The following is a 57,671-nucleotide window of genomic DNA, read 5'->3' as shown; positions in this document are numbered from 1 at the left end:
AGATGGTAAGAATTATGCGTTTAGATATACAGGTTCGGATTTTCTGTCTTATCAGATAGAGTCGCCATATTACACAGGTAGTTTTGCCAATGATGTATCTACGGCTATAGTAGAGGGGGCAAATAAAGCGTATAAGATTCCTAAATTTTATCAATATGATCCAAATATAGAAGAATGGGGAGAGATTGGTAATGCATCACAAGAGCAAATTGGTACATCAGAGTTTATCGATTCTGCGATTAATGTGTCTGTAGAGGTCCTTAATATTATTGTCCAGGTCGTTTCATTAGCCATCCCAGTTCTAGGAGAAGTAGCAGAAGTAGGGGAAACATTGGAAACCATTAATAATGCTGCAAACGTAGCAGGTACAGTAAGTGGTCTAATGGAGCCTGTAGCCAATGAAATAGTTAAAGATATTATCGGTACTAGTCATAAAAGTACCTCTATTGCGAATAACTATATATCTGTAAACGGGAAGCTGTTTCATAGGCAACCCAGTGGTAGCTGGTTACAAGTAACAAATGATGAGTTTACATTGAATTCGAATAATAGATTGGTTAATAGGTCTAATAGTATTGTAGATAATTTTATACCTTATACTCTTAAGACACCATCTGGACTAGAAAATCATATCAAACTCTTACGTAATGGAAAAGTTTATGAATCAAAAAAATTATCTATTACAAATAAGATCATTCATCAGGATTCAATATCTTCTACAGTTGGTCCAGGTGCTTATGTCAGTTATGGACCAGCAAATCCTAATGGATTTATACAAAAAAATGAATATTTAGAACAGTTTCGTCCTGTTATAGAAGCTACAGCAGAAGAAAGAAGTAGAAACAAACGCCCTGCATATAAAGAAGCAACCCAAGTGACCTTACATAAAGTAACAGGAGATTCTTTTGATACTGAATTATATGATTACCCGGTAACTAGAGTTAGTATACAACAAGGTAATGAAACATTAGGTCATCATTATTACAAGTATGATAAAGCAGGTGTTGCTTATAATTCGGTATCTAAAGTAGCGCTTTATGGTAAGGTTACAGATATTCCGAGCAGTATAGATTATGGTATTAATGAAGAGATTCCCCTAAATAATACAGATGGAGGATATACCGAGTATTACTACTATAACAGGTATAATTCTTTTGGAAAACAAGCTAAAGCGACAGGGCATGTTGCTAATCATACATTAGCATCGTTTTCCGATCAGGATCTGATAACATACCAGAGCAGTTATGATGGAGATAATGTGTCTTTCAATAAAGGCGGTATTACTGTATTAGATGGTCACCCTTATGCCTCTTTGATATATAATACAGATCAAAAAGTAGTATCTCAAGATTTTACTTATTATAAGGTTTGGGAGCATGATTTGATGCATCAAATCACAAATGGGAATACGTTGCAAGAAACGAAAACGTATACAGTACGCCCTGTTCAAAAGATCAAGGTGATAGATGGAGTTGCTTATAAAACTAATCGTAATTATGAATTTAACTCATCAGGGAATTTAGTCCTTCGAGATAAAAGTATAGAAGGAACTTCTACCGATGGCTTACAAGAAGTGCATAGTACCAGGTATGTTTATGCAGACGAGCATTACGATAGCTTAAGAAACCAAAACAGATTAGGGAAACCTTTTATAACACTAGAATCAATTAAAAAAGGAACCCAACAAGAAACAGTCACTAATGTAGATGTTATAACGTATGATCAGTTTATGGTTAGAGGTAAAAATGTTTTTGCACCGAAACATTTTTATAAAGCAAGTGAAGCATACCCTATTAATGATTATATGAATTCGGCGGATATAATAAGTAAAATAGAAGCAGATTTAATAGGACAAGATCGGGATGAGATTGCTTATGAAGAGAAAATAACGTCTATTTCTAAAGGGTATTTCGATGCTCATAAGGCAATAGAGCTTATATTAAGAAAAGAAGATGATTTAAAAAGTGAAATCCATGGGCTAAACACTGAAATGCACGTTCTCAGTAGAGATATTGAAGAGTTTAAGTTAAGGATTGCAGATGATAAAAATGCTGTAAAGAACCTCCACGAAGAGATTAAAGGGTTATATACAGATATTGATGGTTTTAATACTTCTATACAAGGCGAGTATGCTAAAATTAAGGAGGCTCAAGATAATATTGATAGCTATAATACATTTTTGAATGGTTTCTTAGTTGGTCTAAGTTTAGGGTTTAAAGCTATTTCTGATAATAAAAAGATCGCTTCTCTAAAAGATGATATTTCTGGATATCGTTCTGCAATACGTCAGTTATATCAGAATATCCAACAAAAAAGAAATGAGATTAGCTCTAAACGTACTAGTGTGACTGATTTGTTGGATCAGAGTAATGAACTAACAGGTAAAATAACAACTATTGAGACGGCATTAAATGATGAGACAGCTTTATATCATGATTTTCATGAACAGATCGAAACCTTGTTGGTCAAAAGCCATGAAACCATAAAAAATTATCGTTTAATATCGCTTGATACTGATAAACATACTGCTGCTGTTAATGATGTAACATCTCTTCAGGTAAAAAGAATACATGATGAGTACTTAGAGACATTAGAGCGATTGAATATTGCTATCGCTAATCTCCCAGAGCTTACTTCTTCATTGAATGTTAATTTATTGAATAGTAAAGTTTTAGAGCATAAAGCGCATTTAACAAGTTTACTTGAGAGACATAAAGTGGCAGTAGATTATATTCAAGGATTACCAGAGCAATTACAAGGGTATGGTTCTTATCAACACAAGTGGGTTAGGACCAATACTATCATGTCCAGAGATTCAGAAACAGGGATTCCTATTGTAGTATCTGATACCGAAGATAATTCATATAGCACGGTATTAGATCCTAACCATAAAAAGCCAATGGTTACTTATAAAGGAATCAATATAAAAGATATAAATGAAGGAGGAGTAAAGTATTATGGTTTTGAAGAAGGAGCATCTCTATTAGGAGGGCAGCTTAATCAAGAGAGTCATACCGGGGATTATAGTATTAAATTAAATGGAAAAAAAGGAATATTACCTGGAGTTGTCCTGGATAATAACAAGAGAAATATATTATCAGCCTGGATAAAATCAGGACAAACCAACATTCCGACATTTTTTAAAGTTGGCAACACTAATACGAAATCATTTTCGGCTGATCAAGAATGGAAATACATAGAAGCATTTATTGAGATAGGAGCTTCAGAAGTACAAATAGAAGGAGTAGGAGATTTGTTAATAGACGATTTGTTAATACGTCCTGTCTCTGTAAAAACAGCTGTTACTGTTAGGGATGATAACGGTATGATAAGTGCTTCGATAAATAATAATGGTAATACTATAAAACATCTTTTTGATGATGCTCAGCGACATTTTGTTTCATTGGAAGATCAAGGTAGAGCAATAGGGTATTCTCACCATTTTTATGGTAGAGGTTTACAAATAGATGGAGTATATAATCCAGATAAACCTAATAATAATCTTCGTGTTGGTTTTCAAGGAAAAAGTGTTTATAAAGGAGATTTGCCTAATGGAATATCTATATCTAAGTCCACATTAAATGAGGAATATGGTTTTGGATACGGAATTTCGTTTATCGCTGAGTCAGATTTTGGAGTTTCTTCTGAATCTTTAAGATTAGAACGAGATGGTCCAGCTTTAAATATTGATAATATCTTTACAGGGGAGAGCACTCAGGTAAAGATTGGTAAAAGGAAGCACTTTTTAATTACTAAAATAAGAGAGGTTTTACATGTTTATGCAGATGGGGAGTTAATCAAACAGTTGAATGTAAACGGATTGGATTCTGGGGATATTGTTGTCACAGGTAGTGTTCGTAAGTTATTTGCAGGAGGATCACCCATATTATCTATGAGGTATCTGGATGGACTTGCTAGAAGTATACAACATCAATATTTTTATAATGATTACGATAACAAAATTACCGGTAAAATTGTTTCAGGTACGATATATAACGGCTGGGGTAATCCTATTCTACAAACCAAGCCTGCGTTAGACAACTATAGTGAACAGCAATATAGCCTATCTTATGATTCTAATTTTGCAAATTATGATGGTAACAGACTAACAGGTAACTTATTTTCATTTTATAAAACGAGAAAAGAAGGAACTTCTACGTATGATACATCAGAAATCAAAGATCATTATAAAATGTTTGATAAAACAGTGTATAGTAAAGACGCTCTACAGCGTGTTGTTTCTGTACATCATACTGGAATTACGGATGTAGATCTTAATAAAACCAGAACATTTTACCAAGATGCTATAGGAAGAGAATTGGAGACTGAGTTAGGAATTTCTACATCGAATGAGTTGAAATTTGCTACAACTACTACCAGAAAACGAGATAATGACAAATCGGTAGTACATGACACTTTTGGAAGGTTAATTGCTTCTAAAGATGGAAATTCTGTGAGTGAGCAGACCTATAGTTATAAAACAAATGGTCATAAGATATCTTCTAGATTGCCTTTATCTTTTCAGAATAATGATAAAACAAAATATACCAATAGTTTAGAAACATTGGATTTGTTAGGAGATCAGAGTTTAATGTATAGTATAGACGAAGGGTCAAGTTATACGGTTAAAAATAAGAAGGGGCTTCCTGTATTTATTTCAACAGAAGATTTCTCTGCCCAAGGTACAGATATCTCTTGGCGTTATTTTAAGTATGATACTCAAGATAGACCAATAGAATCTGGAATAGCCATAGTGTCAGGAGTATTTAATGCAGAAAAAATGGTGCTGTTAGCCAATTTACCGGTTTGGCTTAGTGATATTGTAACTACCCCAGTAAAAACTTGGGTCTATGATCAAGCAGATCAAAATACTACCAATATAAATACAAAAGGAAGAGTTGCCGAACAAACGTCTCTTAGTAATGGTACTTCTGTAACCACCAAATTTACATATAATCCGAGAGGACAGGTTGTTGAGAAAACCACGCAAGTGAACCAGGGGGATTCAAATTCGGTGAAATACCAATACTATTCTAATGGGAAGATTAAGAACATTACTTACCCTAATGGAACAGAAGTAGCATATACATATGATCTGAATGGCAGATTATATGGAATAGGCAGTGTTACAGATCAGTTTATATATGCAAAATATGGATATGGTATAAATGGCAAAGTGATACAAAAGAACTTTAATAATGAAACTATTGCCAATAGGATACAATATACTTTGCAAGAAAACCAGAAAGAACAAAATGTTACGGTGGCTAATAAAGTATTATTTAAGGAAAAACTTAACTATACAAAAAATAATACTGATTATTACAAAGGTTTAGTTGTAGAGAAAGAAGAAATTAATGAGTTACAGCAAAGAACCGAATGGAAGTATACTTATGATAATCGATATCAGCTAACTAAAGTAGATAAAAATCAATCAGGTGTCATTTCTGATCATAGCTATACGTATGATGTTAACGGAAATTTACAGGAGTACACCAATTCTTTAGATGTAAGTCAGAATGTCAATTATAATTACCAAGAAGGGAGTAATAAATTAAGGAGTGCTTCTGAAGAAGCGAATGCAATAGGACTATATACCAAAATTGGGAATACGCCATTTAGTAATAATACTCGCTTAACATATGATAAGTTAACTCGTAAAGTTATAAGTATAAATCAGCAAGGAACACAGGAGGCCATATCTTTTACTTATGATGCTAATAATCGAAGAGTTCAAAAGGTCAAAACAGGTGCAGAAGGACAAAAAGAGATCCTATCTTATACTTGGGGGACAAGATCTCTACCATTATATGAATCCTATAGTAATAGACAAGCAGATATATCTAGCCCTACTGAATGGAGCAAAGTATATATTTATGGAGAAGAATACGCACCCATCGCAATGATCCATAATGGGAAGACCTATTATTTTATTAGGGATTACCAAAGTAGTTTGCGCTATGTAATTGATGCAAGTGATAATACAACAAAAGAGAAGTATGTTTATAATCCTTACGGAAAAATTGCATATTCATATCAGGAAGATGTTAATCAACCTTTGGGAACTTATCTATATACTGGGCAAGAATATGATCATGAAGTAGGAACATACAATTTTAAGGCACGTCAATATGATCCGATAAGAAGAATATTTTTACAACCGGATCCAAAACATATAAATTATTCTCCATATACTTATGCCAATAATAACCCTGTCAATTTTGTGGATAGGAATGGGAAAAATCCATTGTATATTTTAGATCATATTGAAGATGAACTTCCAGCAAGGGAACTCAGTAAAACAGGAATTGTGGTTACCTATGAGGATATATTCGGTAAAACTTTAGAAGAGTTACCAGACCTTTCTAAAGTTGGGTTTGATGGAAATGTAACTATCATGGCTCACGGCTATAAAGGAGTTACATCAAAAATAGGAGTAAGAACTGGAAATGCCCGAATGTTTATAGAGAAGCAATCTTTTACGGAGGAGTTAGGTACTTATCTCGGAACAGCAAAAATAGATGAAATAAACCTAAATTTTGGAATTTGCCATAGTGCAGATTGTTCAACAGGAACCAGTGTTTTGGATGAATTTGGTCAATCTTTGGCTGATCAATCATCAAAAACCATCAATGCTGTTGGCTTTACAGAGAATGTTGGATACACGACTAAAGCTGGAGGACTCTCCAATGTTTTTTTAAGTGGTACTAATACACAAAAACCTTTTGGACACGTAAGGGATTTTAATAATTTAAGCCAAGGTAATATTTCAAACAATGCACTGGATCGTTCATTAAATGAAACAGGTCATATTGACATTACAACAGCCGAATTTAGACAAGGACTAGGTCCATATGGAGTTAGTAAAACATTTAAACCAAGAAATTTTCTTGAAAGAGCAGGAGCAAAAATAGGAGGATTCTTCAAATGGTATTAATAAAAAGTATTAGATCTTTTTCAGAGCCTTCTGACTATTAGAGGTGAAATGACCGGTTTTACAGAAGTTCCATATGTAAATCATTAATATTTAGGAGACAATGAACTAAGTAGAAGGAGTAATAAGGCAGGTTCAAAATAGGGATGTTTTGAATCTGCTTTTTTCAAATCATTGAACATTTCAAAACAAACTTTACGGTACATGTTTTATAAATAAAATCCACTTTTTATCAACTAATTAAATAAAGAAAAAGATAATTTAAAGGCGAGCAAAATAAGAATATAATATCATTTACCGTAATCAATATTTATTATACGAGTATAACTTTTATCATATCATTTACTCCGCTAGATACTGCTTTTTATTTCTGTTTTTTTTACTATAAAATTAAAACCTTATGTCATGAATTTAGATGTAATAACAACATTGATTAATGAAAAAAATCCAATAAAATTTATTTAGTAAAAAAGGAATTGTAAAGACAAATATTATTGCCAATCGAGTATACGACAACTTCATTACAAACCAAAAATGAAATTTCAGGACTTGTTTAATATCAAAAGATAATATTAGAAGTTCTTATCACTATTGAATAAAATACTAATAAAAACAAATGAGAAAAGTCTTATTCATTAAAATAAACGGCTTCAATTTACAGGAGATGCTTTTGGTACTGGCAATTATAGGAATATTGCTGTTAATAGCATTGCCTAATTTTTTGCCTTTGATCGCGCAAACCAAAGCGCAAGAAGCAAAAATACAGCTGAAAACAATCAGTAATATGCAGGCCCAATATCGTTACCTTAATTCTAAATATTCTATGGACTTTACAGAGCTTAATTACGAGGCTCCAAAGACTGTAAATTCTGGTGGAACAGCTAATTATAACTATGAAGTATTAGAAGCTACCGTATCTAATTTTAAGGCTAGAGCAACTGCGGTAGTCGATTTTGATGGGGACGGCGTATTTAATGTGTGGGAGATCAATGAAGAAGGTAATCCAAAACAAATAATAAAGGACTAATGTTTCTAATAAAAGTAATAATCATAGGTGTTCTGGGAGTAATTGCCTATCAGGATTTTAAAGATAGAAAAGTCTACGGCTTTGTCTTTTTCGTTTTGATTGGTTTACTAGGTGTTTTACATTTTCAAAATGTAAATCATATTAATTTTCTGTATGCAGTATTGATCAACCTGGGAGTTCTTATTGTTATTATAGGGACATTATATGTATATAATTTGATAAGAATACAGCGACCTTTTTTTGAAGAAGTATTTGGATTGGGAGATCTTTTGTTTTTTCTCGTTCTGGGAGTGAGTTTTCCAACAATTACGTTTATAATTCTATTGGTGTTCTCCTTACTTTTTTCAGTTGTAACATGGTTTGTAGTAAAGAAAAGAGCAAAACACAATACGATACCACTTGCAGGATATATGTCAGTGTTTCTAGGCGTAATATGTATAACATATTGGAATACTAACATGTTAACTTTATATCTGATATGAGTAGTGTAAAAACATATGAAATACCTGTAGAGTTAAAACAATTGATTACATCCAATCAAGCTTTTCATTACAGGATAGTTCCTGTTGCTAAAGAAGAAGGGAGACTTACGTTAAAAACAGATCATCAAGATGTAAAAGATTTACAAAAGGAACTAACTATCATTTTAGATTGTTCTGTTGATATTATATCTGAGACTACAGAAGATATACAGTCCTATTTAACCTTTAATTATAGAAAAACTTCTGTTTCTTCTACTGAAAAATTGGAATACCAAGATCAGTTTTTACAGAAACTAATTGCTACAGCTAAGGATTTTGGAAGTAGTGATATCCATATGGAACCTTATGAGAAGTTGTGTAGAGTTCGCTTTAGATTAGATGGTAAACTAAAAGAACAATATACGATCTCTAATACAGAATATCCTCAGTTGGTTAACCAAATCAAAATACAATCAGGTCTTGATATTTCACAAAAACGATTAGCACAAGATGGGAGAATAACATTTAAAGAAGGTACAGATGAGTTTGATATCAGAGTGTCTACCATGCCTACTTTGTATGGAGAAAAAATTGTACTCAGATTACTTAATCGTAATACCCAGGAAGTATCATTAAACGATTTAGGTTTTACAAAAGAAGAAATAGAGGAATATCGTGAAGCAATAAAAAAACCGCAAGGGATTATTCTGATTTCCGGACCTACAGGATCAGGTAAAACGACGACCCTTTATGCCTCTTTAAAAGAGCTAAATAAAGAAACAACTAATATTCTCACGATCGAAGACCCTATCGAATACACACTTCAAGGAATCAACCAAGTACAGCTTAGAGAAGATATTGAGTTCGATTTCCCAGCTGCATTACGCGCATTTTTACGTCAGGACCCAGATATTATTATGGTTGGTGAGATCAGAGATGATCGTACCGCAGGGATGGCTATAAAAGCAGCATTAACAGGACACTTAGTACTTTCTACGATACATACCAATTCTGCATGGGCAACTATTTCTAGATTAATCGATATGAAAGTGCCTGCTTTTTTACTGGCTAATACGATAGCTATGAGTATTGCCCAACGTTTAGTGAGAAAACTTTGCCCACATTGTAAAACAAAAAAGAAAGCAGAAACAAGAGATTTTCCTCAAGGTTTTGAAATCCCTGAAAAAATGGAACAGCATTATATAGCTGTAGGGTGCAATCATTGTTATCATACCGGATATATGGGGCGTAAAGCGATCTACGAAATACTACCTATAACTAAAGAATTAGAGGTAGCTATTCGACATAATGAATTGCAGATAGACACCTATATAGAAAAGAAAAAAATAAACACATTACGACATAACGCGATAAGGATGGTTCTCGATGGAGAAACTTCGGTAGAAGAAGTATATGCTTTGCTGACAAATAATTAAATATTATTGATTAGGGGGCGATAATGCATCATATCAGAGAATTAAAAAGGAATAAAAGAACAAAGATGAAAATAAAACAGCTAATACTAATTTTCGCTCTTACTGTGGGGGTACAGGTTTCTGCACAAGTAGATTTTCAGAATCAGGGGGGAAATAATAGTAGGATTTCTAACATAGAAAACAAGTTGGAGCTTCTTAATGTAGATATCCCTGGCTTAACAGAAAAGGTAAATGTAAATATATCAAACACTTCATTACTCAATTTTTTACGAGCAGTATCCCAGGTACATAAGATTAATATTAATTTGTCAAATGAATTAAATAACATCCCGATTATAAATGGATTTAACGATGTTACTGTTCAGGATTTATTAATGTTTTTGGTAAAAGAATATCAATTAGATATTGCTTTTACAGGAAATATATTATCAATAAAAAAGTATGTGTTGCCTGTGGTTGCTCCTACAGAAAAAAAAATATTGGTAGCGTATGATGTTCTTAGTACCGAACTATCCATTGATTTAAATAATGATCCTTTATCTAAGGTTTTTAGAAAAATAACAGAAGTTTCTGGTAAGAATTTATTGTTCACTCCTGAGCTCAACGATAAAAACTTAAATTTCTTTATCAAGAATGTCTCTTTTGATGTTGCCATGAAAAAAATGGCAGAGGCTAATGATCTGGACTATAATAAAACAAAAGACGGGTTTTATGAGTTTACCTCTTTTGAACAAGCAGGAAAGTCAGGAAGTAAACCAGCAAGTTATCGCTTACGTCGATCTAATTTTTCGTATAAAGTGATAGATACGTTAGCAAAAAGGGTGTCTGTAGATTTAAAAAACACACCAGTGTCTAATGTAATTTATACCCTGTCTGAAGATTTAAAACTTGATGTTTTTATTGCTTCCCCATTAGAAAATGCAGGTAACGTTACAGTAAAAGCTGAATCGATTTCTTTTGATGAATTATTGTCAAAAATTTTTGAAAGCAATATAGTTTCAGGGCAAATAGATGCGTCTAATCAAGAGAAATCTAATACTTATAATGGGCAGCAAAATATACAGAACAATCTAGCAACGACATCAAAGACATTTACTTTTAAGAGAGAAGGTAACGTTTATTATTTTGGGACAGAGGATCAATTGTCTCTCAAAAAAATTGAAATGGTGCAAATGATGCATCGTTCTATAGTGATGTTAGGAGATGCAAATTACTCTGGTTCTGGGGATGGCGCTTCTAATTTTCCCACAGGAGGTGTTAATTATATATCTGGGGGATCGAGTACAGGGATTAATAGAAATCAACGAAGTTCCTCTTTTAGAAATAGAAAATCATCTTCTTCTAATGAGATGCAGGTAAGTTCGATTTCAGAAATTTTTCCGATAACTGTCACTACAGGATTAGATATAAAAATAGATGCGGAACTCAATAGTTTTATTGTTAGTGGTTCTGGTACCCAGGTAGAGAAATTTAAGAAATTTATAAAGTATATAGATAAACCGATTCCATTAATATTAATTGAAGTAATGATTTTAGAGGTCAACCGCTCTGCTACTTTAGAAGCAGGAGTAGAATTTGGTATAGGTAAAGAACCTGTCACTACAGAAGGAACAATTTTTCCTAATGCCAATATTACCTTGGGAGCCTCAACAATAAATAGAGTAATAGGAGGGTTCGATGGTTTTGGGTCTTTAAACTTAGGAAATGTGGTGCCTAATTTTTATATGGATATCAAAGCAATGGAAAGCAATGGTAATGTGAAAATATTATCCACCCCAAAGTTGAGTACTTTAAATGGACATAAAGCATACTTATCAAGTGGGCAAACTACCTATTATGCAGTAACGAACCAAAACTTTTTTGGATCACAGATTCCGCAGACTTCAGAAGTCGTAAACTATCTTCCAATAGATGCTGAATTAGCGTTAGAATTTAAACCATTTGTATCGGGTGATGGACAGATTACTCTTGATATACAGGTGATTCAATCTAGTTTTAGTGGAAAACGTATAGCTGAAAATGCTCCCCCAGATATTAATAGTCGCAAGTTCTCATCGATTATGAGAATGCGAGCTAATGATGTGGCAATTCTCGGAGGAATAGAACAAAAAGTAAAAAATGATTCGGGATCAGGAGTGCCACTATTGTCTCGTATCCCTATTTTAAAATGGCTATTTAGTAAGCGAAAAAGAGAAGATTCTAAGAAAAAACTGAACGTAATTATCAAACCTACAGTATTTTATTAATGAAGGATTTTTTATCGGCATACAACCCCTTTGGCAAAATATTAGTCACCGTAGAACATTCAGATAATAATGGAGAACTTATACTTTTGGGGCTCGAACTCATGCAAAAAAAAGGAGAGTTAGATATAACTCAAACTTTTACAGTACGACATTATAATAAGTTGTATAAATTTCTAAAAAACAGCGAATTAAGTCTGGTTATTACCGATGATAAAATATTATCTAAAGAAGTAGCTCATACAGGAACCGATGCAGAGATAGTTGCAGAAGCTTTCCCTAACCTTAACCTCAATGATTTTTACTATCAGGTACTGCGAACAACAGAAAAATCATTTATTGCAGTATGTAGAAAAAGATATATAGATACACTTATTGAAGAATTTCAAAATGAAGGATTCAAAGTTACTTCTATTTCTTTGGGGGCATTAAAAATGGCAGTGTTATCAGAGTACGGTAATGGCGAGCGTTTAAAAACCCATAGGGGAGAAGTACACTATAGTAATAGTGAAGTAGTTTCAATAGTAACCAACCAAAAAAATACCGAAGAGCAATATAGTATTGAAGGGCTTGTTTTTGCATCAACACATTCTTTGCCATTAGCAATAGCTTTGGATGCTGTGATGAGTAATAATAAAGTTTCGGGGAATCTGGGAATTAAAAATCAGGAATTATATAAACACTATGTAGAATCTCGGGTTTTTAAAAATACATTACAAGGAGGTATAGGGTTTCTTTTGATAGTATTACTGGTTAATTTTTTTGTGTTCAATTCGAATTATAAAAAATGGCAAGGATTGCAGGAAGAACTTCAGGTTTATACAACTCAAAAAGATCAAATTACTAAGAAACAATCTGAAGTAAAGATCATGGAAGCATTGGTACAAAGTGTTTTGACTACAGGTTTTTCCAGAAGCTCCAATTATATTAATAAAATTGTGCAAGTACAGCCTTCCACTATAGTGTTAACATCCCTTGCATATCAACCTTTAACAAAACCTATTAGAAAAGATAAGGTTATAGAATTTAAGGATAAAATAGTTTCTGTTTCAGGTAAATCAATAGATAAATCAGATTTTACAATCTGGTTAAGAGCGATAGAAGGATTATCATTTGTAGATGCTGTTACGATAGTACAATATGGTTTAGATAAACAAAATATATCTGATTTTGAATTAACATTAAAGATTAAGTCGGATGAAACAAAAAACTAAAAATATAGTATTGATAGCTGTTTTGTTGTGCATACTGTTTGTAGCGTATCGTTTTAGTATTGCCAAAACATTTGCTATACATTCTGAAGTTTCCAAATTAGAATATGAAAAAGAAAAGTACTTGGCAGCACCTATACAGTTAGCTGCATTAAAAAAAAAGGAACAGCAGTTAGAAGCGATTTTGAGAAAAAACAATCTCAAAGGAAGCTCTTTACAGCATAACTTATTGAAAACGTTGAACTCTTTATCTAATATGTCAGAAATTAAGGTTATTGCTTTTGAAGAGCCACATATCTATGATGATGAAGTAACAAAAGAAGAGATTACTACCTATGATTTTATTTTGCAAGGCGATTATAAGGCATTGATAGAAGTAATATATGCACTAGAACAACAATATAGTTTTGGAAATATTGTTCAGGTACATTTTGAAAAAAAGAAAAATTTTAGGACTGGGGTAACATATCTGCAATGCAGGGTATTGTTACAACGCCTCAATTAATAATATAAATAGAAGAAGAACAATATCATGAATTATAAAATATACTGTTTTGCAATAATTTTGACGTTTTGTTGTATTGGATGTCATAGTGTTAAAATTAATAAGGAGGTAATGCATACAGCTAGCAAAAACCCAGTTGCGTTAGGAGTAATAGGATTGCATAAAGAAGGTGTGTATAGCTCAGGATTTCAGATTTCGACCATACCAGAATACAAAAAACTGATAAGGGCAAATAGCACTTCTGTAGATTTTAATAAAACTACTTTTAATACCTATTTAAAGGCGGATAGGAATAATTCACAAGAAATCAAATATGTAGATTCTTTAGAGAGTAAACCCCAGTTTTTAACCCTAGAGATATTAGATCGCGTTGGAACTATTGCAGAGTTGCAACAGGACTATAATACACAAACTTTTACGTATCTGAAAAGTCATAAAGAAGCGGCTATTGTTACTTCTGTGTCTTTGGCATTGCCGAAAGCTCTTATACAGGAAATCAATAATGCAGAAGCTATTTTTTTGAGTAATCATTCTTATAAACAATATCAAATATCTCTGGTTAAAGAAGGGAAGCTTTACAAAACAATTGATTTTGCAGAAGCTACAATTTTTGCCTACGAATTATCTTTTTTCTGCTGGGGAGAAAATGATAAAAAACAAATAAATATGGTAGGTATTATTGATGAAAAAGCTTCCTGTTCAAAAAATACTTATCAAGATGCAGAAAAAGCAAAAGGGAAAATGAATTATTTTAAACTTTAGAGATGAAAAAAAACAAGATATATCTAATAGCGCTATTTGCAATGTGTATTGGTTGCGAAGAGGTGCTTTTTGAAGAGAATTTAACAGAAGTAAAAACAGTCCTGATTGCCCCGTCTGAAGGAGTGTCGGTAACAAATACCTCGGTGACATTTAGTTGGGAAGCTGTAGATCAGGCGACAGAATATCGATTGCAATTAGCACAACCTAATTTTGAGAATGCTTCTCAGGTTATTGTGGATACTACCGTAACTACTACAAATTTTAATACTACTTTGGTTAAGAATGGATATCAATGGAGAGTGAGAGCACAGAATTCAGGGTCTAATACTCCATACACTACAGCAAGTTTTACAGTATTTGAAAATGAAGATTTTTCTGCTCGAGAGGTATTATTAACAACTCCGCAAAACAATGAGATCATAAATACCACAGAAACAAATTTGAAATGGCAAGCAGTAACTGCTGCTACACTTTATAGAGTGCAGCTATTAAACGGAAGTGATGAGATTATCAGTGATAAAACTACTACAGGTACTTCATTGCTAATCACTTTTCCAGAAGGAATAACCAAGTGGCAGGTACGTGCAGAAAATAATACCCAAAGTACGCTCTATACCACAAGAACATTGACTGTAGATAGTAAAAACCCTAAGAAACCTGTGGCAACTGCTCCAGTTAATGATGCATCACAATCAGTAGCTACAGTAACTTTTAATTGGACAAGAGAAGCTGTAGAAGGAACTGTAGAATTTGATAGTATTTATATTTATAAAGATCAACAGTTAACACAGCTTGCGACCAAAACCAAGGTGACATCACCTTCAGATATTGACCTTGAAACAGGTGCAACCTATTATTGGTTTTTAAAAGCATTTGATCAAGCTGGTAATCAAAGTGAATCTAGTGATGTATTACGTTTTACAATAAATTAAGGGATCATGCTAAAAGGTAAAAAAGGATTATATGTTTTGTTGCCACTGGTAGCCTTTATCTGGGGAGCTATTATTTTTCAGATAGTAGGAGCATTTTCGGATGAAGCCTCAGCAATTGTAGAAGCAGAGGATATATCAGTAGCTCCAATAGAAGTCAAAGAGCAAGAAAAATTTATTTTGGATGCTGTAGAGAGAGACCCTTTTTTAGGTACCCTTTACAGACCAGAAAAGAAAGTAAGCAAATCAAAAAAGATAGAGAAAAAGGATTCTTTGATTTGGCCTATAATCAAATATAAAGGGGTCGTGTCTGGTCAGGGCAATGCTAATGCGATTTATTTGATAGAGATCAATGGTAATGATCAGCTGATAAAATTAAAACAAACCGTTTCTGAGGTGACATTGCAGAAAGCTTTTTCGAGTTCAGTCAGAATGCGTTACAAAGGGAAAATTAAAGAATTTAAAATAGTGCATTGAGGTTTTTTTCAAAAATAAAAGCACAGGCTATGCAATTTGCCATACTCATTTCGGTATTAGTGGCATTATTGTTAGGTGCTTTTTTATTGCTTACGCATGTTCATTCTTTTTTCAGGATCAAATCTAAAGAGTTAGTGCAAGCTTTTGAACAATCCAATACAAGGATATTTGAATCTTTGAATAATGACGTTGTAACAGGCGATACAATTGTTTCTGTACAGAATCTTGTAACAATAAAAGAGATATCGGGTTATCATGGAGCTTGGTTAAAACAATATACAGAAATTAGTGTGCATGATAGAAAAGTGTCAAGAGTAGCTTTTACAGGAGTAAAAATATCAGAAACAACGCCAAATTTGTATTTAGAAGATGCAAATTCACCTTTGGTTGTTGTTGGTAGTACTCGGTTAGAAGGAAACAGTTATCTTCCTAAACTGGGGATTAAGGCAGGGAATATTTCAGGTAATTATTATCAAGGTAGTGCGCTACATTATGGTCGTGTGATAGAAAGTAAAACAGTACTCCCAGAATTAAAACCAGAATGGCTAACATATTTAGAAGGACTTGCACAAGGAATACTGATTGATACGGGGGAGCCAATAGCAAAGCAAAGAGAACTTAAAAATTCATTTCATGATCCTGTTTATGTTATCTATGATACAAACCCGGTATTTCTGGAAGACGAAAAGATAACAGGAAATATAGTCATTCAATCGAAGACAAAAATTGTTGTTGGTCCTCAAACAGAATTAACAGATGTAGTTTTAATCGCTCCCGAAATCATTATAAAAAATGGAGTAAACGGTCGTTTTCAAGGGGTTGCTACTAAAAAGATTAAAATAGGGAAGAGGTGTCACCTGTCTTATCCTTCTGCGATGATACTTTTGGATCAAAATATTGCTTATAGTATCCCACAGAATAACCAACAACAAAATGATAAACCAGATTTTATAATTGAAGAAGGAACAATTATAGAAGGTGTGGTTGTGTATTTGAATAAAAGTAAGGATAAAAAAGAAAAAAGACGTCTTAAGCCAAACCTGAAGATAGCAGCTAATGTAGGTGTTATAGGAGAAGTCTATTGTCAGGGAAATATAGATTTTCAAGGAGAAGTACAGGGGGCTTTGTATTCTCGTCAATATATAACTCGCCAGTCTGGTTCTGTATACCTCAATCATATTTATAATGGTAAAATCTTAATAAATCCAGTGGTAGATTATGCTGGACTCCCTTTTGCAAATTCTAAAAATACTATAGCAAAATGGTTGTACTAAAAAAAATAAGAGCCGCCACCTTAATAGAAGCCCTTACGGCTTCTGTATTGATCATTATTGTATTTATGGTAGCTAGTTTAAGTTTTAATAATATTTTTAATAATCAGATACGACAAGATCATAGCCCTATAGAAAACAGAGTGAAAGAGCTGGAATACCTTTTTATTCATCAAAAAATAAAGCTACCATATACAGAAGATTTTGATGGCTGGGAGATTGTAATTACATCAACAGGAGATATTGCTATTTTATCTTATACTAAAAGTAATATCGAACATAGAAAAAAACTGTTTATAAAATGATGAAACTGAACTATAAAATAAATGCCTTTACCCTTACCGAGGTTATGGTAGTTATTGTTATCTCGGCAATAGTGGCGGGATTAGCATTTTCGGTATTAACAGTAGTACAAAATAATATGAGAAGTATTGGTGAAAATTATGAGTATAAAGAACAGATACAATCGCTTGAAGCAGCATTAACTATAGATTTTAATAAATTCACTTCTGCAAAATGGAACCCGATAGAAAATACATTAGAAGTTTTTTCTCCTATAGATGAGCGAAGCTACCAATTCTTTACTGATAGTATTATCACACCAATTCATACCTATCCAATAACAATAAGAGAAAAAGAGTTTTATTTTGAGGGAAAAGCTGTACATGCGGGAAGCATTGACGCTATAAAATTAACTTTTGATAATACCAGAGAATTACATCGCATTTTTGTATTTAAACATAATGATCCTACAATACATTTCTGAAGCATGGGGATAAAAATTTCAAATACCAAAAAGAAAGATAGAAGAGAAAGCTCTTTTGATCTCTCATCGATATTGACTCAAGAGATTACTTTATTTGGTAATGCATTTAATACTAAAAAGAAAGAGCAATGGTATGCAGAACTAAGTGTACTGTTAAAATCAGGGATTGATCTTAGAAATGGTCTGGAGTTATTATCAGATACTCAAAAAAAAGAAAAAGATCAGAAATTGATGAAGTTTATGCTTTCTCAACTGGTTACAGGAACACCTTTTTCTGAAATCCTTAAGCATAATAAAAACTTTACCGATTATGAATATTATGCTATAAGAATTGGAGAACAAACGGGGGAGTTGGCGCAAATCACTTTAGAACTCAGCGATTTTTATAAACGTAAAAACGAGTTGAGAAGGGAGATCGTTGCAGCACTTACTTACCCAGTTATTGTAATGTGCACCGCTATGATAGTTATTGCCTTTATGCTTCGTTATGTTGTACCAATGTTTGTAGATATTTTTAAACAAAACAATGTGGATCTGCCAGGGGTTACAAAAGGAATTATTAATTTCTCTGATTTTATAAGTATCCATGGGATTTTGTTGTTTGGAGCAATTGTTGTTTGTATTGGAGTATTATTTTTTGTTTCCAAAAAACAGTGGTATCGCAAAATATTAGGGAGTGTACAATTGAAGATTCCCATCCTGGGAAATTATTTCCAAAAGATCTATATGGCACAATTTACTCAGGCAATTTCTTTGTTAACATCTGCAAAGGTTCCCATGGTAGAAAGTATTGACTTAGTAAAAAACATGATTAATTTTTATCCTCTTCAACAAGGGTTGTATAAAACAAAGCAATTGATTTTAGCAGGAGATGCATTAAGTGCTTCGTTTGCCAAAAGTCCGATTTTTGATAAAAAAATGATTGCTATGGTTCGTGTTGCCGAGGAGACCAATCAAACAGAGTTTATTTTTCAGAAATTGAATGAACAATATAATCAGCAGGTAAAATACCAATCTCAAGTGATTTCTAATGTGCTTAATCCGATCTTGACCCTATTTGTTGGAGTTATTGTCGGGGTGATTCTTATTGCCATGTATTTACCGATGTTTAGATTGAGTAGTGTGATCGGATAATCGTTGTTTGTATTTTGAAATAAGCTTCATTGATTTTCTTAATTCTAGAGGATTGATTAATACGTTTTATTAATTCTATTTCTTGTTTTACGATGGTATTTATTTCACAGAGGGCATATTTATTTTCTTTCTCTTGTTTCCAGTGAGATATATTGAACGGGGATAGTAGCTATTTGTTCAGGAGTTAATATGTCTTTCAGAATTCCATGCCTTGCAAGGTGTTTTTATGGAAGTTTCCCAGGTTTTTTACATGTTTTTAGTCCTGCTCCCGCCACTGATAAAAGCTCTACAGAAAAATGAAGTTTTTATACGTGAAATATAAGAGCAAGAATATGGTAGTTCAATTCTATTCTTTACTACAAACAATTTTATCTCGTTCCTCTCTCTCTTAAAAAAGGTTGGAGAGTAAGGGAGAGTAGAATAATTCCCTATTTTTTTGATTTGAAAGTATAATAACCGTTCTTTATTTTATGAAAATAATAAATGCACCTATTATTTGCTTACTGTGTTTTTTATCTTTTTCTACAACTGGCTTATCTCAGTATAAGAAGATAGACAGTCTAAAAAAAGAACTAAAAACGTATACCAGGAAAGACACAGTTCGTGTAAAAATCCTCAATCATTTAGCGTATTATCTTTATAGAAACAATTTTTCTCAGTCATTAGCCTATGCCGAACAAGCCGGAAAACTTGCCGATGAAATTAAATCCGTAAAAGGAAAAGCTCGCAGTTTCTATATGAAGGGGATTGCTTATATGGAACGCGCTAATTTTAAAGTGTCCATACATAATTATGAAAAAGCAATTGAGTTGTATACTTCAATAGATGATCTAAAAGGAATTGCAGGGTGTAAAAATGCTTTAGGGGTCTTATATAACTATAAAGGAAACAAGAAGCTTGCATTACAATATTATGAAGAGGCGTTGGCGATCGATCAGAAATTAGGCATAAAAAAGAACTTACCCAATTATCAATATAATATAGGCAATATCTACTCAGACATAGGAAAATATAAAAAAGCCTTAGCTAATTATAAAAAAGCCCTAAGAGCGTATACAAATAATAACAATGAATATGGGATGCTTAGTTGTTGGAACTCAATGGCTATGATGTATCTTAATCAAGGTGATTATTCACAGGCAATAGAATATCACCATAAATCATTAGATCTTGCTAAATCATCTAAAGATTCCCTTAGTATTTTTCAATCGTTAAATAATATTGGAAATATTTACAGACAACAACGACTTTATGATAAGGCACTAGATTTTTATAAAAAAGCTTTAGCGATTAAACAGGCGAATCACAATAACAAAAATATTATTGCCATCAAAAATAATATGGGAGGGATCTATCTTGATAAAAAGAAATTTGCGAAGGCGCTCTCTTGTTTTAAGGAAACAAATACCCTTAGTAAAGCAATAGAAGATAATGAATATTTAGCATTGAGTCTTAATGGTTTAGGTTTTTCGTATTTGGGAATGAAAAACTATTCCAAAGCTTTAGCCAATTTTCAAGAAGCGAATAAAATTACCTCGGTTAATCAAAAGCAATATGAATTAGTAGAATCGTATGTAGGAATCGCATACGTGTATTACTATATGAAAAAATACAATTTGGCATTGATTAATGCCGAAAAAGCAGCTCAACTAGCTAATAAATACAAACTTTTAAAACATCGGAGTGATGCCTATGAATTACTTTCTCTAATAAACAATGAATTAGGAGAACATAAAAAAGCCCTTATAAGTAATCAACAATTAAAAATATTGAACGACAGTCTGCTTAATAGGGAGCATATTCAGAAGATTACAGAAGTAGAGTATGAATATAAGTACAAAAATGAATTAGCATCTGCAGAGAAAAGAGAATTAAGACTTACACAAACAGTTCAAACGACAACTAATAGCTTAGAAAAGTCACAACGAAACCTATTATTAGGAGTGATTGCTTTTTTAATCACTACATTAGTATTAGGAGCAGCAATTTTCTTTTTAAAATTAAGAAATGAAAAATCTAAAACTCAAAATATCATCATAGAACAAAAATTGCTGCGTTCACAGATGACTCCTCATTTTATTTTTAATTCACTATCCGTATTACAAGGGATGATACTAAATAAAGAAGAAAAGAAATCAGTTGCTTATTTGTCCAAGTTTTCCAAATTGCTTCGTATTACTTTAGAAAACTCTAGAGACAAAACAGTATCACTTTCTCAGGAATTAATTGCGATAAAAAACTATTTAGCTCTTCAGAATTTAGAAGATAAAACTTATATATATACAGTTATTGTAGAAGAAGCTATTGATACATCACTGTTTGAAATCCCCCCTATGCTGATTCAGCCATTCGTAGAAAATGCGATAGAACATGCATTTGTAAATCAAAAAGAAGATAGAATAATTGATGTTCACTTGTCCTATTCAAATGAAAATTTGATTTGTACCATTACAGATAATGGGATTGGAGTTGATGCTCAAAAAGAAAAGCCGCAGGGGACTAAAAAATCATTATCGACCACAATCACTTCTGAACGCTTAAAAATATTATCAAAAGATTTTAAAATGAGTAGCTCGGTTACTGTGGAAGATAGAAAGAAATATAACGAGCAAGGAACCCGGGTTACTTTAATTATCCCCTATAAATTACAGGAAAACGTATCATGAAAGCAATAATAGTAGAAGATAAGGAATATATTAGAAAAGGCTTACTGAATTTATTACAATTGATAGATGCTGAAACAGAAGTAATAGGAGAATGCGAGTCGGTAAAAGAGGCGGTTGTAGTAGCAAATGCTTGTAAGCCGGAGTTGATTTTTTTAGACATAAATCTTACCGACGGTACCGGTTTTGATTTTTTAAAACAGACAGAAAATCTAAATTTTAAAGTAATCTTTATTACAGCTTATGAAGAGCATGCCTTACAAGCCTTAAAAATAGGAGCAGTAGATTATCTGTTAAAACCGGTAGATATGGAAGAGTTGCAAGTAGCATTACAAAAGGTGGCAGCCCTACCGATAGCAGAACAAAAAAAACAGATAAAAACGGTCAAAGAAGTATGGGACAATGAAGCCTCTACAATCATACTGTCGCTTCAGGATAGTTTCCAGGTGGTAGACTTAAACGAATTATTATTTTGTGAATCAGATAAGGGTTATACAACTTTTTATTGCAGTAACAATAAAAAATACATGGTTTCAAAAACCTTAAAGGAGTTTGAAGACCGTCTTTCTAAGGCTAATTTTACACGACCGCATCAATCCTATATGGTCAACTTAAAATTTATAGATAAGTATGATAAATCAGGTGTTATTTATTTGAAAAACGGTAAAAAAATACCAGTTTCTTCCCGAAAAAAAGAACACTTCTTAAACGCGTTTCTACATTGGAATAAGGGCTGAATTTTCCTCTATTGCGAATATTTTTTAAAGTGTTACACTTATTTATTCTAAAACCTCAGAAATAGATTTCCTATTTTCTGTCCTACCAGTACCATATACTTTTACTGTGTCGATAATAACTAAAAACACAGTACAGATGAATGGATTAAAAAAGATAGGATTAGTAGGGATGGCAATTACATTACTAGCTTGTGGAGGAAGCTCCAGTAGACAAGAAGCGAATGCAGCAGGATTTGAAGTGATAGAAAAAGAAATAAAAAGCAAGTTTGGAGATGAGGTTTACTTCACTGATTTGATGATCAGCTATAATAAATCAATTGGAAATATTATTGGAGTAACCGTAACCAAAGCTCCCGAATCTTTAAAAATGGGACAGTGGAATTTAATGCGAGGAAGCTGGACACAGAACTCAGAAATATCACTAGAAGTCCCGGAAGGAACGAGAGCAGCAGATTTTATGTTTCAGTTAAATGAAAAAATAAGTCTTTCTAAATTAGGAGAATTAGCCGAACAGGCTAGAAAGAAATTGGAAGAAGAAAAAAACATTGAAAAACCAGCGTTCAAAATGGCATATATAAAATTTCCAAAAAATGGAGATATAGCTAAAACCGAATATGTCACAGTATTCACCCCAGAAAATGGAGGGACTAATTTTACCTTTAGTTATAAGCTAAATGGAGATTTTATAGAAATGAATTATTAATTTTTTAAGGAATATACGAACGATATTAAATTTTGTACCGATGGAAAAAACAATGACCGTTAACCAGCAATACAATTCGTTAGACAGCTTAGGAGACTTTTTAAAAACAGCTGCTTCTTTTGAATGTACCAAAGAATATGATCGATGGGAAGTTAGAACAGATGCGAATGGGCAAATGGCTCAGTGTATTGTGCTTAAAAAGAGTTCGATGCATGCAGTAAAAATCTATTTTACCCATGAGAATTCGATACAAATAAAGTACGTCATACCAAACTCGATTATGAATGCTTATTTTGGAAAAAGTGTTAAAGCAAGAAGAAATATCATTGAAATAATTGCAGAAAAAATAAAGGAAACCATCCTGGCACCAGCACAGAAAAAAGCTTTTTTAGAATTGGAAGCAGTGATTAATAAAGCAGCGATGTGAGTATGTTTATTTTTTATGCTAACTTACTGAGTGTAAAAATAGATCGAACATATTTAGGTTTTATTGGATGCTTTTTGAAGAGGTGGTTTTTAAAGGTCTGTAGATGATAATGTTATGTACTGTGGGCTCTTGAGAAATAACGAAATGTAATACTGTTTTATGTTTCAGAAATACGAACAAATTTAGGGAAGACCGTACTTCCTGGTTAGCATAAAAATATGACCTTATAGAGTTGTTGTATAAAGAATAACCCCAACGTAAGATGATGAAAGTCTTAAAACAAGTTTTGACATACTTATTATGGATAGCAGTATCTCTTTTATTGGGGATCATATATATGCGAATTCTTTTAGGACCTAACAATGCGCCTTCTGAGGGGCTCTGGTATCTGTTTCATATTTTTTACAATTTTGGACTACTTCATGTAGGAGCAATGATCGGAAGTGTAATGGCGGTTTTGTTTATTCTTTTGGACGTTTTTTACCTGAAAAAGAAATTAAAAAATAACATACAAGCAATATGTATCAGGTTTATGTCTCTTATTGGTATTGCTACAGTTGTTGGAGTAGTACATTATGTATTAGAGAAGGTTATTGATGTTATTTAAGAGAAGAAAATAACTATAGAAAATGAAATTACAAGCGTTAAGAATAACTTCAGGGTGGAAGATTAATTGGAACTTGTTCTATGAACAAGACATCAATGAAGATAATTACATGGATGAGTTTTCCAGTTCAACATTGCTTTCTATCTCTAACACTCAGCTTAATAGATGCCTGGAGTTGATTTGGTATCCAAAAGGAGATTTGAAAGGGAACTACATACTAGAAGTTTTTAACCTTTGTGAAAAGTATAATCCTAAGAAAAAAATAGTTGAAAAAGTCCCGGAAACTTTAGCACCTCAACTTACTTTTGAAAGTAAAAATAGAGAAGAAATAGTCAACAAAATCGAAACCTTAGTTATGGAGCTAAAACCGTATAAATAATAGTTCAATACCTGTGAAATCTACTAATCAGGTTATCCTAAAAACGTAATAATTCGTAACAATGAAAAATCCATATATTCTAATTTTACTGATATTCATCTCTTGTGCTCAAAAGGCACAAGAAAAAGAAGAAACTGTTATAAAAGCGCAGGATGCAGTTACAGCGTCAACCGATGCTCCCAAAGAGATAGCTCCTAAAGGTTTTAAAGAGTGTATCAATGCAATTGAAATCAAATCAATTCCACTAATAGAGGCGACAAATTTTGATAGCTTTATAGACGAAGATGATCATAGAAATGTAGATGATAATGCTTTAAAATTAGAAAAAATATATCCCGAATTTAATAAAGAAGGTTATCACTATAGAGCGGTGAATTGCTATAGACTGGAACTGTCTAAAAGATTTTATTCTGTAGTAGTAACAATTCTTAAAGGTGATAACGAAATGGAATCCGTACTTATTAATTATGATTTGAATGGAGCACTTATTGATTCTAAAGTGGTTTCTTATGATGAAATAGCCGAAGGGCAATCAAGAATTGAGTCTAAAATTGAAGAAAAGAAATTAACGATCAATAACATATTCTGGATTGATGAAAAGAAAGTTGAAACAACATCATTTCTGGTAAAAGCTAATGGTAAGATAAAAGCTGTTTCTCAAGAAGAAATACTTATTGATCGTGTGATTCAACAATTAAATCTGGATAAGCAAAAAATTAAAGAAGAGTTTGTCGTTTCTAAAGTACAACCTCATAATCCTAATGAAACCATTGTTGTGATTCCCGAAGTTGCAGGAGAGGACGATGAGCACCTTTTTGAGCTTAATAGTTATATTGTATTGGTGGATAATACTACTCAGAAAATAACACATACATATTTTGAGAGTGCTAAGACGAATGGTTGGGTTTCTGATGCAATTATATTGTCTGAAATTTCAATTGACACAGCCCCATATATCGTTACTCAAGATACAAGAGCATTCGGGATACGGGTTTTTTATTACAGCATGTCTCAGCCAAACCCATACAGTAACAAGACCATTTCTCTGTTTATAAAATCAGGAGAAACGTTAAAAGAAGTGTTACATTATGATGTAGAAAATTATGGTGGGGAATGGGATACCCAATGTACCGGAGAATCCAGCAGTGTTAAAAACACATTTATAATGTCTGAAGAAAAAAACAATGGATACTTTGATATTATTGTAAAAAGTAAAATCACCCAAAGCAAGACGTACATTGATGAAAAGGGAGAATGTGATGAAGAAAGTAAAATCACCTCTGAAACAAAAGTATTACAATATAATGGAACAAGATATGTAAAAAGTAGTACATGAAAAATAAGGCTTTCTTTTCAGGAATATGGTGTCTGTTTTTAACCCTGTCTGTGTGTGCTCAAGACAATAGTTTAAAAAAACAATTGAAACTATTGCAAAACGAGTCAGAACATAGATTTCTTATGGATAGTACAGGCTTTTCAAAAATAAAGACCGCAACATTTATTACTAAAAGTATTGATGCAGACGAGCTTATTGCTAATGGCAAAAACATACATTTGGTAGACTTTAATAATGATGGTCATAAGGATATGATCTACCAGGATTTCAGCCCCTACGCAACAATCATATTACTGGCAAAAAAAGACAAGGGTTTTGTAGAAATATGGAATGGGTCAGGAACACTGGTTAACCTGAACCATGGAGAAAAAAATACTATATATACCCTGATCCATGCTATAGGCTGCTATTATAAAAACAGGTTGTCGATGTTGGTTGTTAATAGTGATAATACCATTACCCAAAAAACTATAGAACTTTATTCTGAGACCAAAATAAGTACAATTAGTAAAACATTCGAACAGAGAATAATTTCGGGAGTCCTAAGAACTCAACCTGTTATAGATAATAAACAGAAAACAGATCCTTGTACCGGAGAGCTCAAAACAGGAAACCAGATAAGAACCATAAAAAACAAAACTGTAACGGTCATAAAAACACAAAACAGATGGGTGTTAGTGGTTTTAAAAGAAAATGATCAAAGTAGTATAGGTTGGGTGAAAATTTAAACAAAACGATAAGAAATTAATTGAACCAAATGGCTAATTGGAATAAAATAAGAAGACTCTATAATATTGATGATGAAGAAAATGAATTCGGTTATCAGATGGATGAACTTATTGAAATCGAAAAGCAACTAAACATTAATATTCCTAAAGCACTAAGAGAATATTATCTCTCTTTAGGGAAAAACGAATGTATAAATAACGCTCATAATAGGCTTTTAAAACCTAATAAGGAAATTGGATTCTCTGATGATAGCTACTTGATTTTTTATGAAGAAAATCAAGCAGTTGCCTATTGGGGAATTAAAAAAGAGGATTTAGAACTTGAAGACCCACCTGTTTGGGGAAATTATGGAACAAATGAATCTCCGGACTGGCATCTAGAAACAAAAACAACCAAAGATTTTTTATTACTTATGGGAGTTTATAATGGAACATTAGGAGGTCTTAAGTACCATGCCAATTGTTTTGGTGAGATTGCCTCTGAAACAGTAAAAAGGATTCAGAAAAATTGGAAAGAGGTCAAAGAAATTAGTTGGGATAGGCAACGAATTTATACTCATAATTTTGAAGAAGTTCTTAGCCTAAGTTTTGATGAGAAGAGCAATTGTACGGCTATTTTTATAGGGACAGCGTATAAAGAACGATTTGATAATCTGTTGGAGAATTTGACTATTGATTGGTCATATACTTCCTATGAAGATGAAGAATGTTAAAAACAATAAAGATAAACAATGAGACTAAGCGAATCATTTAGCGGAGCACTACGAACCTTTGCTTATTTTATGGCAAGTGGTACACATTACCAGCTAGAAGGGATTGATTACCTAAAATTGTATGGAGAAGAACCTAGTGCTATAGAACAAGTCTTCGCCATATTTGCTAATGTGATTGAATTAGACAAAAACGGAAACGTATTAAACGCAAAATATGCCGAAAAAAGAGCTGTAGATTACCTTCGTTCGTATTGTGATCCAGGATTTGAAGTAGAACCTCCTTACGAAGATTGGGAAATAGAATTGCATTAATGATGTATAAAAGAAAAGACATAAAACGTATTATTTGTAATAAAAAGACTATTGTAGTCATGATCCTGTTTTGTATTAGCGGCATATCATCTCATGCGCAGAAAATGAAAAATCACTTACATAAAAAACTCGTAACAAAAGTTGGAACTGTTTGTGAAGAAACACCTGATGACAATCCTTGCGCAGGTAGCGAGATCTATTTATCACTTTTTTTTGAAAAAAAAGAAGTAAAAGTGTCAGAGGTAGAAGTAGCAACCTGTGGTCAAGAATCGATTTACAACATAGGAACCTATACCTGGAAATTATTGCCCAATAAAGAAATCAGAATTGATTTTATTCCAGGACAAACTAAAGGTACGTATGCAGAACATTTGTTTTTAGAACTACGAGATAAAAAGCTTGTTGCACGTATAATACATTTGAATGGGGAAGAAGTTGAGTATGTTTTAGAGGATAAGAAACCGTGAGAAATAAACAGATAAAAGATTGTTTGAAATTCGAAGATGATACAGAAGGTGTTATTTTTAATCACTATTCGTTCTGTGAAATCATAAAACATATCATGGTGGAATATGGAAACATCACTTATCAAGAAGCTGACAAAAAACTAAAAAATCATTTTCTGATTGAAATACCGAAATCCAAAGATGATGTAGAGTTTTTGGGGCACGAATTAGAATTTCATTGGGCGATGCATGTCTTGTATGGAGATATGTATTGGACAAAAGGGATACCAAGTGATTTCAATAACTTTAAGGAAGAATATATGGCTTGGGAAACAAAGATGAAACAACAATATATATTGAAAGATGCTTTTGAATATTACGATATAATAAAATGAATATGTATGTTCTAGGAGAGTTTAGGGTCAACAATGTCTATCAGTCCATTGATACTGTTTTTAAAGACAAAGCAGTAGCAGAATCGTATCTTAGAAAATGCAAAATACACTTGACTTAATAAGAAAAGATGCAAGTTTCCTTTTCTTTATTATTGAGGAATTTAGTAATGATGGTAACTATTCTAAATATCCTCCCAAAGAGGAGTTAAGGTATTTGGCAAGATTTTATAAACGCATAAAAAACGAGAAAATATGGAAGAAGGATGCCGGATTGCAGATGCAATGAATACATATAACAGCGCATTAGGCATAATAAAGACCAAGGGTTATAAAGTGTTTTTTTATCCTAGTAACACAGAAGATTTTCATGGAGATTTTATAGCTGTCAAAGGTCTACGTCAATTTATGGGGAGTGATCCTTTAAGAGTATTAGGGCTTATATCGATTTGGGAAAACACAGGTGATGATTGGCAAAGTTATATACCAGAAGAAGATATATACGATAAAGTTTTATCATGGGCATTGCCTGATAGTGTAGAGGATTATAATAAATTAACAGATCGAGAATTTAATGATTTTGTTACCAATTATAGATTGTTCTTCAGAGAGATATTGAATAAGCCATTTCCCGAAGACCCCACCCGGCAAGAAATGTTTGATTTAATAGACCCGCTTTGTAATAAATGAAAATTTAAAAATAGGAGCAGTAAAAACAGAAATAGATGAGTAAACCGCTTATAAACCTATGGGATACCGTTGGGCTTGGAATTATTATAGAATATCCTACAGGAATTATAATTGCTAACCAAACAGGAGGAACCGCTTGTCTAGATTCGAAATGTGAAGGGGTATACCTGCCTCTAGCCAATGATTATAATGAAGAAACAAAAGAGTTTTTAAGTCCGGAAATAGAACTGTCAAATTATTTTCAAGGAGCAAAATATAAAGGTAGCGGAGCCATAAAAGGGATTGATCAGGAAGATGTCAAGGAAATAAATGCAATTATCAATAAAGCCGGATTAAGTGGATTAATAGAAGTAGATGTAGAACGATTAGCAGCATCACACGAAGCCTGGATACGAATAAAAATTAAAGATGATAAGAATATACAATTGATATGTGGATTTGAGAACTATCCACTAAAGGGAGTATTAACTTGGGCAAATAGTGATTAATAGTAATATGAAAAACCAAATTCGGGATATAGAAGAACGTTTGGGGGTTACCCTGGAGAAGTATGATTACAAAAACGAGCATCAAGTAAATACCTATAGTACCTGGACAAAAAGTACAAACATAAGAGAACTTGTATTAAAAGATATCTGTATTGAAAATATCCATGTACTACTTCCTTTTTCAAAGCATTTGCATACCTTAAAACTAACCAATTGTACGGTGCATAATATTAGCGAACTATTCAATTTTGAAAGCTTAGTAAATATTACACTGGATAATGTAACTATAACCAATGTTGAGGAAGTAGCCCAAGGGAATTCATCCAACATGCCTTATGAGGGGTTCTTACAAGTAGTGGATTTAAAAAACATGAAGGTAGATCATTTAAGTGTGTTATTGCCTATGGCAAAAAATCTTACATATATATACCTGACCAATTGTATAATCCGTAATTTTTATGAAATCAACCTGTTTCCTAAGCTATACCATTTAACATTGGATAAGGTCACAATACACAAAAATGAGCGGGATCACTATCATACCATTATACCTGATAGAAAATTTTGGTTTTTATATCTTAAAAATATGGAAATAGAAAACATTTCCGATTTTTCATCCATTTCAGAAACGATCATTGATATAGATATTATAAACTGTAAAATAGGTAGTATTAGAGAACTTCATCAATTTCCTGCGCTAAAGTGCTTAACTATTGATGCCTTAACTACTGTTGATGATGTAAAACCAGGGACACCAAATTTACCTTTCAAACTTAAAGAATGTGTTATTCCTGCCACAGAAGAAGAAGCGACGGTAGAAACTTTTGATTTAGAAAAACTGGGAGCAATAGCTAGTTGTATACAAACACTCACTTTTAAAAATGATAACATTAGCAATATAGATTATCTTAAAAACTTAACCTCACTAAAAGCTATAAAATTTGATCGCGTTACTGCCAGGTTAAAAGACTTTTTACCCATAGCGGCACAAATTATTTCTTTAGATTTTTCAGAATCAACAATTAAAAACAGCTCTCAAATACAACACTTTAAAAATCTGGAGGTTTTAAAAATTGATGCGGATACCAATAAGCAAAGTTTTGGGGATTTTAAAATGTTACTGCCCTTAAAAGATCAAGTAAAGAAATTTGACCTTTGGGAGTTTTCTGATAATCATATGCGTAATTTAGAATTGATAGAACAGTTTACAGCATTAGAATCGGTATTTATTTTACGAGCTTCCAAAAAAGTAGCTAAACGCATTTTTACTTTATCCGGTCTGAAAAAGTTATCGATACATATTCGCGCCAAAAAAAAGAACGTATTTGATGTAAAAGCGCTTAAAAATATAGAAGAACTCTATATAGAAAGTGAAGAACCGATAAGATTAAAAGGGGGTAAACATCTTGAGCATTTAAAAGTACTAAGCCTAGACTCCTATTGTAATTCAAAAAAAATACATCAAATCAAAAACTTACAATATTTAAAGATTACACCTTCTGTCAACGTTAATGAGTTGCCTGCGATACCAACGCTTACAAAGTTAAAAATAGAGGCACATGAAGATTATGAAATTTTGGGTCTAGAACAGTTTCCTAACCTAACAGAGCTGTCTATAGAAGGGACTAATAAAATAAGATTAGGATACTTACCAAAACTAAAGGTGTTAGATGTGTCCAGTACATTCCCACAAGAGATTGATTTTTTAAATGAATTACCCAATCTGGAAAAACTGTCTTTAGAAAATAATTGCTTGACAGAAGTAAAAGGATTGGATACGCTTACTAATTTGAAAATGCTAAATATTTCGGAAAACACGATTCAAAATATAGATGGACTAGCCAATTTAAAAAACTTGGAACAGTTGAACTTATACGAAAATGAAATTTCTGAAATACGTGTTTTGAATACATTACCAAGCCTAAAGCAAGTAAATGTAGCAGGAAACACCATAGAAAAACCCGAGGTTTATGATCAGTTAAATAAACCCGAAATAGCTGTGTTTTATGGTTTGCCCAAAGTACCTTTTTGGATATGGAAAGATCAGGATTTTGAGTTGTAATATGCTAACAAAATAATCAAGATGATGAATTTGGATGAAATAAAAAAAGAAGCTGCTCAATGTAAATGTGATGATATACCATCGTTATCATCAAAGATCACGGAACTAAAAAATAAAGGAGTCTCTTTTTTGGGGTGTGTAGCATTTGTTCAGGTCAATCAGCAGATTACATTAAAAGAAGCCAGAGAATTAACCGTGAAATTAGATGCATATAACGAAGAAGAAAAAAAACGAATTGATGAGGCGTATCAATTAATGCTTAGCGAATTTAAAGAAGAAGAATAAGTTGTAATAAAATAAACGAATATAAATGTAACCGCTGTAAATATTGATTGCTATATGTGTTTTCAATATAAAAGCTTAATATGACAGCAAAACAAAAATAACCTATACTATCAAACAAAAGATATTGATACTACATAAGTATGTTGAAACATCTGTAATACAAGGTATAAATAAGTAAAAAATGAATTGGAATAATTATCTATCTCAAAATAAATCACCTAACTCTTATGCTCACTTGGGAGTCCTGGAAGGTGCCGTTCGTTGTCCGTTTGATATTTCTGAATTACCTAATAATACGAAAATACTAGGGATGAATACACCTCTGAAAAAATTTAAGTTGACGTATACAAATTATGATTCTTTGATAGGTAATGAAATCATAGAAGCTATAACATTAAATGACTTAGATGAAAATCGGATAAATACCTTTTCTACGTTACCCAACCTAAAATACCTTCATGTTTCTAATAATAAGCAAATCTCAATTCCAAGTTTATCTCCTTTAAAATCATTAGAGGTACTCATCTTAAGTGGTATTAAAAAGGTAGAAAACATTGATTTTATTAAGGATTTGAAAAAATTAAAAACATTATACGTCTATGGTATAAATAACCTTTATGATATAACCCCAATCGAAACACTTATAAACTTAAAAGAATTATGGTTAGACCATGGAAAAATGAGTGGAACTGGAAAAGCGATTAGAAGCATGGAGCCGATATCCAAATTAACAAATTTAGAATACTTGAATTTCATAGTAAATATCGAAAACAAGAATTATGATATTTCTCCTTTGTTAGAACTAAAAAAAATAAATCACTTGAGAATCTTACCTAGGTTTTTGAAAAATGGACAAAAGGAAATTATTGAAGAAAAGTTTCCTAACATAAATATAGTTTAAAAATCCATTGATAATGGAGCTATAAAAAGGTATCGTCGATATTGAGTTAACATAATAAACGAAATACTTGAAGCGTCAATCAATCTAATGCCAAGCGAATTTAAAAAGAAGAAGAATAACAGAAGAGATGGAAAAACTTAAAAACATAGAAAAAGCACTCGATATTAAGTTCGAAAAGCACAAATATGATAAGGATCAAACTCATACATACGAGACTTGGGGCGAAAATAATCGTATTATTGCTTTAACCATTCAAAATATAAGTATTGACAACCTGGATCTCTTTTTACATCTCGCAAAAGAAGTGTCCAGACTGACCTTTATCAATTGTACGATTAAGGATATTAGTGACCTGATTCAATTTGAAATCCTGCGTGAGTTTACTTTAGATAAGGTAACCATTGGTAATATAAATACACTATACAATAACAAAGATTGTACTACGAATTACGATGGTAATTTGAAACATATTACTATTAAGAATATGACCATTGACCATCTAGCGGTATTACAACCCATGGCAAAAAAAATTGATCATATTTTTATTACAGATTGTACGATTCATAATTTTTATGAGGTCAATTTATTTCCAAAACTATACGATTTACGATTAAAAGGGGTTACCATTGAGCAATCAGAAAATGATATCATTCATAAAGCAAAACCGGATAGGAATTTTATCAGAATTCTCTTAAGCAATATGACCTTTGATACTATAGCTCTATTTTTACCTGTTTCAGAAAATGTAAAACATATTGGATTAAATAGTTGTACAATTAATTCAATTAAAAACGTGCATCAATTTTCTAAGCTGGAGCGTTTAGAGATGGACGCTGGTACTGTTATTAAAGATCAAGTACTGTCTAAAGACAAAGCAACTGCATTTAGCATAAAGTATTGTATAGTAGGAGAAGAAAGATCTTATCCAAAAGCAAAAGTCAACTTGCAAAACTTGGCAGCTATAGCACATTATATCAAAAGCTTAGAATTTCATCAATACGTACCTGACGATATGACGTTTTTGCAACACTTTACCCAACTCGAAAAATTAAATTTTGAATATAGTGTGGTTCCCATTGATAATTTTATACCCATAGCACCTCAAATAAAGGAATTATATTTCAGTCAATCAGAATTAAAAGAATCGGCACAATTAAAAGCGTTTACACAATTAGAAAAGATTATATTTTTCACCAATCCACACGAAAAAGGGTTGGTCGATTTAAAAAAACTCCTACCGTTAAAACATCAGCTTAAAAAACTAAAGATAGATGAAGATGAAGTGAAAAATATATCGTATATCAAAGAATTTACAGTATTAGAATCCTTAGATATAACAGTTACCTCTATTGCCCAAGCTAAAAGTATTTTAGCATTTAAAACCCTTAAACGATTACGATTGTATATAGATATAGAACCCGAACCAAAAGATACTATAGCTATAGATGTAAGTGCTTTAACGAACCTAGAGACGCTAGAACTTTGGTGTTATTTTTCTATTGAATTGATAGGTATAGAGTATCTTCAAAAGTTAAACAACTTTACGCTTTATGGGAATTTAAAAAACACAAGATTAGATACCTTACATAACCTAAAGTACTTACGATTAGATGAGGATACCGATATAAACGAAATACGTTCTATAAAATCTTTAAAAACCTTAGTGCTAGAGGCATCAGAAGCATCCAAAATTAATACTTTAAAGCAATTTCCTAATTTAGAAAATGTAAACATTAGCGGAACTTCTAAAATTAATTTGGGGGAACTGAGTAAACTTAAAGTTTTAAAAGTACAATGGGATTTAAATTTAGCAGAAACAACCTGTTTTGATGATGTACCTAACCTCGAAAAACTAGACTTAAGTTGTTGTAATATAACTCATGTAAACAGTTTAGAAAAGCTTACGAAGCTAAAAGTATTAGACTTATCAGAAAATGGAACCATAGAAAATATAGACGGATTAAAAAATCTTAAAAAGTTAGAACAGCTAAACTTATACAGCAATAAAATTTCAGATATCAGTGTGTTAAATACATTGCCATGCTTAACAGAAGTCAACTTAGCGGGTAATAAATTAGACAAGAAAGAATTTTTGCAACAACTAAACAAACCAGAAATAGCTATCTTTTATGGATTACCATATGTGCCTTTCTTGATATGGAAGACCCAGTATTTCGAATTGTAGAACTATGGTGAAATAGTCAAATTGTTTTATAGATTGCAATACTACGAATATGGATTGACGTGCTACGAATATTTCTTGATTATAGGATGTTGGTATTAAGATGTTTAAAATTGCAGTATACATAATGTGCAAAACGTAAGCGGTAACTACAACTCATAAACAATGATAAGATTAGATGAATTACATATTTGGAAAAAATTAAGTAGCCCATATGGTAACTCTGAACTAATACCATCATTGATTGACAAGCTTTCGAAAACGTTGGATAAAAAGATTGCAGACGAATTAATCTGGGAGCACATTTATCATCAAGGGTCAGTATATGAAAATACACTTGCTACCGTGCCTCACGTATTAAAAATAATTGAGAAGTCAGATAACGTTGAATTTAATCTTAACATGATAGCTTGTCTGGGAGTTGTTTTAATTGACCTTGACAATATATCATACGTAGAACAAATATTCGAAGAGAACAACCTTGATGAAAAAGAAAAAAACAGCATTCAGATAGCATTTATTGATGCCATAGAAAAGTTTAGGATCTTAGTAAGCCATTATGTGCCTAATACCAGGATTTTAGATGAGGAGTCCAAACGATTTTATTTAATAGCATTTTTAGTGTCAATACAAAGACATAAAGAAGCTGAAATATTTAAAACGTTCAATATGAATGACGAATATATATTTGTATGTCCTAATTGCGAAGAAGAAACCTTCTTATGGAATGAAGAAAATGTTTTAAATGCCTATTGTAGAGATCCCTCTACCAACAAAAACCAAGAAAAGTTAAGAATTGTTTTAGATCAATCTAATATAAATTTAAAGTGGTTAGAAAAACCAATTGATATAATAAATATCAATTCGCTAAAACCATTACTTCAATATTTTAAAGGAGATATAAATTGTCATAGTTGTAGTAAAAAGCACAATGTGTTTGAAGGAATAATGAATAGTATATAAAAGCTATAGCCATCTTTTTGAAGACTTATTTGTACTCTGTTGAAGATTTATCAAATAGAGAACAAAGTTGATCTTTTATCAAGTACAGGAAAGATTAAAAAAATGAAAATTACACTATCTATTATCGTGACACTTTTGGTTGTATCGATGCTTGTTTTAGTAAGATATCGACTGATTCACTCTAAAATAATTAGAGGAGCCTCAGAGGTAAAATATAAAATGATTGATCTGGGACAGCAAGATATTTTTAGACATGGGTTAGAATCTTTATTAGGAAAAAAAAGAGTGTTCTTAAAAACACAAAATAAAGATATAGAATGGCTGTATATATCTAAAATAAATTTCAAGAAGCTTTATCCCGAAAGTCCAATAAAAATGAAGGAGAAGAACTACACCATAAAATTCAGCTATGAAACAAAGCGCTTAATTTTTGGTGGGTATGCTTGTGCAAAAATTATTTCTTTCGAAAAAATTAATGAAATTCCCGAAGTATTAAAATGACGAAAAGCAACATTAAATTAAGATTTATCCTATGGTTCATTTGCATGAGTCTAAGCACAACGGGATTGCTGATACTTATAGGGTTGCTTCTAAAAACACTTTTATACGAAGGTGTGGAAACATTTTTGCTTTTCATGGTATTTCTATTGAGTCTAATGGTCATGGTAGTGCTCATTATTTTTAAAGATTTTAAGTACATCGTCATAAATCGAGAAACACAAACAATCAAGTGGCGTTCGATATATTATCCATTGGGAAAAACAGTCAGATTACAAGATTTTAAAGGATATATAACATCTGTAGAATATGGTCGGTATGAAGATTACAGGACGGTTCACCTGGTAGATAAATCATCTAGAACCTCATTTAAGATAAACGGACTATTCTACAAAAATTTTGACGAAATTTATGAAGCAATTGAGCTAGATGAAATAAAAAAATATCATTTCGGCTTTTGGAAATATCTAAAACTAATCTGTACAGGGAGAATTCGAATAGAATAAAAAGGATATCGGGACTTTAAAAAACAAAAAGAACAGATGAAACTAACAATGCCTATAGAAATTGATTTGCTGGATTTTTTTAAGACAGGAAGGTTTGATCATCTAAAATTGGGACAAACCAAAGAATGGATTGTAAATAATTTTCCTGACCCTGATTGTTTTGACGCTGATTTTTTGACAGCGGAGGTTAATATCTGGACCTATGGTGGGATTGAACTGCATTTTGAAAATGAAAAACTCTATTTAATATTTTCAGATTATTGGTACGAGGGAAAATTAGATAGTGGTAATCAACTAAAATTAAACAAATGGATCTTTGATGATATTAGCCAACTCAACCTGTTATTTGTGATGACAAAACTAAACGAACACAATATTGATTATAAAAAGAAAACCGATAACCTGGGAGTCTTGTTACGATTAAGAAGTGGTGTCGAATTGACCTTTGAAAATATAGATGACATTGAAGGAGTAAGCACTAATAGTTTTCAATTAACTTCTTTTGCTTTGGTAGAAGAAAATCCATATCGCTGGAAAGAGTAATCTTGTAGTATGAATAGTAGAGATCGTTATGCCGAAATCATAAACGGAATGAAATCCGAAGATAAAATGGTACAATGGCGGACTATGGTTAAGTGGTGTATTCTGTGGATTGAGGTAGAGAAAAAAGAGTTAAAACCGCTCCTTGAATTCATAAAAGCGTGTAAAGAAATGGGATTTTGGCAGCGGTATTATCCCAGCCAATCACATTGTGCTTTAGGACTTTCATTAGGCAAAAATTATGAAGAAAGGTATCACTTACCTATGGTGTATGTCAGTTATAATCCAGTCGAAAACAATTTTGCTATACAATATCAAAAAGGACAAGGCGGAGAAACTGTTAGAGTAGTATGTGGGAGTCGTATCTCTAAAAAAGAGTGGAGAGACATAGAAAGATGGTTGGATAATGAAAAAAAGAATAGCAGAAGTCTTGAAAATGAATAAAAAAGAAAAATTAATCCAGGAGATACAGGAAGCTTTTAAAGGAGTAAAACTCGATGATGGGATCGGTCTATGGGAAGCACAAGGACATGATGATAGGGGAAGTGAGGTAACATGTAAAAAGTTAAGAACCAAAGATGAAACAAATGATTGGACAAAAATTTCTTTAATAGATATGTATACCTGTAGTAGTGCTATATCTTTTTTTGATGCCAAAGGAATGTGCTTTCATATGCCTAAATACCTGTTATTGGCATTGGGAGCCTACAAAAACGAAGAACAAAAATTGATAGACCAAGGACTAATAGAAGAATTTTATAAACCTGATATAGAAGATCGTTTAACAACGATAACAAGGTATTTATCCGATAAGAGTAATAGTCAGGATAAAGAGTTTTATAGACAATATTTTTCATTGTTTACCAAGAAACAGTTACTGTGTGTGGTGAGGTTTCTCGAATATAGAAAAGATGAAATAGGAGAATACTACACGAGTGATGAAGCAAAAGCATTAGGGATATCAGCAACAGCAGTTAACTATGATAAAGAGTATCTCCAACTGCAAAAAGCGATAGACTATTGGAGTAATAATTTTCTAATACAATGATTTAAATAAAAAAATAAATGAAACCAAAACTACAAACCATCTTACTTGCAATTTCAACAATATTGCTTGGAGGATTAGCATACTGGCACTATTTAGAAGCAAATTTTAGTGCCAAAGTAATTAAAGATAGAGAATTAACAATTACGAATTACAAAAAAGTGATTAATGCTATGGGAAGAAGTGGTGATATCTCGGTTAAAAAACTAAAGACAGAACTTAGAAAGGAATTTGATGTTGATGAAAAACCAGGATATAATGATTATGCCAAAGAATACTATTATGTCCTATATCCAAAGAAATATGAAGTGAATTCTAGAGAAATATGGGATTTTAGGGGGCTTGAACTAATTCTTGATGAAGAAAAAGCATTTAAAACCATAACTATGTATAAACCTTAATAAAAACATACTCAAAATAGTATAATGAGAAATTGTTTAGTACATAAAATAAGCTTTGTAGTAGTGGTATTGTTATTAAAAATAAATGCTAACGCTCAACAAAACAGTAGTGTTCGTTTTGCAAACAATATTATTGCCATAAAAAAGCAAAACGACTCTATTTACTTTTATGATAGCCTGGGTGAATTACGAAAGATCATTGATTTAAAAAATAACAAAGTAACCCCTTTTGGATTACCTAAGGAGGTAAAAGATATTATATATAGAGGTGAAATCCCTGAGAGGATAGAAGTTTCTGACGAAACGTTTCCTGCTTATTTATATACAGAGCGATATGTTGATGTGGGAATTGTTCTATGTTCCAGACAACTGTTTTATAATAAAATAGGGCTGAAAACAGGATATAAAGAAATCTGTCCAAACGATATAGCCGATGGAGATGATTATCATTTTGGAAGTGAAAACCGTTATAAATATAATAAATATGGCTTGTTAATAGAAACAGAGGCGATTGTATATAAGTATAATGATAAGGGACAGTTAATCGAAAAAAAGAATAGAAACAGAGGTTCCAAAAAAGTGTACCGCAACACTATATACAGCTACAAAGATGAGAAGTTAACAGAATGTATTATACATGAAATAAATTCAAATCCGATATATAACCGAACAAGCAAACGAAAATATATCTATAATATCAAAGGGTTACTATCAGAAATCATAAAAAATAAACGCAGTAAAATTGTATTGGAATACAATAAACACAATAAAATAATCAAAGTTAGTGATGTACATACATGGCGAAATAAAACATATAAAAAGCCTCGTTTAATCTATCACTACAACCCTCAAAATAGAATTGTCAAAATTAGTACGTACGTACATTCTTCAGATATCCCCTTTGAAGAATGGGGTTTTGTATATGATGTTTATGGACACTTAACTCAAAAGACATTGGATGGAAAAATCATAGAGAGTTACCAATATGACGATAAAGGAACTTTAATAGCTATAGAAAGCAATAAGAGATGGGGGGCAGACAAAACATTGGTGAATTATGACTGATAAAACGATCAAAACGCCCAAAGTAACTGTTGACTTTAATGCGATGATAGCATGTAATTTGGTGCTGTTATCAAAAACTGATTTCAAAAAAGATTCAAACCAGAATACTATTAAACTAAAAGAAGGCATGAAAATCTGTGTGTGTATGGAAGATGAAGACGAATTTGGGAAACCAGACAATTTAATAGCCTATGGAACTGTAGAACGTAACAACAGCGGTGTTTTTAAAACTTGCAAATGGAATATAAGAATTGACGAAAAAGGAATTCGTCATGAATCAGAATTAAATAATGATTAAGAATGATTGAAGAGGCTAAAAAGGAGTTACACCGTAACAAACACCTTCTAATTATAGGAAAATCCGAAATAGACAGAAGACTGTTTATTAATAATCTGATAGAAGGTGTTCATAGAGAAGTGGTTAGGGCATCGAGAGGAATAACAACATTAGACGATTATGCAGATTTTATTAAAAAAGTAAAAATGTATAACCCCGATTACAAAACAGCAGGATATCCGCCTTTTCCAGCATTGCAATTGGTGTATTCGCATCATGATATATTACGTAAAGAGGATAATAGTTGTTTGATGATAATAGATGAATTAGATCAAATCAACCCCAAAGAAGTAGGCTATGTAGAACGAACCATTAAAATTTTAATTGAACGATTAGATGATCTAAAAAAAGGTGAAAAATCAATTCAATTAATCATTTCGCAAGAAAACGAAAATGATTTAATAGAGAGATTAGCAAAACGGGACAATGTATATGGGTCAAATAGGAATGCTAGAAGAACCTACAAACAAATTGTAGAGCAAAATCTTAAAATTGTAGATATTTCAGGATACTAATCTATTTATACTATGGCAAGCGGAAAACAAATATTACTGTCTTTATTAAGTGAATATTCTCAAAAAAAGACAACAAAGCAGCAGTTAGAAAAAGTTACAAACCGTATCAAATCAGGTTTGCTCCTGCATGGCTCTACTGCAAAATTTATGTGGCCAACGGTAGAAGAATTAACATGGGTAGAACAAAGACCTGATATAGAACAAGGAGATGATGAAGTAAAAAAGCAAGGGTTAGGTCTAAAAGATTCTGAATTATTGTTATCCGATCTGTTTGGTTTGATAACCGAAAGTGAAGAAATTCCAGAAAATATAAAAGAAATATATCCAGAAATCACAAACGAAGCCTATAAGGCAGGAACTCATATCATTTGGTCATTGCTAAAAGCACTAGAATGGTCCAAAACCTATGAAGACGTAGAAAATTCCGGGAAATTAGATGTTAGTGAAAAGGAACGATTTTTAAAGAATTATGAACGTAAATTAGTAGAATACAGAAACGACCCAGAGGATTATTCTTAAATAACAAACATGAGTATAGATGAAAAAATATTAAATGAAGGGTTAGCACAATCTATGGAGTTTGGCGACAATTGGTTGGTTGATGTTGATGAAAGATTAAAAGAGAAATTTCCCAAACTATCAGAATCAGAATTGAAAGACTGTGATAAGTTGTTTAGGGAGATTAATACCTATGCGCATGATTTAGTTAGAAATACAATAAAAATGAAACAGGAAATTAGCTTTATAAGTATTGTTCGATTTAATGAAAAACTGATCGCAAAATATCAGTGGATAAATTCATCTAATCTCAGTAGGTTATATAGTCAAAGTTGTTATTATGCCTTAAAATGAACAAAAAGTATCTACATAGTATAATAACTATCTGCATTGTATTAATTACCGCTTTCTGTATTTGGAGCTATATCCAGAGAGCAAGCTTTGAGTATAATGCTCAAGGTACATTTTTATCTCCTGATGATGGAGTTGTTTATAGAGAACAAGCAAAAGAAGTATATGGAATCCTTGCCCTTATCGGATTGATTTTGATAGGGATAGTTACTTATAAAATAATAAAGAAACCTAAATGAAAATTGTAGGACTAATATATCTATCTGCTTTATTACTCTTTTTAAATAGTAATGCTCAAACTATTAGTAATGAAAGTAAGATGCTGCATACTATTTTTAAAGTTATTGATGCTCATGCACATATAGAAGCTCCTTTGACAATTATAGAAATTAGTTCTGGAAATAAAAGAATTAATAGGGTTCAAACAGATTTTGACGGATTAAGTCCTTGGGATATATGTTCTAAAGAATTAATTGATCATAAATTTAAGATTAAAGTATTTGGAATGAATTATAAACCATTTGAAAAAGGATATTCCATTAAAAATGATACTATACTTACTATTAAACTCTATCCTAGTGAAGTAAAGTTTAAGAATAAAAGAGAATGGGAAACCTTTATTAGAAAGGAGTTTGGGATCCCATTTTGTGGAACTGGCTTAAGAATGGACGAAGAAATAGAAACTTTAGAAAACGCAGAATATCAGCATTGTGACGGTCGTATAAAACGATACGACCAAATCCCCAAAAAGGAATTGAATCAATGGAGAAAAATAAAAAATCAAAAGAGACTAAGAAATGACAGTAACTGAAGCCAAAAACCTAATTCATCACGAACACGAATCTGATGAAGGATTAGATGTATTGTTTAGAATGAGTGCTGATATAGAGGAAGAACGAATCACTATATTTATTCAAGCATTATGCTGTTTAGAAGAGTATTATGCAGACAAGAATACTATACCAAAAGAATTGGCGTATCAATTGTTTAGTATGAATGGTACCCTAAAAGCAAGTATGGGGCACTGGAAGGCAGAAAGACCTAAAGGTTTGGACCACGATAGCTGCTGGAAAATTCTTGACGGCATACGAAATGTTTTTTCAAGTTAGACCTATGGCATTAGATTTTCATAAAGCAGACAATAACGAACACCTCTTTGGATTAGAGGATCATCAATATGCTAACCTGGAAGCGATATTTACAGCCTTCAAAAACTGGTCAGGAGTTGTTATTGACCCTTATGGAGATACAAGTTTAACAATCGAGAACCAAAAAACAATTGTACGAATTATTGATACATATATTCATAAAGAAGACTTAAATGTAGACAAGCAAAAAACAATCGATATTATAGAGTTTAGCGCAATGATGAAATATTTTTCAAATAAAGGAATTGTACTTAAAATAGTAGGTGACTAATGGGATTTTAGGAGCGCTAACAATACAGGTCAATTACCCAATATCAGTATCTCTTTTGAGAAGGATGGAATTTACATATGTAGATATAGTGATTGTTATGTATGCGAAAACCTACAGGAGTTACAAGAATTTATTGAATGCAAAAACATTAAATATACAGTACTTGATTATCAGGAATAAAAAACTGTTATAGTCAATTTGATAGTATCAGATGAACATAGAAGATATAAAACATATCCGAAATACCTTACGCATTGGTATAAGTGAAGCCAGACAATTATTAGAGGATCATGGTACAGTTACCTCTGCTATAAAAAAATGGAAGGAGAAACAAGCCGAATTACTAGCATTCGAAAAAAATAAAAAGTATATCAGCTTTAAAAATTGGTTTTATATTAAAGATTTCTTTATAGAATGTTCTCAACGCTTTTTCAATGACAATGAAACAATCCCAAATAAAATAAAACCCTTAACAGAAAATTATTCAAAAAAACTATGGAATAACTATGTTTCTGAAAAACACCGTCACTTAATGATGGTGACATCTGATGATGATTGGAAAATTAAAAACCTTGAATCTTTTGTAAATGAATGGAGTTGGGAAACAAGTTGGAATGAAAATGATGAGGGCGCATTTGAAAAAAACGTTAAACACAGGCTGGATTGGGATGCTAACGATATGATATACTTTTTTTGGGGTAGATATACTGGAGCCGAAACAAATTGGGAAACTTTATATAAATACTGGATTCCGTTTATGTACGAAGATGAGATGAATATTGTTGTTAATCCTAAAAGCAAAAAAGTACTGGTCATAGGAGTTCATGGCAGTATAGCTATTGGAGAAAGGATACAAACTACCAAGGATTAATTGAATGAAGACAAACGACGAAAAATACAATCTTTACAGAACGGTTGATTCCATGGATATGACACTACTGGAGCGGTATAAATATCTGACAGAAAATGATAAAGATATAGGGAAACTCAAGCAACAGGTAAAAGAAATAATCGTCCGTAAAAACCTATCTTCAATAATGAATGATACCAAGTGGATTGAATTACAAAAAGGAATCGAAACCTTACCATTTCCTCCGGCTTATAACGAAAAATTAATTCAATGGGATAAGGCAAGGTTTAGGTTTAGTGATTTAGACAAAGAACCTGCTTATTTTGGAGACTGGTCAAGTTATTGGGAAGAAGGGCTTCCTGTCTTTTTTACAATTGAATGGCTGGAGATAAGACCTAGATACCAAAAATACCTGGGACGCTTAGTAGCCCCTAAAGTAATAGATATAACAACAGCATTACTTCAACTGTTAAAAGAGATAAACATTCCGTTTGAACAAGAAAATGGCTCTGTAATGATATATGGGTATAAATAATAGAAAATAGATGATAAAATTTACAGAATGTTTAAATGATACCTGGGATTATTTCTTTTTAACAGACCCAGCTAGTTTATTACGGTTTAAGCAAGAGAATAGCTTATCGGATGATTTGATCCATGAGTTTACCACAAATGAAAGTGGAGAATTAGCCACTCAACAAGGAATTATAATTCCGATGTGTAATATTAGCAACCAGCCATATACTATTTTTTTTAATACCAATAATCAAACATCGGTATTCAAAAAAGAAACAAGTTTGCTATTGTTCGAAAGAACAGGATATATGTTAGAAATTACCAATAATGAAATTTGTTTGATAACAGTACCTTATTTAAAAAACTGGACGGTAGATAATGGAATATATCGTTTAAATGAAGCAGTTAAAGTAGGTTCCAGACAAAGAATAACACTAGAAAATGGTTGGTATACCGTAGGTATTTTAGGAGGTTTTACGGTAGAAGAAAATATAGAGGAAGCCACATTCGAGTTTCAAATTAATCGAGTTTCAACTAAAGCAGAGAGCAAAGTTACGGACATTGGATTTTCGTATTTGATAGAGAAATAGAAGAAGTATGCGGATATACCAGGGAACATATCAGGATAAAAGAGGAGTAGAGACAATCGCTATAAAATCAGATGGGAGTACAATGTACCTTAGTCTAAGAGAGATTGATTTTGAAGGATATGATTTTGAAATGATGACAGGAGAAATTGACGCTACCAAATTTGATTATGATATACGTCGAGACGGTTCTGGAGGTATCACCAATTTCCAATTAACTATAACAATCCCAATACAACTATATGACAATAAAACGGGTAAAACATTTATAGAACCTCTGACGATTTATGTTGAGGTAGGAGAAACGACAACAATAGATGGTTTAGATAGCGAGCTTACCGGTTTGATACTGAACACTTCCTTTGGAGAGTTTAAAGTAGAAAAAAACTTAGAGTGGATGGAGGATGCTTTGATTGCCATACAAGAGCAATTACCTTCAAATATCTATTTAAAAACCTGTATAAGTTGTAAGTATGCTAATTATAGCCCTTTTGGCAATGGGATGTTTGGAAGTATTTATTGTTTTAAAAACCTCAAATCGATACTAAAAAAATTAAACGACAAAACAGATTTGCTGGATATTTGGACAAAAGAAGCTATGGATAACGGAAATATCTTTTCTGTTCAGGAAACCTTTGATTGTCCTGAACATCAACTGCCTACTGAAGATGATTGGTATTATAAAAACTGGACAAAATTGATGTAGCACTATGGAGGAGATAGAAATTGTAAAAAAAAGTAAATTTTATAAGGAACTCAATACACTTCTAAGAGAGCAGTTAACGATCATACAACAAGATATAACCCCCGAATATGAACAAATTTTAAAAGAAAAAGAGTTTCAGCACCCTTTGCCTATTATTTGCCAGTTTGAATATGCCAGTTGGGGAGGAAACAAACAATGGCGATTAGAGCTAGATTTTGAGGAGTATCAATGGTCAAACGAAACTGTAAAACCTCATTTTTTAACTGCGATGGTTTACTTAAGTGTAAGTGCAGGATACCTTCATTTTAAATATCAACTGTGCAGTTCTTTCAATGAATTATTACAACCAAAGGAGACAGAGACCATAGAAATTAAAAGGCTTAATCAGACCAATTTGGTGAAAGATAAATTAAATCAGGTAAGACAATTTTTAGAAGATTTGCCAAACCATTTTTTACAAGAAGTAGAGAAAATAAATTTTGAGGAGTTAGAATATATGCTGCATCCTAAAATACAGGAAAAATGGAAACAAGGCTATTTGCCTGGTTTTGATTGTATTGTTATGGGAGAAGGAGATTTTATTATAGGAAATGTATACAGTACCTATGATCCCAATACTGGAGAAACCAAACAATATTGGGCCCCTCTGTGTGACACAACATTAGAAGGAATTGAAAAATACGATGATGACATCTGGACAGAGATTGATATTTTTCACGGAGCTTTTGAATATGAAAATCAAAAAATTGTATTTGGTGATGGCGCTATGGGGAACGAAGGCTATGTGGCTTCCACAACAAGGAATGGAGATTTAAATTGGGCAATCTTTTTTACATTTTCAAACCCAATCTATAAAGCAGAAGTCATAGACAAGCATCTGATTTGCTATGGAAATACCGGGACAATTATTGATATAGACCTAAAAAAGATTACCAAAATAAAAGTAACAGAACAAAACACCTGAGTAAAACTATAATATAGAATTACAAGCCATGTCTGTAAATAAAAATCACTACGAGGATAAATTGAATGAAGCAAAAGCAAGACTAAAAAAAGCTAGTATTGCTGTTTCTACAAAAAACACAGGTATTGAATGGTCAGAGTTCAATAAAGCTTCTAAGAATTTGCTTATATGCGAACGCCAACTGGCTGCTTCAAAAAATGAAGAACATGCAGACGTTATGGATTTTCCAGTTGCATGGGATGTAGGAGCCCCACTTCCTCATTTGTTTATGAATGATCATAAAGCATATTTACTGTTTTATGTGAAATCAGTGGATCCAGACTGGGATGGGACCTATACAACCATAGTAGACACAGCAAGCGATAAAGCTACCTCTTTAGCCTTAGTAGAATTTATACATTGCACATCAGCTAAGTTGGGTGCCCCAAATGATGAAGTATTCGAAGGACATCCATTATATGGTAAAGGCCTAGAACTTTACGCTCCTTTACAAATTATCAATTCCAGTTGGGTAAAAGAAATTAAGGAAATAAATAGTATACATACCAATCACAATCCAGAAAACTGGAAGAATGCTAAACACTTCTTTTTTGGTTTTCATGATAATGTTTTCGAATGCATAGCTGATTCTTTTAAAGTAGAATTACATCAAACTAGTTTTAAGAGTTTAATGCATATTGTATGTCAAAAGCTAGTTGAATAAAATAGTTATAAAACGACAAACCAATTTTTTGAATGAGCTATAATTTAGTAAACATACTAGAACAATTATCCGCTATTCATTTTGAAGAAATAGAAGGGAATTTTACAATACAAGAACTGTGGGAATGGATGCTTTTTGATCAGGAAAACAGTGTTTTGAATAAAGAATTACAAATTCATCAACCATCAGGAGTACCAGTTAAAGGAAGGAATTCTGAAATAGATAAAAACATAACCATTACAGGAGATTATTATTGTTTTACCTATGTAGATCATCAACCAGCATATCACTTGCAAAAAGTGAAATCCCCTGATGATTTGGCAAATTTATTACTTTCCAAGGGAGGTGTTACCAATATGTTTACAACTGTGATGGTTCCGGTTGTTAACGGAAAAATAATACCTGTTGTCAAAAAAGAAGATCTAACACAAATAGAATCCGAATTAATTAGTGAAATACAACAACTCATAAATTGTTTTGATGATTCAACCTTTAACGAGCTGGCAAAAAAAGGATATTCTTGTTTGGTAAAATATAAAGAATTAGGACTATCTCAACAGAAAACCTATGATACGGTACATTTTATAGAACAGATATACCAAGCATTAGACTTAGAAGCTAAAAGTGATTTAGCAGATGAGTTTTTAGATTACATAAGTGGTTATATAGGAAATAAGAAATACTGGATATGGGACAACAAATTATAAATAAGCACCATGATTATATCAATTAAAGATTTTGTTTTGACGGGTAGATTTGGAGCTATCTCTATTGGGATGCATAAGGATGAGGTGATTGACTATTTAGGAACACCCTATAAAATAAGTGATTATAAAAATGGAAGATTTGGGTTGTATTATAATGGCTTCCGGTTTTTATATGCAACCTCCTGTAAAATTTATGCCATTACCTGTCAGGGGTTTGATGATGTTTTTATAGAGAAACCAAGTACCAGAGTTTTTGCATTAACCAATAAAATTGAAATAGACACGTACTTTTTTACAGTCTCAAAACCCGTACAATACAAAGAAATTATACGTCGTATACATGCAGAAAATATTAAATATACGGAGCATCAAGATAAATTTTGGGATAAAATAATTTTTGATAGCGGTGTCGAGTTTTTATTTAATAATTGGTGCGAATACCCAGAGGATCATACGTATGATAAAAATGAATTAATACTTTATGGAGTAAGAAACTTTCCTACCAAAAGCAATAATGAATAACAATGAATGTTCCCCTATAACAAGGGAAAGGGAAGAAATGTGACACTACTATTCCTATTCACAAACTCATTTGGGAATTCATAAACTCGTTCCCGATACTCTTTTTGATTCTCAGTATTCTTGTCTTTAGAATGTACAACGCATAACCCTAAAATATGACAAGAAAAATTACGCAACCAATATCAGTAATAGCAATTACAATTTCCTGTAACAAAAATAAGGTATCTACACTACCTCAGTGATCAACTAATCACACAATCATAGATTCATGACATTTTCTGCATTTCATTATAGAAGATGTTGGGACACATCTCTAATGATGAACCTCGGTCATTAACATGTGATTCCATGCTATAATATTCCAAACATATACATAAAAATCAGATCTAAGAATTTGAGAGAGGTGGAAACAATCAATAATTATATAATAAAAAGTAAGTAAAATAAAAGTAATGAGAAAAATAAAACAACTAGTAATAATTGCAGGAGCTATTGTCATCTTTTCCTGTAAAAAAGATGACGATCAATCAATTAGTAATACTGCTCCGGAGATAGAGGCACAATCATTTAATGCCTCAGAAGCAGCTAAGGATACAGACAAGTTTGGTCAGATAGTGGCCGCTGATTTAGAGGGAGATACCCTGCATTTTTCGTTAACCGAAAACAGTAATGGATTATTTGCAGTTAGCGCTACAGGAAGCCTTAGTCTGGCAGCAGGTAAAAAACTGGATTATGAAACTGCTAAAAGCCATTCAATTACTGTTGAGGTATCCGATGGAGAAGCGACTTCTGCTGCAAAAATGACAATCAATGTAATCGACGTAGATGAAAATACAGCCCCTGTATTAACTGCACAAACCTTTACAGCCTCCGAAGATATAAATGGCACAACAATCATAGGTGTAGTAGTCGCTACGGATGCAGAAGGAGATGATTTACAGTATGCGATAGTGTCCAATGAGGATGATCTGTTTGAGATCAGCAGTACCGGAGAACTAAGTTTGATATCAGGCAAGCAGTTGGATTATGAAACAAAAGCTACTTATACCCTGACCGTAAGTGTAAGTGATGGAGTATTAACAATATCCAATGATGTAACCATTACGATCTCGAATGTTAATGAAGCGCCGATCTGGGATGATAGTTCTATTATTGATGATGCAGCAGAAGACATCGATGATACTGTCGTATTCGCATTCATAAAAGCAACAGATCCAGAAGGAGATGCACTTACTTTCTCCCTAACGAATGATGCGAACGGACTCTTTGAGATTGGTAGTACCAATGGAGAGATAAGTCTGGCAGCAGGTAAAAGCCTGGATTATGAAACCGCAACAAGTCATACGATTACCGTGACAGTATCTGATGGAGTGTTGTCCAATTCGGAAGATATTAGAATTGATGTGATCGATGTTGCAGATACCATGATAGTAAGTACCTTGGCAGGAAGTAGCCGTGGATTTGCGGATGGTACAGGTGCTAATGCACAATTTTACCTTCCATCCGGAACAGCCGTTGATGCACAGGGGAATGTCTATGTTACAGACACAAGCAATCATAGAATACGCAAAATTACTCCAGATGGAACTACAACTACCTTTGCAGGAAGCACCTATGGATTTGCTGATGGTACGGGAACCAATGCCAGGTTTGCTGATCCTTATGGAATAACTATAGATGCACAGGGAAATCTATACGTAACTGAAAGAAGAAATCATAAAATCCGTAAAATTACGCCCGCAGGAGTGGTTACAACCCTAGCAGGAAGTACTCAGGGATTTGCTGATGATGTAGGAACAGATGCTCAGTTTTCGGATCCGCAGGGGATCACTATTGATAGTCAGGGGAATTTATATGTGGCAGATAGAGGGAACCATAAAATCCGAAGGATTACCCAGGGAGGAGTGGTTACGACTCTTGCAGGAAGCACAGAAGGTTTTGCAGATGGTACAGGTGTCAACGCACAATTCGGAGATCCTGTAGGAATCGCGATAGACGGATTACAAACACTATATGTAGCAGATTCCGGTAATAATAGGATTCGCAAAATTTCAATTTCTTTTCAAGTAGGAGGAAACTCCACCATCGGAACTGTTGTGGTGAGTACTTTGGCAGGGAGCACCAGAGGAGCTTCTGATGGTACAGGGACCAATGCACAGTTTTCTGCTCCAAATGGAATAGCAGTTGATACACAGGGCGATATTTATGTAGCTGATAGAAATAATCATACAATACGGAAGGTAACTCCCACAGGAGAGGTAACGACCCTGACAGGAGGTCCTAGTGGTTATGTAGATGGAACTACCGCTGATGCCAGGTTTTCAAGTCCTTCAGGAATTGCTGTTGATACACAGGGAAATGTATATATAAGTGATATGGGGAATGATAAAATCCGAAAAATCACTATGTAACAAAAGAAGTATAGAAAAACGAAATAAAAAATACCGCTATAAGGGGGCTGGCTGTAGGGGCTATGGGGTTTCCTTCCCCCTTATAGAAGGTATTACAGGACATCACATAATAGTATATTCCCTAATACTCTTTACTGAAGAGATTCAAAGCATTATCAAGCTCTTTCGAAGAATCATTTTGATCATTCCTAGTCACAGCTAGAGAAGATATACCGCTTACCTCCGGTCTACAGTTGTAGAAACAGCATTAAATACCGAGATTTACATGGTTTTTAGAAGAATTTCAAGACGCAATAGATTTATTCCTGTATAATATAGGTTAAAGTCCTTGTTGTTAATTGTTTGAAAAATATTTTTATTCCAAAATTTGGAAAATAATAGTTTATTTAATAATATTTGTATAATAAAATAACAAAGTGAAACAAAATAGTATACATATCGCAATAAGAGTACCGTTTACGTCCTGCGACAGAAACTGTATTTTAGAAGTATCCTCACCAAGGACGCTATGGAATTATTTTGAGCATTATATACAATGACAGATTATAAAACACACCATATCAAAGAAAGCGTCCAAGAAATTGGGCGCTTTTTTTGATGTAAGTATATAACCAAACAAAAAAATATAAAAAAACGAACCAACATACATACCAAAAAATGGATATAGTAAGTAAAGCAAGTAGTTAAATCAGAAAAATATGTAATAAATTTTTTAAGAAAATGAGTAACAGATAGTAAGACATAGCGAATTAATTTTTTGGAATCTAAGCAGCTGATATATAAGTGACTGCTAAAGCAGTCAAAAATCCGTGAAATACGGACAGGGATTTTTATGTCTAAATTTAAATATAAATATTTGATAATCAATTAGTTAAAATCAAAAAGTATTTGTGAGAATGTAAAAGTTTTCGTATATTTGTCACTCAAAACAACTAAAAATAAAACATATAAAAAGTACGCAAAAAGAGTGCGCATGTGATCAACACATTTGCACGATTAGTAACAACCAAAAGAAAATAACAATGAAAAAACATCAACATACAAATATAGAGATGGACAGCAGCAAAATATTGTTAGTCGTAGCTACAGAAGGCGCTCTTGATATGAGTGGGTGTGATTTTATTGTTACTCCCTCCCTTCAACAACTAACCCAAACCAGAAGTAACAAAAAAGTGAAAAATACACTTCTATCAGTAGAAACGTATTTTCAGTCGTGGGTAATCGGCGAACGTTACATGGATGTTAAAGCAGCTATTTCGTAAGCTTTAACAAAAGTTCATAAGGATAGAACTTCTCTTTTTGGAGAAGAGGTCGTTTAAAACGAATGATTGTTTTTTCATGAGGATGACGCTATAAAAGAAAGCGCAGACTTCTCAGAAAAGAGAAGAAATACGTGGCGATACATCCCTTATGACTCATGTAGCAGCACGAAAACCAGCAACAGACTATCGTTATAAATAGCGGTAGGAGCATTGTCAAATGGACACCTTTATTCAGAAAAAGTAAAGGAGCTATTAGAAATGCTCACGAATTCTAAAAGCAAATGTTATAAAAATGCTTTTTAGGAGCTGGATCGCCATGTTTACTCAACCAGAAAGCGTGTTTACTCACTGCTGATTGTCGCTGGAATAAGGATATGATATCTTTAAGAAAGCATGACAATCCGTATCAGAAGCGGTATGTATAGAACATTATATCAGTTGCATTTCGAATTTACTGAGATAAAAAAGCATTTTTTATTCCAGTAGGTGCAAGGTGTATATGGTATGAGCCAGGGATGCCAGAAAGGCATGTATATAAACGCTTAGAATGAGTTGAATCATTTTTTTGATTTGAGGCTCGCCTCAATATCGGTAACACTCACTTAGTGAGTAAAATTTCAATAAATAACACAGGAAAATAGTACAGTCATGTAACCTATACGATAACGGATAAAAACAACTTATCAGATACGATGGATTACTATTAGGATATCGGTCATAGCGACCGGTACAGGACGCATAGTGCCTACTATCAGATAAGAAATAATATCCAAACCGCTTGCGGTACAATAAAATCTTATCAACCAAAAATCCAGGTGTGGTCTGCTGTTTCCCAAGGGGAAAGAAGGGGGACACAGCCACACAGGAACATTCTTTCCCAGCAATCAACTGATCATTTCCCATAGGTCGTAGGTATGGCACAGTATACCTATTTGGGGGTAAAGACCTATGGGTGGCCCCCAACACGGAAAACAAAAAAACTATATCAACATGAAAACATTAAAATTCGTATTCCTGATCGTCGTCCTAACCTGCATGAACCTTATCGCTTGTACCCCAGATGATAGTGTACAAGAAAATGAAACCCTTCATACCGAAGTTCTGAGTACTAAAGGAGCGGAGGATGGTTATGAAGATGATGATAATATTTAATAAATTATTTAATTTAGTATATTTGAGGGATGAAACGCCTTTTGTTTTCATCCCTTTTTATATATATAGCTCTTTTTTTAGGAGTAATGTCTTATTCCTGCAAAAAAAAACTTTCCTCATCGGGAGTTTCTGTGCAATTACAACAACAGCTCGATTCTTTAGATGCCTATTATAAGCTAGCCAAAAACAATGCTCATACCAAGGGAGAAAGAATGGCTGCCATCAATGCCTTTATCACCGGAGCCAAAAACGTAGCGCTGGATTCTTTGCACTGCAAAGGGCTAGTTTTATATGCACAATTACTTAATAAATATAAAGAACCGAAAAGAGCCATTTCCGTTTCCTATACCTTATTAGAGGTAGCTAAGCAAAGCCAAGATAGCGTATATATGGGAAAAGCCTTATTTTTATTAGGTTTCTATAATAAAAAACGAAATAAGTATTTAAAAACCTTTAACTTTTATAACCAATCTTTTAAAATCCATAGAAATATAAAGGATAGTATTAGAGCAGGGAAATGTTTAATGGCAATGTCTAATATTCAACGGGTCTTAGGGGATCATAATGCCTGTATGATGACGGCTACCGATGGGCTAACCTACCTGGAGGGAACCCAAGAATACAGACTCCTTGGCGGACTGTATCAAAATATAGCAATTGCATTTATGGATTTAGGAAATCCTAAAGAAGCTCTTTTTTGGAATACCAGAAATATGGGATTGTTTAAGGATTCTATAGCAAGGAAGCAATTTAGGAGTAGAGATATTTTTAACACAAAAAATGCCCGTGCCAGTATTTTGAGAAAACAAGGGCGGTATACAGAAAGTATTGCGATTTTGAATGACCTGATTGCAGATCAGGGGGTAATACAGCAGCCCAGAGAATATGCCAAATTTTTAGCTAATTTAGGCTATGTCAAGTTTCTTAAAGATCCCGAAAACCCGGAAAGTGAAGAGATGCTGCTAAAAGCACATCAGATCCGGGAGCAGGAAGAGGATCTTTTTGGATTATATGCTAGTAATTTATATTTGACCAAATATTATAAAAATAAGGATGTTGTAAAAGCAAGAGCCCATGCCTATGAAGCTTATCGGGTGGTAAAGGATATAGGGGACAGAGAGTCTCTTTTAGAAATTTTAACGCTGATTACTGCCCTAAACCCGGATTCCTTAGAGGATCACCAGCGTTTTAAAGAAGTCAGTCTGGAATTAATGGAGCTGCGCAAAAAAACACGGGAGATTTATGCCCCCACCCGATTCGAGAATGAAAGCCTGCTAAAAGAAAATGAAGCCAAAAATCGTAAAATAGCGCAGGTACGTAACCAAAACACCATTTACCTATTGGTGTTATTAGTGGCATTGATGGGGATTGGATTTAGTATATTTTTCTTTCGGCAACGTACCCGCAATCTGGCACAGCAAAGTAAAATTGCGCAGTTCGAGGCGCGTTATGAAACCGAAATCCGTATTTCCAAACGATTGCATGACGAACTGGGGAATGATATTTTTCAGTTAATGCTCCAATACCAAAAGAATCCGCATGATCCGCAGATTAAGGAGAAATTAAATACCTCTTATCAGAGGGCACGGGACATTTCCAGAGAAAATAATGAGTTTGATACCGGTTCTGCTTATGGGCAGGAGCTCAATAATATGTTGCAGAACTACGCTCAGAACGGGCAGCAGTTATTAGTTCGTGGCTTGGATGCCATGGAGTGGGATACCCAGGCAAAAACGACCAAAATTACAGTATATCGGGTCTTACAGGAATTAATGACCAATATGCAAAAACACAGTCAGGCAAGTTTGGTTGCTTTGTTGTTTAAAGAGGAGGATAAAAAGTTGATTATTAAGTATTCTGATAACGGAGTGGGAATGGATCTTAGAACCACAATCAGTAAAAATGGACTTCAAAATACAGAAAAGCGTATTCAGGCAATAGGAGGAAGCCTTATCTTTGATTCAGAAAAAGATAAAGGTGTCAAAGCCGAAATCCAAATTCCGAATTAAAAGGATTTGATTTTAAAAGATAGAATAGGTACTTTAGGCTATTTCTTACCGCAATGAGCTGTCAAATAAAAATTTTTCTTCCTATACTATTAATCAGTATGTTGATAGGATGTACTGCCAAACAAAGTTCTCAGAAGACGGTTACTGAGGAGATTGAATTCTATATTGATAAAGCAAAAAATAAAAAGTTACCGGTTACCGATCGTAAACAATATTTAGAAGAAGCCTATAAGATATATGATCAATTAGAAGATAGTTTTTACAAACGAGAAAAGATAGATCAAATAGCTATGATATATTCAGGGTTTGAAGAATATGATATCCGAAGAGATCTGTATAGAATCAACCTTAAACTTTCTACAAAAATCAAAGATTCTTTTGGTATTGCTAAAGCGAATATGGGCTTAGGGATTCATTATCAAACCACGGAATTGGATAGTGCTTATTATTATTTTTCCAGAGCGCTTAAAGTCTTTGATCAATTAGATGGACATGAATATATTCATGGAAAGACATTGATTGCAATGGCAAGAGTTTTACAACGTACGAATGATAATATTAGGGCAGAAGCGTTAACAGTTCAGGCAATTAAAAAGTTTAAAAAGTCTGAAAGATATACTTATATGTTCCTTGCATATACTAATTTGGGAGTTATTTCCAGATACTTTAAACGTTATAGGCAGGCGATTGAATATCATAAAAAAGCAATTGAGAATGCTATCGGTGCAAAAATGGAAGTATATAAGATTGTTGCGTCATATAATAATATAGGTATAGTTTATAGAGATCAAAAGAAGTATGAAAAGGCGATAGCTTATTTTGATAAAGCACTAACATATAAAAAGTATCTCAAAGAAAAACCAAAAAAGTACGCCCGATTAATAAGTAATAAGGCGGAAGTATCTTTTTTATCAGGTAAGAAAGAGAATGTTTTGGATTTGTTTTATAAAGCACTATATATTAGAGATAGTTTATGCGATAAGCCAGGGTTAGTCTCTAACTACTTAGACCTATCTAAGTACTATAAGGTGATTAACAAAGATAGTATAGCTATGAGATTTGCTATACATGCTAAGGATATTGCTTTAGAAATAAAAAATCATGAAGAGCTTTTGATGGCATATAAGATTCTGTCAGAAGTTTCTCCTGTTAAGCAACGGGTAGGATATGCACATGCGTATATTCGGTTAAGTGATAGTCTACAGCATGTGGAGCGTATGTACAGGAATAAGTTTGCCAGAATTCGGTATGAAACCGCAGAAAAAGAACAGCAGATAAATTTGGTACGTAACCAAAACACCATTTACCTATTGGTGCTATTAGTGGCATTGATGGGGATTGGATTTAGTATATTTTTCTTTCGGCAACGTACCCGCAATCTGGCACAGCAAAGTAAAATTGCGCAGTTCGAGGCACGTTATGAAACCGAAACGCGTATTTCCAAACGATTGCATGACGAACTGGGGAATGATATTTTTCAGTTAATGCTCCAATACCAAAAGAATCCGCATGATCCTCAGATTAAGGAGAAACTAAATACCTCTTATCATAGGGCACGGGACATTTCCAGAGAAAATAATGAGTTTGATACCGGTTCTTCTTATGGGCAGGAGCTCAATAATATGTTGCAGAACTACGCTCAGAACGGGCAGCAGTTATTAGTTCGTGGCTTGGATACCATGGAGTGGGATCCCCAGGCAAAAACGACCAAAATTACAGTATATCGGGTCTTACAGGAATTAATGACCAATATGCAAAAACACAGTCAGGCAAGTTTGGTTGCTTTGTTGTTTAAAGAGGAGGATAAAAAGTTGATTATTAAGTATTCTGATAACGGAGTGGGAATGGATCTTAGGACCACAATCAGTAAAAATGGACTTCAAAATACAGAAAAGCGTATTCAGGCAATAGGAGGAAGCCTTATCTTTGATTCAGAA

61 protein-coding genes (2 of these 61 cut by a window edge) are annotated in these 57,671 nt (G+C 32.9%); all 61 read left to right on the top strand.

Annotated features, from left to right (window positions below):
* A protein-coding gene (locus HN014_RS03970) for an RHS repeat-associated core domain-containing protein (protein ID WP_176026872.1) crosses the window boundary here: on the top strand, positions 1-6,937 show its 3' portion. Its footprint begins 2,831 nt before the window's first position; the window shows 6,937 of its 9,768 coding nt (coding positions 2,832-9,768); its start codon lies beyond the left edge, outside the window; the stop codon is at positions 6,935-6,937.
* 613 nt (positions 6,938-7,550) lie between these two features.
* Entirely contained in the window at positions 7,551-7,961 is a 411-nt protein-coding gene (locus tag HN014_RS03965; protein WP_176027596.1) for a prepilin-type N-terminal cleavage/methylation domain-containing protein, read from the top strand.
* Positions 7,961-8,443, top strand: a complete 483-nt coding sequence (locus HN014_RS03960; RefSeq protein WP_176027595.1) for a hypothetical protein — start codon at positions 7,961-7,963, stop codon at positions 8,441-8,443. Before HN014_RS03965 ends, HN014_RS03960 begins: the two co-directional genes overlap by 1 nt.
* Entirely contained in the window at positions 8,440-9,858 is a 1,419-nt protein-coding gene (locus HN014_RS03955; RefSeq protein ID WP_176027594.1) for a GspE/PulE family protein, read from the top strand. The genes HN014_RS03960 and HN014_RS03955 overlap by 4 nt, the downstream gene beginning before the upstream one ends.
* A gap of 65 nt (positions 9,859-9,923) precedes the next feature.
* Positions 9,924-12,104 carry a type II secretion system protein GspD gene (locus HN014_RS03950; protein WP_176027593.1) on the top strand — a complete coding sequence of 727 codons (2,181 nt, stop codon included), beginning with the start codon at positions 9,924-9,926 and terminating at the stop codon, positions 12,102-12,104.
* A complete protein-coding gene (locus tag HN014_RS03945) occupies positions 12,104-13,315 on the top strand; it encodes a hypothetical protein (protein ID WP_176027592.1) in 1,212 nt (403 codons plus the stop codon). The genes HN014_RS03950 and HN014_RS03945 overlap by 1 nt, the downstream gene beginning before the upstream one ends.
* Positions 13,299-13,817 carry a hypothetical protein gene (locus tag HN014_RS03940; RefSeq protein ID WP_176027591.1) on the top strand — a complete coding sequence of 173 codons (519 nt, stop codon included), beginning with the start codon at positions 13,299-13,301 and terminating at the stop codon, positions 13,815-13,817. Before HN014_RS03945 ends, HN014_RS03940 begins: the two co-directional genes overlap by 17 nt.
* A 111-nt stretch (positions 13,818-13,928) precedes the next feature.
* Entirely contained in the window at positions 13,929-14,579 is a 651-nt protein-coding gene (locus HN014_RS03935) for a hypothetical protein (protein WP_176027590.1), read from the top strand.
* Positions 14,580-14,581: 2 nt separating this feature from the next.
* Entirely contained in the window at positions 14,582-15,511 is a 930-nt protein-coding gene (locus tag HN014_RS03930; RefSeq protein WP_176027589.1) for a hypothetical protein, read from the top strand.
* 6 nt (positions 15,512-15,517) lie between these two features.
* Complete coding sequence (locus tag HN014_RS03925) at positions 15,518-15,985, top strand: hypothetical protein (protein ID WP_176027588.1); 468 nt, start codon at positions 15,518-15,520, stop codon at positions 15,983-15,985.
* 29 nt (positions 15,986-16,014) lie between these two features.
* Complete coding sequence (locus tag HN014_RS03920; RefSeq protein ID WP_176027587.1) at positions 16,015-17,259, top strand: hypothetical protein; 1,245 nt, start codon at positions 16,015-16,017, stop codon at positions 17,257-17,259.
* On the top strand, positions 17,247-17,561 hold the full coding sequence (locus HN014_RS03915; protein WP_176027586.1) for a hypothetical protein: 315 nt from the start codon (positions 17,247-17,249) through the stop codon (positions 17,559-17,561). Before HN014_RS03920 ends, HN014_RS03915 begins: the two co-directional genes overlap by 13 nt.
* A complete protein-coding gene (locus tag HN014_RS03910; protein WP_176027585.1) occupies positions 17,558-18,022 on the top strand; it encodes a type II secretion system protein J in 465 nt (154 codons plus the stop codon). Before HN014_RS03915 ends, HN014_RS03910 begins: the two co-directional genes overlap by 4 nt.
* 3 nt (positions 18,023-18,025) lie before the next feature.
* Positions 18,026-19,156: a type II secretion system F family protein gene (locus HN014_RS03905; RefSeq protein ID WP_176027584.1), complete on the top strand. Its 1,131-nt coding sequence runs from the start codon at positions 18,026-18,028 to the stop codon at positions 19,154-19,156.
* Positions 19,157-19,626: 470 nt separating this feature from the next.
* Entirely contained in the window at positions 19,627-21,822 is a 2,196-nt protein-coding gene (locus HN014_RS03900) for a tetratricopeptide repeat protein (RefSeq protein ID WP_176027583.1), read from the top strand.
* A complete protein-coding gene (locus HN014_RS03895) occupies positions 21,819-22,556 on the top strand; it encodes a LytTR family DNA-binding domain-containing protein (protein WP_176027582.1) in 738 nt (245 codons plus the stop codon). The genes HN014_RS03900 and HN014_RS03895 overlap by 4 nt, the downstream gene beginning before the upstream one ends.
* A 136-nt stretch (positions 22,557-22,692) precedes the next feature.
* On the top strand, positions 22,693-23,259 hold the full coding sequence (locus HN014_RS03890; protein ID WP_176027581.1) for a hypothetical protein: 567 nt from the start codon (positions 22,693-22,695) through the stop codon (positions 23,257-23,259).
* A 40-nt stretch (positions 23,260-23,299) separates the two neighbouring features.
* Positions 23,300-23,686: a hypothetical protein gene (locus HN014_RS03885; protein ID WP_176027580.1), complete on the top strand. Its 387-nt coding sequence runs from the start codon at positions 23,300-23,302 to the stop codon at positions 23,684-23,686.
* A 262-nt stretch (positions 23,687-23,948) separates the two neighbouring features.
* The gene (locus tag HN014_RS03880) at positions 23,949-24,293 is read left to right on the top strand and encodes a hypothetical protein (RefSeq protein WP_176027579.1); all 345 of its coding nucleotides are present in this window, start codon (positions 23,949-23,951) and stop codon (positions 24,291-24,293) included.
* Positions 24,294-24,315: 22 nt separating this feature from the next.
* Entirely contained in the window at positions 24,316-24,672 is a 357-nt protein-coding gene (locus HN014_RS03875) for a hypothetical protein (protein ID WP_176027578.1), read from the top strand.
* A 61-nt stretch (positions 24,673-24,733) separates the two neighbouring features.
* Entirely contained in the window at positions 24,734-26,008 is a 1,275-nt protein-coding gene (locus HN014_RS03870; RefSeq protein ID WP_176027577.1) for a hypothetical protein, read from the top strand.
* Positions 26,005-26,736, top strand: coding sequence for a hypothetical protein (locus tag HN014_RS03865; protein WP_176027576.1), 732 nt, complete (start codon positions 26,005-26,007; stop codon positions 26,734-26,736). Before HN014_RS03870 ends, HN014_RS03865 begins: the two co-directional genes overlap by 4 nt.
* 29 nt (positions 26,737-26,765) lie before the next feature.
* The gene (locus HN014_RS03860) at positions 26,766-27,449 is read left to right on the top strand and encodes an SMI1/KNR4 family protein (protein WP_176027575.1); all 684 of its coding nucleotides are present in this window, start codon (positions 26,766-26,768) and stop codon (positions 27,447-27,449) included.
* Positions 27,450-27,467: 18 nt separating this feature from the next.
* A complete protein-coding gene (locus tag HN014_RS03855; protein ID WP_176027574.1) occupies positions 27,468-27,761 on the top strand; it encodes a hypothetical protein in 294 nt (97 codons plus the stop codon).
* Positions 27,761-28,228 (top strand): hypothetical protein, encoded by a 468-nt coding sequence (locus HN014_RS03850; protein ID WP_176027573.1) that lies wholly within the window; start codon positions 27,761-27,763, stop codon positions 28,226-28,228. Before HN014_RS03855 ends, HN014_RS03850 begins: the two co-directional genes overlap by 1 nt.
* Positions 28,229-28,251: 23 nt before the next feature.
* A complete protein-coding gene (locus tag HN014_RS03845) occupies positions 28,252-28,602 on the top strand; it encodes a hypothetical protein (protein ID WP_176027572.1) in 351 nt (116 codons plus the stop codon).
* A 252-nt stretch (positions 28,603-28,854) separates the two neighbouring features.
* Complete coding sequence (locus HN014_RS03840) at positions 28,855-29,289, top strand: hypothetical protein (protein ID WP_176027571.1); 435 nt, start codon at positions 28,855-28,857, stop codon at positions 29,287-29,289.
* 35 nt (positions 29,290-29,324) lie between these two features.
* Positions 29,325-29,777, top strand: coding sequence for a DUF6210 family protein (locus HN014_RS03835; protein ID WP_176027570.1), 453 nt, complete (start codon positions 29,325-29,327; stop codon positions 29,775-29,777).
* A 7-nt stretch (positions 29,778-29,784) separates the two neighbouring features.
* Positions 29,785-31,839, top strand: a complete 2,055-nt coding sequence (locus tag HN014_RS03830; protein WP_176027569.1) for a leucine-rich repeat domain-containing protein — start codon at positions 29,785-29,787, stop codon at positions 31,837-31,839.
* Between the two features lie 21 nt (positions 31,840-31,860).
* Positions 31,861-32,124: a hypothetical protein gene (locus HN014_RS03825; RefSeq protein WP_176027568.1), complete on the top strand. Its 264-nt coding sequence runs from the start codon at positions 31,861-31,863 to the stop codon at positions 32,122-32,124.
* Between the two features lie 181 nt (positions 32,125-32,305).
* Positions 32,306-33,025: a leucine-rich repeat domain-containing protein gene (locus tag HN014_RS03820; RefSeq protein ID WP_176027567.1), complete on the top strand. Its 720-nt coding sequence runs from the start codon at positions 32,306-32,308 to the stop codon at positions 33,023-33,025.
* A 127-nt stretch (positions 33,026-33,152) separates the two neighbouring features.
* Positions 33,153-35,210, top strand: coding sequence for a leucine-rich repeat domain-containing protein (locus HN014_RS03815; protein WP_176027566.1), 2,058 nt, complete (start codon positions 33,153-33,155; stop codon positions 35,208-35,210).
* 162 nt (positions 35,211-35,372) lie between these two features.
* On the top strand, positions 35,373-36,170 hold the full coding sequence (locus HN014_RS03810; protein ID WP_176027565.1) for a hypothetical protein: 798 nt from the start codon (positions 35,373-35,375) through the stop codon (positions 36,168-36,170).
* A gap of 102 nt (positions 36,171-36,272) precedes the next feature.
* Positions 36,273-36,671: a hypothetical protein gene (locus tag HN014_RS03805; RefSeq protein ID WP_176027564.1), complete on the top strand. Its 399-nt coding sequence runs from the start codon at positions 36,273-36,275 to the stop codon at positions 36,669-36,671.
* 44 nt (positions 36,672-36,715) lie between these two features.
* A complete protein-coding gene (locus tag HN014_RS03800; protein ID WP_176027563.1) occupies positions 36,716-37,174 on the top strand; it encodes a hypothetical protein in 459 nt (152 codons plus the stop codon).
* Between the two features lie 36 nt (positions 37,175-37,210).
* The gene (locus HN014_RS03795) at positions 37,211-37,717 is read left to right on the top strand and encodes a hypothetical protein (RefSeq protein ID WP_176027562.1); all 507 of its coding nucleotides are present in this window, start codon (positions 37,211-37,213) and stop codon (positions 37,715-37,717) included.
* Between the two features lie 9 nt (positions 37,718-37,726).
* A complete protein-coding gene (locus tag HN014_RS03790; RefSeq protein WP_176027561.1) occupies positions 37,727-38,158 on the top strand; it encodes a hypothetical protein in 432 nt (143 codons plus the stop codon).
* Entirely contained in the window at positions 38,121-38,762 is a 642-nt protein-coding gene (locus HN014_RS03785; RefSeq protein WP_176027560.1) for a DUF6714 family protein, read from the top strand. The genes HN014_RS03790 and HN014_RS03785 overlap by 38 nt, the downstream gene beginning before the upstream one ends.
* A gap of 17 nt (positions 38,763-38,779) precedes the next feature.
* Entirely contained in the window at positions 38,780-39,160 is a 381-nt protein-coding gene (locus tag HN014_RS03780; RefSeq protein ID WP_176027559.1) for a hypothetical protein, read from the top strand.
* A gap of 24 nt (positions 39,161-39,184) precedes the next feature.
* Positions 39,185-40,225 (top strand): RHS repeat domain-containing protein, encoded by a 1,041-nt coding sequence (locus tag HN014_RS03775; RefSeq protein ID WP_176027558.1) that lies wholly within the window; start codon positions 39,185-39,187, stop codon positions 40,223-40,225.
* Positions 40,218-40,523, top strand: a complete 306-nt coding sequence (locus tag HN014_RS03770; RefSeq protein WP_176027557.1) for a hypothetical protein — start codon at positions 40,218-40,220, stop codon at positions 40,521-40,523. Before HN014_RS03775 ends, HN014_RS03770 begins: the two co-directional genes overlap by 8 nt.
* A gap of 2 nt (positions 40,524-40,525) precedes the next feature.
* Positions 40,526-41,077 carry an AAA family ATPase gene (locus HN014_RS03765; protein WP_176027556.1) on the top strand — a complete coding sequence of 184 codons (552 nt, stop codon included), beginning with the start codon at positions 40,526-40,528 and terminating at the stop codon, positions 41,075-41,077.
* 12 nt (positions 41,078-41,089) lie between these two features.
* Complete coding sequence (locus HN014_RS03760) at positions 41,090-41,596, top strand: hypothetical protein (protein ID WP_176027555.1); 507 nt, start codon at positions 41,090-41,092, stop codon at positions 41,594-41,596.
* 9 nt (positions 41,597-41,605) lie between these two features.
* Positions 41,606-41,929, top strand: a complete 324-nt coding sequence (locus tag HN014_RS03755) for a hypothetical protein (protein WP_176027554.1) — start codon at positions 41,606-41,608, stop codon at positions 41,927-41,929.
* Complete coding sequence (locus tag HN014_RS03750) at positions 41,926-42,165, top strand: hypothetical protein (RefSeq protein ID WP_176027553.1); 240 nt, start codon at positions 41,926-41,928, stop codon at positions 42,163-42,165. Before HN014_RS03755 ends, HN014_RS03750 begins: the two co-directional genes overlap by 4 nt.
* Positions 42,162-42,737, top strand: coding sequence for a hypothetical protein (locus tag HN014_RS03745; protein ID WP_176027552.1), 576 nt, complete (start codon positions 42,162-42,164; stop codon positions 42,735-42,737). The genes HN014_RS03750 and HN014_RS03745 overlap by 4 nt, the downstream gene beginning before the upstream one ends.
* Entirely contained in the window at positions 42,724-43,035 is a 312-nt protein-coding gene (locus HN014_RS03740; protein WP_176027551.1) for a hypothetical protein, read from the top strand. The genes HN014_RS03745 and HN014_RS03740 overlap by 14 nt, the downstream gene beginning before the upstream one ends.
* A 4-nt stretch (positions 43,036-43,039) precedes the next feature.
* A complete protein-coding gene (locus HN014_RS03735; RefSeq protein ID WP_176027550.1) occupies positions 43,040-43,345 on the top strand; it encodes a hypothetical protein in 306 nt (101 codons plus the stop codon).
* Positions 43,346-43,556: 211 nt separating this feature from the next.
* The gene (locus tag HN014_RS03730; protein ID WP_176027549.1) at positions 43,557-44,216 is read left to right on the top strand and encodes a DUF2947 family protein; all 660 of its coding nucleotides are present in this window, start codon (positions 43,557-43,559) and stop codon (positions 44,214-44,216) included.
* A gap of 4 nt (positions 44,217-44,220) precedes the next feature.
* Positions 44,221-44,730, top strand: coding sequence for a DUF6678 family protein (locus tag HN014_RS03725; RefSeq protein ID WP_176027548.1), 510 nt, complete (start codon positions 44,221-44,223; stop codon positions 44,728-44,730).
* 10 nt (positions 44,731-44,740) lie between these two features.
* The gene (locus HN014_RS03720) at positions 44,741-45,301 is read left to right on the top strand and encodes a hypothetical protein (protein ID WP_176027547.1); all 561 of its coding nucleotides are present in this window, start codon (positions 44,741-44,743) and stop codon (positions 45,299-45,301) included.
* Positions 45,302-45,308: 7 nt separating this feature from the next.
* Complete coding sequence (locus HN014_RS03715) at positions 45,309-46,004, top strand: DUF6304 family protein (RefSeq protein ID WP_176027546.1); 696 nt, start codon at positions 45,309-45,311, stop codon at positions 46,002-46,004.
* A gap of 4 nt (positions 46,005-46,008) precedes the next feature.
* Complete coding sequence (locus HN014_RS03710; RefSeq protein WP_176027545.1) at positions 46,009-46,968, top strand: hypothetical protein; 960 nt, start codon at positions 46,009-46,011, stop codon at positions 46,966-46,968.
* Between the two features lie 28 nt (positions 46,969-46,996).
* The gene (locus tag HN014_RS03705; protein WP_176027544.1) at positions 46,997-47,671 is read left to right on the top strand and encodes a hypothetical protein; all 675 of its coding nucleotides are present in this window, start codon (positions 46,997-46,999) and stop codon (positions 47,669-47,671) included.
* A gap of 32 nt (positions 47,672-47,703) precedes the next feature.
* Positions 47,704-48,378 carry a hypothetical protein gene (locus HN014_RS03700; RefSeq protein ID WP_176027543.1) on the top strand — a complete coding sequence of 225 codons (675 nt, stop codon included), beginning with the start codon at positions 47,704-47,706 and terminating at the stop codon, positions 48,376-48,378.
* 9 nt (positions 48,379-48,387) lie between these two features.
* Complete coding sequence (locus HN014_RS03695) at positions 48,388-48,900, top strand: hypothetical protein (protein ID WP_176027542.1); 513 nt, start codon at positions 48,388-48,390, stop codon at positions 48,898-48,900.
* 452 nt (positions 48,901-49,352) lie between these two features.
* The gene (locus HN014_RS03690) at positions 49,353-51,311 is read left to right on the top strand and encodes a cadherin domain-containing protein (protein ID WP_176027541.1); all 1,959 of its coding nucleotides are present in this window, start codon (positions 49,353-49,355) and stop codon (positions 51,309-51,311) included.
* Between the two features lie 1,022 nt (positions 51,312-52,333).
* Entirely contained in the window at positions 52,334-52,573 is a 240-nt protein-coding gene (locus tag HN014_RS03685; protein ID WP_176027540.1) for a hypothetical protein, read from the top strand.
* A gap of 990 nt (positions 52,574-53,563) precedes the next feature.
* Positions 53,564-53,725, top strand: a complete 162-nt coding sequence (locus tag HN014_RS03680) for a hypothetical protein (protein WP_176027539.1) — start codon at positions 53,564-53,566, stop codon at positions 53,723-53,725.
* Between the two features lie 29 nt (positions 53,726-53,754).
* Positions 53,755-55,734: a sensor histidine kinase gene (locus HN014_RS03675; protein WP_176027538.1), complete on the top strand. Its 1,980-nt coding sequence runs from the start codon at positions 53,755-53,757 to the stop codon at positions 55,732-55,734.
* Between the two features lie 53 nt (positions 55,735-55,787).
* Positions 55,788-57,671, top strand: partial view of a tetratricopeptide repeat-containing sensor histidine kinase gene (locus HN014_RS03670; RefSeq protein WP_176027537.1) — the 5' portion only. Its footprint extends 42 nt past the window's final position; the window shows 1,884 of its 1,926 coding nt (coding positions 1-1,884); the start codon lies at positions 55,788-55,790; its stop codon lies beyond the right edge, outside the window.

This window comes from Aquimarina sp. TRL1 (assembly GCF_013365535.1).
Taxonomy (GTDB): domain Bacteria; phylum Bacteroidota; class Bacteroidia; order Flavobacteriales; family Flavobacteriaceae; genus Aquimarina; species Aquimarina hainanensis.
This window is presented reverse-complemented; position numbering and strand designations above follow the sequence as displayed.

Excerpts from the sequence above, each read along its gene's own strand:
- HN014_RS03965 (WP_176027596.1), top strand. The coding sequence starts at position 7,551 with ATGAGAAAAGTCTTATTCATTAAAATAAACGGCTTCAATTTACAGGAG.
- HN014_RS03960 (WP_176027595.1), top strand. The coding sequence starts at position 7,961 with ATGTTTCTAATAAAAGTAATAATCATAGGTGTTCTGGGAGTAATTGCC.
- HN014_RS03955 (WP_176027594.1), top strand. The coding sequence starts at position 8,440 with ATGAGTAGTGTAAAAACATATGAAATACCTGTAGAGTTAAAACAATTG.
- HN014_RS03950 (WP_176027593.1), top strand. The coding sequence starts at position 9,924 with ATGAAAATAAAACAGCTAATACTAATTTTCGCTCTTACTGTGGGGGTA.
- HN014_RS03945 (WP_176027592.1), top strand. The coding sequence starts at position 12,104 with ATGAAGGATTTTTTATCGGCATACAACCCCTTTGGCAAAATATTAGTC.
- HN014_RS03940 (WP_176027591.1), top strand. The coding sequence starts at position 13,299 with ATGAAACAAAAAACTAAAAATATAGTATTGATAGCTGTTTTGTTGTGC.
- HN014_RS03935 (WP_176027590.1), top strand. The coding sequence starts at position 13,929 with ATGCATACAGCTAGCAAAAACCCAGTTGCGTTAGGAGTAATAGGATTG.
- HN014_RS03930 (WP_176027589.1), top strand. The coding sequence starts at position 14,582 with ATGAAAAAAAACAAGATATATCTAATAGCGCTATTTGCAATGTGTATT.
- HN014_RS03925 (WP_176027588.1), top strand. The coding sequence starts at position 15,518 with ATGCTAAAAGGTAAAAAAGGATTATATGTTTTGTTGCCACTGGTAGCC.
- HN014_RS03920 (WP_176027587.1), top strand. The coding sequence starts at position 16,015 with ATGCAATTTGCCATACTCATTTCGGTATTAGTGGCATTATTGTTAGGT.
- HN014_RS03915 (WP_176027586.1), top strand. The coding sequence starts at position 17,247 with ATGGTTGTACTAAAAAAAATAAGAGCCGCCACCTTAATAGAAGCCCTT.
- HN014_RS03910 (WP_176027585.1), top strand. The coding sequence starts at position 17,558 with ATGATGAAACTGAACTATAAAATAAATGCCTTTACCCTTACCGAGGTT.
- HN014_RS03905 (WP_176027584.1), top strand. The coding sequence starts at position 18,026 with ATGGGGATAAAAATTTCAAATACCAAAAAGAAAGATAGAAGAGAAAGC.
- HN014_RS03900 (WP_176027583.1), top strand. The coding sequence starts at position 19,627 with ATGAAAATAATAAATGCACCTATTATTTGCTTACTGTGTTTTTTATCT.
- HN014_RS03895 (WP_176027582.1), top strand. The coding sequence starts at position 21,819 with ATGAAAGCAATAATAGTAGAAGATAAGGAATATATTAGAAAAGGCTTA.
- HN014_RS03890 (WP_176027581.1), top strand. The coding sequence starts at position 22,693 with ATGAATGGATTAAAAAAGATAGGATTAGTAGGGATGGCAATTACATTA.
- HN014_RS03885 (WP_176027580.1), top strand. The coding sequence starts at position 23,300 with ATGGAAAAAACAATGACCGTTAACCAGCAATACAATTCGTTAGACAGC.
- HN014_RS03880 (WP_176027579.1), top strand. The coding sequence starts at position 23,949 with ATGATGAAAGTCTTAAAACAAGTTTTGACATACTTATTATGGATAGCA.
- HN014_RS03875 (WP_176027578.1), top strand. The coding sequence starts at position 24,316 with ATGAAATTACAAGCGTTAAGAATAACTTCAGGGTGGAAGATTAATTGG.
- HN014_RS03870 (WP_176027577.1), top strand. The coding sequence starts at position 24,734 with ATGAAAAATCCATATATTCTAATTTTACTGATATTCATCTCTTGTGCT.
- HN014_RS03865 (WP_176027576.1), top strand. The coding sequence starts at position 26,005 with ATGAAAAATAAGGCTTTCTTTTCAGGAATATGGTGTCTGTTTTTAACC.
- HN014_RS03860 (WP_176027575.1), top strand. The coding sequence starts at position 26,766 with ATGGCTAATTGGAATAAAATAAGAAGACTCTATAATATTGATGATGAA.
- HN014_RS03855 (WP_176027574.1), top strand. The coding sequence starts at position 27,468 with ATGAGACTAAGCGAATCATTTAGCGGAGCACTACGAACCTTTGCTTAT.
- HN014_RS03850 (WP_176027573.1), top strand. The coding sequence starts at position 27,761 with ATGATGTATAAAAGAAAAGACATAAAACGTATTATTTGTAATAAAAAG.
- HN014_RS03840 (WP_176027571.1), top strand. The coding sequence starts at position 28,855 with ATGGAAGAAGGATGCCGGATTGCAGATGCAATGAATACATATAACAGC.
- HN014_RS03835 (WP_176027570.1), top strand. The coding sequence starts at position 29,325 with ATGAGTAAACCGCTTATAAACCTATGGGATACCGTTGGGCTTGGAATT.
- HN014_RS03830 (WP_176027569.1), top strand. The coding sequence starts at position 29,785 with ATGAAAAACCAAATTCGGGATATAGAAGAACGTTTGGGGGTTACCCTG.
- HN014_RS03825 (WP_176027568.1), top strand. The coding sequence starts at position 31,861 with ATGATGAATTTGGATGAAATAAAAAAAGAAGCTGCTCAATGTAAATGT.
- HN014_RS03820 (WP_176027567.1), top strand. The coding sequence starts at position 32,306 with ATGAATTGGAATAATTATCTATCTCAAAATAAATCACCTAACTCTTAT.
- HN014_RS03815 (WP_176027566.1), top strand. The coding sequence starts at position 33,153 with ATGGAAAAACTTAAAAACATAGAAAAAGCACTCGATATTAAGTTCGAA.
- HN014_RS03810 (WP_176027565.1), top strand. The coding sequence starts at position 35,373 with ATGATAAGATTAGATGAATTACATATTTGGAAAAAATTAAGTAGCCCA.
- HN014_RS03805 (WP_176027564.1), top strand. The coding sequence starts at position 36,273 with ATGAAAATTACACTATCTATTATCGTGACACTTTTGGTTGTATCGATG.
- HN014_RS03800 (WP_176027563.1), top strand. The coding sequence starts at position 36,716 with ATGAGTCTAAGCACAACGGGATTGCTGATACTTATAGGGTTGCTTCTA.
- HN014_RS03795 (WP_176027562.1), top strand. The coding sequence starts at position 37,211 with ATGAAACTAACAATGCCTATAGAAATTGATTTGCTGGATTTTTTTAAG.
- HN014_RS03790 (WP_176027561.1), top strand. The coding sequence starts at position 37,727 with ATGAATAGTAGAGATCGTTATGCCGAAATCATAAACGGAATGAAATCC.
- HN014_RS03785 (WP_176027560.1), top strand. The coding sequence starts at position 38,121 with ATGAAAAAAAGAATAGCAGAAGTCTTGAAAATGAATAAAAAAGAAAAA.
- HN014_RS03780 (WP_176027559.1), top strand. The coding sequence starts at position 38,780 with ATGAAACCAAAACTACAAACCATCTTACTTGCAATTTCAACAATATTG.
- HN014_RS03775 (WP_176027558.1), top strand. The coding sequence starts at position 39,185 with ATGAGAAATTGTTTAGTACATAAAATAAGCTTTGTAGTAGTGGTATTG.
- HN014_RS03770 (WP_176027557.1), top strand. The coding sequence starts at position 40,218 with ATGACTGATAAAACGATCAAAACGCCCAAAGTAACTGTTGACTTTAAT.
- HN014_RS03765 (WP_176027556.1), top strand. The coding sequence starts at position 40,526 with ATGATTGAAGAGGCTAAAAAGGAGTTACACCGTAACAAACACCTTCTA.
- HN014_RS03760 (WP_176027555.1), top strand. The coding sequence starts at position 41,090 with ATGGCAAGCGGAAAACAAATATTACTGTCTTTATTAAGTGAATATTCT.
- HN014_RS03755 (WP_176027554.1), top strand. The coding sequence starts at position 41,606 with ATGAGTATAGATGAAAAAATATTAAATGAAGGGTTAGCACAATCTATG.
- HN014_RS03750 (WP_176027553.1), top strand. The coding sequence starts at position 41,926 with ATGAACAAAAAGTATCTACATAGTATAATAACTATCTGCATTGTATTA.
- HN014_RS03745 (WP_176027552.1), top strand. The coding sequence starts at position 42,162 with ATGAAAATTGTAGGACTAATATATCTATCTGCTTTATTACTCTTTTTA.
- HN014_RS03740 (WP_176027551.1), top strand. The coding sequence starts at position 42,724 with ATGACAGTAACTGAAGCCAAAAACCTAATTCATCACGAACACGAATCT.
- HN014_RS03735 (WP_176027550.1), top strand. The coding sequence starts at position 43,040 with ATGGCATTAGATTTTCATAAAGCAGACAATAACGAACACCTCTTTGGA.
- HN014_RS03730 (WP_176027549.1), top strand. The coding sequence starts at position 43,557 with ATGAACATAGAAGATATAAAACATATCCGAAATACCTTACGCATTGGT.
- HN014_RS03725 (WP_176027548.1), top strand. The coding sequence starts at position 44,221 with ATGAAGACAAACGACGAAAAATACAATCTTTACAGAACGGTTGATTCC.
- HN014_RS03720 (WP_176027547.1), top strand. The coding sequence starts at position 44,741 with ATGATAAAATTTACAGAATGTTTAAATGATACCTGGGATTATTTCTTT.
- HN014_RS03715 (WP_176027546.1), top strand. The coding sequence starts at position 45,309 with ATGCGGATATACCAGGGAACATATCAGGATAAAAGAGGAGTAGAGACA.
- HN014_RS03710 (WP_176027545.1), top strand. The coding sequence starts at position 46,009 with ATGGAGGAGATAGAAATTGTAAAAAAAAGTAAATTTTATAAGGAACTC.
- HN014_RS03705 (WP_176027544.1), top strand. The coding sequence starts at position 46,997 with ATGTCTGTAAATAAAAATCACTACGAGGATAAATTGAATGAAGCAAAA.
- HN014_RS03700 (WP_176027543.1), top strand. The coding sequence starts at position 47,704 with ATGAGCTATAATTTAGTAAACATACTAGAACAATTATCCGCTATTCAT.
- HN014_RS03695 (WP_176027542.1), top strand. The coding sequence starts at position 48,388 with ATGATTATATCAATTAAAGATTTTGTTTTGACGGGTAGATTTGGAGCT.
- HN014_RS03690 (WP_176027541.1), top strand. The coding sequence starts at position 49,353 with ATGAGAAAAATAAAACAACTAGTAATAATTGCAGGAGCTATTGTCATC.
- HN014_RS03685 (WP_176027540.1), top strand. The coding sequence starts at position 52,334 with ATGAAAAAACATCAACATACAAATATAGAGATGGACAGCAGCAAAATA.
- HN014_RS03680 (WP_176027539.1), top strand. The coding sequence starts at position 53,564 with ATGAAAACATTAAAATTCGTATTCCTGATCGTCGTCCTAACCTGCATG.
- HN014_RS03675 (WP_176027538.1), top strand. The coding sequence starts at position 53,755 with ATGAAACGCCTTTTGTTTTCATCCCTTTTTATATATATAGCTCTTTTT.